Annotated in this window: 61 protein-coding genes, 1 tRNA gene and 1 pseudogene (1 of these 63 cut by a window edge); 29 read left to right on the forward strand and 34 right to left on the reverse strand. The window is 69.5% G+C overall.

All coding sequences use genetic code 11. From position 1 onward, the window contains the following. Positions 1-197 (forward strand): annotated as a pseudogene (locus JNB61_RS04170) (G5 domain-containing protein); the annotation flags it as partial. A 1,001-nt stretch (positions 198-1,198) separates the two neighbouring features. Here JNB61_RS04170 and JNB61_RS04175 read toward each other — a convergent pair. The 8 genes from JNB61_RS04175 to JNB61_RS04210 form a co-directional block, all read right to left on the reverse strand. After that, complete coding sequence (locus JNB61_RS04175; protein ID WP_220288684.1) at positions 1,199-2,428, reverse strand: catalase; 1,230 nt, start codon at positions 2,426-2,428, stop codon at positions 1,199-1,201. Continuing rightward, positions 2,425-2,811 carry a DUF427 domain-containing protein gene (locus tag JNB61_RS04180; protein ID WP_220288683.1) on the reverse strand — a complete coding sequence of 129 codons (387 nt, stop codon included), beginning with the start codon at positions 2,809-2,811 and terminating at the stop codon, positions 2,425-2,427. The genes JNB61_RS04175 and JNB61_RS04180 overlap by 4 nt, the downstream gene beginning before the upstream one ends. Further along, complete coding sequence (locus JNB61_RS04185; protein WP_220288682.1) at positions 2,808-3,821, reverse strand: DMT family transporter; 1,014 nt, start codon at positions 3,819-3,821, stop codon at positions 2,808-2,810. The genes JNB61_RS04180 and JNB61_RS04185 overlap by 4 nt, the downstream gene beginning before the upstream one ends. Then, positions 3,818-5,392, reverse strand: a complete 1,575-nt coding sequence (locus JNB61_RS04190; protein WP_220338845.1) for an ATP-binding cassette domain-containing protein — start codon at positions 5,390-5,392, stop codon at positions 3,818-3,820. The genes JNB61_RS04185 and JNB61_RS04190 overlap by 4 nt, the downstream gene beginning before the upstream one ends. Further along, positions 5,389-6,273: an ABC transporter permease gene (locus JNB61_RS20445; RefSeq protein WP_220288680.1), complete on the reverse strand. Its 885-nt coding sequence runs from the start codon at positions 6,271-6,273 to the stop codon at positions 5,389-5,391. The genes JNB61_RS04190 and JNB61_RS20445 overlap by 4 nt, the downstream gene beginning before the upstream one ends. Before the next feature lies 1 nt (position 6,274). Further along, positions 6,275-7,306: an ABC transporter permease gene (locus JNB61_RS04200; RefSeq protein ID WP_220288679.1), complete on the reverse strand. Its 1,032-nt coding sequence runs from the start codon at positions 7,304-7,306 to the stop codon at positions 6,275-6,277. Positions 7,307-7,311: 5 nt separating this feature from the next. Continuing rightward, positions 7,312-8,859, reverse strand: coding sequence for an ABC transporter substrate-binding protein (locus JNB61_RS04205; RefSeq protein ID WP_220288678.1), 1,548 nt, complete (start codon positions 8,857-8,859; stop codon positions 7,312-7,314). A 121-nt stretch (positions 8,860-8,980) separates the two neighbouring features. Next, entirely contained in the window at positions 8,981-9,799 is an 819-nt protein-coding gene (locus JNB61_RS04210; RefSeq protein WP_220288677.1) for a DUF427 domain-containing protein, read from the reverse strand. A 149-nt stretch (positions 9,800-9,948) separates the two neighbouring features. Here JNB61_RS04210 and JNB61_RS04215 point away from each other — a divergent pair, with 149 nt between their 5' ends. Genes JNB61_RS04215 through JNB61_RS04250 form a run of 8 tightly spaced genes read left to right on the forward strand, consistent with a single transcriptional unit; the run spans position 9,949 to position 18,424 of the window. Continuing rightward, positions 9,949-10,983, forward strand: a complete 1,035-nt coding sequence (locus JNB61_RS04215; RefSeq protein ID WP_220288676.1) for an LLM class flavin-dependent oxidoreductase — start codon at positions 9,949-9,951, stop codon at positions 10,981-10,983. Then, the gene (locus tag JNB61_RS04220; RefSeq protein ID WP_220288675.1) at positions 10,980-12,308 is read left to right on the forward strand and encodes an NtaA/DmoA family FMN-dependent monooxygenase; all 1,329 of its coding nucleotides are present in this window, start codon (positions 10,980-10,982) and stop codon (positions 12,306-12,308) included. The genes JNB61_RS04215 and JNB61_RS04220 overlap by 4 nt, the downstream gene beginning before the upstream one ends. Further along, entirely contained in the window at positions 12,305-13,636 is a 1,332-nt protein-coding gene (locus JNB61_RS04225) for an NtaA/DmoA family FMN-dependent monooxygenase (RefSeq protein WP_220288674.1), read from the forward strand. The genes JNB61_RS04220 and JNB61_RS04225 overlap by 4 nt, the downstream gene beginning before the upstream one ends. Then, a complete protein-coding gene (locus tag JNB61_RS04230) occupies positions 13,633-14,964 on the forward strand; it encodes an O-acetylhomoserine aminocarboxypropyltransferase/cysteine synthase family protein (protein WP_308289131.1) in 1,332 nt (443 codons plus the stop codon). The genes JNB61_RS04225 and JNB61_RS04230 overlap by 4 nt, the downstream gene beginning before the upstream one ends. Next, entirely contained in the window at positions 14,961-16,289 is a 1,329-nt protein-coding gene (locus JNB61_RS04235; RefSeq protein WP_220288673.1) for an LLM class flavin-dependent oxidoreductase, read from the forward strand. Before JNB61_RS04230 ends, JNB61_RS04235 begins: the two co-directional genes overlap by 4 nt. A gap of 14 nt (positions 16,290-16,303) precedes the next feature. Further along, on the forward strand, positions 16,304-16,822 hold the full coding sequence (locus tag JNB61_RS04240) for an NADPH-dependent FMN reductase (protein ID WP_308289130.1): 519 nt from the start codon (positions 16,304-16,306) through the stop codon (positions 16,820-16,822). A 2-nt stretch (positions 16,823-16,824) separates the two neighbouring features. Then, the gene (locus tag JNB61_RS04245) at positions 16,825-17,832 is read left to right on the forward strand and encodes an ATP-grasp domain-containing protein (RefSeq protein WP_220288672.1); all 1,008 of its coding nucleotides are present in this window, start codon (positions 16,825-16,827) and stop codon (positions 17,830-17,832) included. A gap of 10 nt (positions 17,833-17,842) precedes the next feature. After that, on the forward strand, positions 17,843-18,424 hold the full coding sequence (locus JNB61_RS04250) for a flavin reductase family protein (protein WP_220288671.1): 582 nt from the start codon (positions 17,843-17,845) through the stop codon (positions 18,422-18,424). 256 nt (positions 18,425-18,680) lie between these two features. Here JNB61_RS04250 and JNB61_RS20450 read toward each other — a convergent pair whose 3' ends face one another. The 8 genes from JNB61_RS20450 to JNB61_RS04280 all read right to left on the reverse strand — a co-directional run bounded on the left by JNB61_RS20450 (position 18,681) and on the right by JNB61_RS04280 (position 21,515). Next, positions 18,681-18,917, reverse strand: a complete 237-nt coding sequence (locus JNB61_RS20450) for a PhzF family phenazine biosynthesis protein (RefSeq protein WP_308289129.1) — start codon at positions 18,915-18,917, stop codon at positions 18,681-18,683. An 88-nt stretch (positions 18,918-19,005) separates the two neighbouring features. Next, complete coding sequence (locus tag JNB61_RS20455) at positions 19,006-19,227, reverse strand: hypothetical protein (protein WP_308289128.1); 222 nt, start codon at positions 19,225-19,227, stop codon at positions 19,006-19,008. 2 nt (positions 19,228-19,229) lie between these two features. Continuing rightward, positions 19,230-19,520: a PhzF family phenazine biosynthesis protein gene (locus JNB61_RS20460; RefSeq protein WP_308291202.1), complete on the reverse strand. Its 291-nt coding sequence runs from the start codon at positions 19,518-19,520 to the stop codon at positions 19,230-19,232. A 250-nt stretch (positions 19,521-19,770) separates the two neighbouring features. Beyond that, the gene (gene arr / locus JNB61_RS04260; RefSeq protein ID WP_220288670.1) at positions 19,771-20,196 is read right to left on the reverse strand and encodes an NAD(+)--rifampin ADP-ribosyltransferase; all 426 of its coding nucleotides are present in this window, start codon (positions 20,194-20,196) and stop codon (positions 19,771-19,773) included. A gap of 122 nt (positions 20,197-20,318) precedes the next feature. Continuing rightward, on the reverse strand, positions 20,319-20,528 hold the full coding sequence (locus tag JNB61_RS04265; protein WP_220288669.1) for a hypothetical protein: 210 nt from the start codon (positions 20,526-20,528) through the stop codon (positions 20,319-20,321). Positions 20,529-20,689: 161 nt separating this feature from the next. Next, the gene (locus tag JNB61_RS04270; protein WP_220288668.1) at positions 20,690-20,971 is read right to left on the reverse strand and encodes a hypothetical protein; all 282 of its coding nucleotides are present in this window, start codon (positions 20,969-20,971) and stop codon (positions 20,690-20,692) included. Between the two features lie 146 nt (positions 20,972-21,117). Then, complete coding sequence (locus JNB61_RS04275; RefSeq protein ID WP_220338846.1) at positions 21,118-21,279, reverse strand: hypothetical protein; 162 nt, start codon at positions 21,277-21,279, stop codon at positions 21,118-21,120. Further along, complete coding sequence (locus JNB61_RS04280; RefSeq protein ID WP_220288666.1) at positions 21,276-21,515, reverse strand: glutaredoxin domain-containing protein; 240 nt, start codon at positions 21,513-21,515, stop codon at positions 21,276-21,278. The genes JNB61_RS04275 and JNB61_RS04280 overlap by 4 nt, the downstream gene beginning before the upstream one ends. 348 nt (positions 21,516-21,863) lie before the next feature. Between JNB61_RS04280 and JNB61_RS04285 the strand changes: the two genes are divergently transcribed. From JNB61_RS04285 to JNB61_RS04295, 3 genes are read left to right on the forward strand one after another with little or no spacing between them, the layout of a single operon-like run. Then, complete coding sequence (locus JNB61_RS04285; protein WP_220288665.1) at positions 21,864-22,118, forward strand: hypothetical protein; 255 nt, start codon at positions 21,864-21,866, stop codon at positions 22,116-22,118. Further along, positions 22,115-23,110, forward strand: a complete 996-nt coding sequence (locus JNB61_RS04290) for a zeta toxin family protein (RefSeq protein WP_220288664.1) — start codon at positions 22,115-22,117, stop codon at positions 23,108-23,110. The genes JNB61_RS04285 and JNB61_RS04290 overlap by 4 nt, the downstream gene beginning before the upstream one ends. After that, on the forward strand, positions 23,107-23,688 hold the full coding sequence (locus JNB61_RS04295) for a recombinase family protein (RefSeq protein WP_220288663.1): 582 nt from the start codon (positions 23,107-23,109) through the stop codon (positions 23,686-23,688). Before JNB61_RS04290 ends, JNB61_RS04295 begins: the two co-directional genes overlap by 4 nt. Here the strand turns inward: JNB61_RS04295 and JNB61_RS04300 are convergent. Genes JNB61_RS04300 through JNB61_RS04320 form a run of 5 tightly spaced genes read right to left on the reverse strand, consistent with a single transcriptional unit; the run spans position 23,685 to position 26,839 of the window. Next, a complete protein-coding gene (locus JNB61_RS04300; protein WP_220288662.1) occupies positions 23,685-24,266 on the reverse strand; it encodes a hypothetical protein in 582 nt (193 codons plus the stop codon). The two genes, JNB61_RS04295 and JNB61_RS04300, sit on opposite strands and share 4 nt — an antisense overlap. 29 nt (positions 24,267-24,295) lie before the next feature. Then, positions 24,296-24,598, reverse strand: a complete 303-nt coding sequence (locus JNB61_RS04305; RefSeq protein WP_220288661.1) for a hypothetical protein — start codon at positions 24,596-24,598, stop codon at positions 24,296-24,298. Beyond that, the gene (locus JNB61_RS04310; protein ID WP_220338847.1) at positions 24,595-25,671 is read right to left on the reverse strand and encodes a hypothetical protein; all 1,077 of its coding nucleotides are present in this window, start codon (positions 25,669-25,671) and stop codon (positions 24,595-24,597) included. Before JNB61_RS04310 ends, JNB61_RS04305 begins: the two co-directional genes overlap by 4 nt. Further along, positions 25,668-26,177 (reverse strand): hypothetical protein, encoded by a 510-nt coding sequence (locus JNB61_RS04315; protein WP_220288659.1) that lies wholly within the window; start codon positions 26,175-26,177, stop codon positions 25,668-25,670. Before JNB61_RS04315 ends, JNB61_RS04310 begins: the two co-directional genes overlap by 4 nt. A 2-nt stretch (positions 26,178-26,179) precedes the next feature. Continuing rightward, entirely contained in the window at positions 26,180-26,839 is a 660-nt protein-coding gene (locus JNB61_RS04320) for a ParA family protein (protein ID WP_220288658.1), read from the reverse strand. A 121-nt stretch (positions 26,840-26,960) separates the two neighbouring features. On the opposite strand from JNB61_RS04320, the gene JNB61_RS04325 reads away from it, so the two are divergent. From JNB61_RS04325 to JNB61_RS04335, 3 genes are read left to right on the forward strand one after another with little or no spacing between them, the layout of a single operon-like run. Next, on the forward strand, positions 26,961-27,551 hold the full coding sequence (locus JNB61_RS04325; protein WP_308289126.1) for a hypothetical protein: 591 nt from the start codon (positions 26,961-26,963) through the stop codon (positions 27,549-27,551). After that, on the forward strand, positions 27,548-27,766 hold the full coding sequence (locus JNB61_RS04330) for a helix-turn-helix domain-containing protein (RefSeq protein ID WP_220288657.1): 219 nt from the start codon (positions 27,548-27,550) through the stop codon (positions 27,764-27,766). Before JNB61_RS04325 ends, JNB61_RS04330 begins: the two co-directional genes overlap by 4 nt. 6 nt (positions 27,767-27,772) lie before the next feature. Further along, the gene (locus JNB61_RS04335) at positions 27,773-28,990 is read left to right on the forward strand and encodes a tyrosine-type recombinase/integrase (RefSeq protein WP_220288656.1); all 1,218 of its coding nucleotides are present in this window, start codon (positions 27,773-27,775) and stop codon (positions 28,988-28,990) included. Positions 28,991-29,283: 293 nt separating this feature from the next. On the opposite strand, the gene JNB61_RS04340 is transcribed toward JNB61_RS04335, so the two are convergent. From JNB61_RS04340 to JNB61_RS04350, 3 genes are all read right to left on the reverse strand, one after another. Continuing rightward, a tRNA-Arg gene (locus JNB61_RS04340) sits at positions 29,284-29,356 on the reverse strand. A gap of 112 nt (positions 29,357-29,468) precedes the next feature. Further along, positions 29,469-29,861, reverse strand: coding sequence for an MmcQ/YjbR family DNA-binding protein (locus JNB61_RS04345; protein WP_308289125.1), 393 nt, complete (start codon positions 29,859-29,861; stop codon positions 29,469-29,471). 34 nt (positions 29,862-29,895) lie between these two features. After that, entirely contained in the window at positions 29,896-30,525 is a 630-nt protein-coding gene (locus JNB61_RS04350; protein WP_220288655.1) for an asparagine synthase, read from the reverse strand. Between the two features lie 101 nt (positions 30,526-30,626). On the opposite strand from JNB61_RS04350, the gene JNB61_RS04355 reads away from it, so the two are divergent. Both JNB61_RS04355 and JNB61_RS04360 read left to right on the forward strand, forming a co-directional pair. Next, entirely contained in the window at positions 30,627-31,475 is an 849-nt protein-coding gene (locus tag JNB61_RS04355; protein WP_220338848.1) for an SDR family NAD(P)-dependent oxidoreductase, read from the forward strand. Between the two features lie 174 nt (positions 31,476-31,649). Continuing rightward, entirely contained in the window at positions 31,650-31,847 is a 198-nt protein-coding gene (locus JNB61_RS04360; protein WP_159841977.1) for a hypothetical protein, read from the forward strand. Positions 31,848-31,916: 69 nt separating this feature from the next. On the opposite strand, the gene JNB61_RS04365 is transcribed toward JNB61_RS04360, so the two are convergent. The 5 genes from JNB61_RS04365 to JNB61_RS04385 all read right to left on the reverse strand — a co-directional run bounded on the left by JNB61_RS04365 (position 31,917) and on the right by JNB61_RS04385 (position 38,023). Continuing rightward, entirely contained in the window at positions 31,917-32,861 is a 945-nt protein-coding gene (locus JNB61_RS04365) for an aldose 1-epimerase family protein (protein ID WP_220338849.1), read from the reverse strand. A gap of 155 nt (positions 32,862-33,016) precedes the next feature. Further along, on the reverse strand, positions 33,017-34,528 hold the full coding sequence (gene araA / locus JNB61_RS04370; protein ID WP_159841974.1) for an L-arabinose isomerase: 1,512 nt from the start codon (positions 34,526-34,528) through the stop codon (positions 33,017-33,019). A gap of 17 nt (positions 34,529-34,545) precedes the next feature. Beyond that, on the reverse strand, positions 34,546-36,168 hold the full coding sequence (locus JNB61_RS04375; RefSeq protein WP_220339104.1) for a xylulokinase: 1,623 nt from the start codon (positions 36,166-36,168) through the stop codon (positions 34,546-34,548). Further along, entirely contained in the window at positions 36,168-36,920 is a 753-nt protein-coding gene (locus JNB61_RS04380; protein ID WP_220288650.1) for an L-ribulose-5-phosphate 4-epimerase, read from the reverse strand. The genes JNB61_RS04375 and JNB61_RS04380 overlap by 1 nt, the downstream gene beginning before the upstream one ends. A 107-nt stretch (positions 36,921-37,027) precedes the next feature. Then, complete coding sequence (locus JNB61_RS04385) at positions 37,028-38,023, reverse strand: LacI family DNA-binding transcriptional regulator (RefSeq protein WP_220338850.1); 996 nt, start codon at positions 38,021-38,023, stop codon at positions 37,028-37,030. Positions 38,024-38,302: 279 nt separating this feature from the next. Between JNB61_RS04385 and JNB61_RS04390 the strand changes: the two genes are divergently transcribed. The 8 genes from JNB61_RS04390 to JNB61_RS04425 all read left to right on the forward strand — a co-directional run bounded on the left by JNB61_RS04390 (position 38,303) and on the right by JNB61_RS04425 (position 47,119). Beyond that, positions 38,303-39,289 carry an ABC transporter substrate-binding protein gene (locus tag JNB61_RS04390; protein ID WP_159841967.1) on the forward strand — a complete coding sequence of 329 codons (987 nt, stop codon included), beginning with the start codon at positions 38,303-38,305 and terminating at the stop codon, positions 39,287-39,289. Positions 39,290-39,403: 114 nt separating this feature from the next. Beyond that, entirely contained in the window at positions 39,404-40,939 is a 1,536-nt protein-coding gene (locus tag JNB61_RS04395) for a sugar ABC transporter ATP-binding protein (RefSeq protein ID WP_220338851.1), read from the forward strand. Continuing rightward, positions 40,936-41,985, forward strand: coding sequence for an ABC transporter permease (locus tag JNB61_RS04400; protein WP_220288647.1), 1,050 nt, complete (start codon positions 40,936-40,938; stop codon positions 41,983-41,985). The genes JNB61_RS04395 and JNB61_RS04400 overlap by 4 nt, the downstream gene beginning before the upstream one ends. Before the next feature lie 59 nt (positions 41,986-42,044). Further along, complete coding sequence (locus tag JNB61_RS04405) at positions 42,045-43,001, forward strand: ABC transporter permease subunit (RefSeq protein WP_223214629.1); 957 nt, start codon at positions 42,045-42,047, stop codon at positions 42,999-43,001. 60 nt (positions 43,002-43,061) lie between these two features. Next, entirely contained in the window at positions 43,062-44,579 is a 1,518-nt protein-coding gene (locus tag JNB61_RS04410; protein ID WP_220338852.1) for a sugar ABC transporter ATP-binding protein, read from the forward strand. Continuing rightward, positions 44,572-45,606 (forward strand): LacI family DNA-binding transcriptional regulator, encoded by a 1,035-nt coding sequence (locus JNB61_RS04415; RefSeq protein WP_220288645.1) that lies wholly within the window; start codon positions 44,572-44,574, stop codon positions 45,604-45,606. The genes JNB61_RS04410 and JNB61_RS04415 overlap by 8 nt, the downstream gene beginning before the upstream one ends. A 68-nt stretch (positions 45,607-45,674) precedes the next feature. After that, positions 45,675-46,526 carry an NAD-dependent epimerase/dehydratase family protein gene (locus JNB61_RS04420; protein ID WP_220338853.1) on the forward strand — a complete coding sequence of 284 codons (852 nt, stop codon included), beginning with the start codon at positions 45,675-45,677 and terminating at the stop codon, positions 46,524-46,526. Next, positions 46,523-47,119, forward strand: a complete 597-nt coding sequence (locus JNB61_RS04425; RefSeq protein ID WP_220338854.1) for a DnaJ family domain-containing protein — start codon at positions 46,523-46,525, stop codon at positions 47,117-47,119. Before JNB61_RS04420 ends, JNB61_RS04425 begins: the two co-directional genes overlap by 4 nt. A gap of 96 nt (positions 47,120-47,215) precedes the next feature. Here the strand turns inward: JNB61_RS04425 and JNB61_RS04430 are convergent, their stop codons facing one another. Both JNB61_RS04430 and JNB61_RS04435 read right to left on the reverse strand, forming a co-directional pair. Further along, positions 47,216-47,506, reverse strand: a complete 291-nt coding sequence (locus tag JNB61_RS04430; protein ID WP_220338855.1) for a DUF4287 domain-containing protein — start codon at positions 47,504-47,506, stop codon at positions 47,216-47,218. Between the two features lie 10 nt (positions 47,507-47,516). After that, positions 47,517-47,903, reverse strand: coding sequence for a cupin domain-containing protein (locus tag JNB61_RS04435; protein WP_159841951.1), 387 nt, complete (start codon positions 47,901-47,903; stop codon positions 47,517-47,519). Positions 47,904-47,976: 73 nt separating this feature from the next. Between JNB61_RS04435 and JNB61_RS04440 the strand changes: the two genes are divergently transcribed. Next, positions 47,977-48,966 (forward strand): ArsR/SmtB family transcription factor, encoded by a 990-nt coding sequence (locus JNB61_RS04440; RefSeq protein ID WP_308291203.1) that lies wholly within the window; start codon positions 47,977-47,979, stop codon positions 48,964-48,966. Positions 48,967-49,211: 245 nt separating this feature from the next. Further along, a complete protein-coding gene (locus JNB61_RS04445) occupies positions 49,212-50,474 on the forward strand; it encodes an MFS transporter (protein ID WP_374226617.1) in 1,263 nt (420 codons plus the stop codon). 32 nt (positions 50,475-50,506) lie between these two features. Here JNB61_RS04445 and JNB61_RS04450 read toward each other — a convergent pair whose 3' ends face one another. Continuing rightward, positions 50,507-51,541 carry a potassium channel family protein gene (locus JNB61_RS04450; protein WP_220338857.1) on the reverse strand — a complete coding sequence of 345 codons (1,035 nt, stop codon included), beginning with the start codon at positions 51,539-51,541 and terminating at the stop codon, positions 50,507-50,509. A gap of 175 nt (positions 51,542-51,716) precedes the next feature. Here JNB61_RS04450 and JNB61_RS04455 point away from each other — a divergent pair, with 175 nt between their 5' ends. Together JNB61_RS04455 and JNB61_RS04460 are read left to right on the forward strand one after the other, a co-directional pair. Further along, entirely contained in the window at positions 51,717-52,091 is a 375-nt protein-coding gene (locus tag JNB61_RS04455) for a PadR family transcriptional regulator (RefSeq protein WP_220288694.1), read from the forward strand. A gap of 1 nt (position 52,092) precedes the next feature. After that, positions 52,093-53,472 carry a permease prefix domain 1-containing protein gene (locus tag JNB61_RS04460; RefSeq protein ID WP_220288640.1) on the forward strand — a complete coding sequence of 460 codons (1,380 nt, stop codon included), beginning with the start codon at positions 52,093-52,095 and terminating at the stop codon, positions 53,470-53,472. A gap of 92 nt (positions 53,473-53,564) precedes the next feature. Here the strand turns inward: JNB61_RS04460 and JNB61_RS04465 are convergent, their stop codons facing one another. Then, the gene (locus tag JNB61_RS04465; protein WP_220338858.1) at positions 53,565-53,903 is read right to left on the reverse strand and encodes a sugar ABC transporter ATPase; all 339 of its coding nucleotides are present in this window, start codon (positions 53,901-53,903) and stop codon (positions 53,565-53,567) included. Positions 53,904-53,941: 38 nt separating this feature from the next. Then, positions 53,942-54,256: the 3' portion of an SRPBCC family protein gene (locus tag JNB61_RS04470; protein ID WP_220288638.1), read on the reverse strand. The gene runs 156 nt beyond the window's last position; the window shows 315 of its 471 coding nt (coding positions 157-471); the start codon falls outside the window, past its right edge; the stop codon is at positions 53,942-53,944.

Raw genomic sequence — 54,256 nt, forward strand, 5'->3', positions numbered from 1 at the left:
CCCCCGCCCCTGCGGCCCCGGCCGGGAACTGTGACTCCAACTATGCCGACGCCTGCGTCCCGATCGACAGCGACGTCGACTGCGCCGGCGGCAGCGGCAACGGTCCCTCCTACTTCAACGGCATCGCACGCGTGGTCGGCAGCGACATCTACGACCTCGACCGCGACGGCGACGGACTCGCCTGCGAACCCTACTAAGGCGAACACCGCCGATCGCGTTGTTCCGGATCGAACATCTGGCGGGCTGGGTCGAAGCCGGCTCAACCGCTGCCTCAGCCGCTCGCAAACGTACCTATCCGCGCAGCCCTCGCTGTGTCATCCGACTGGTCGTCGACGGATGAACGGCCGAGTCCATGCGCCCGCGGATCGCCAATGCGCCGAGATGCGCGGCGACGGTGCGGCTTCCGTTCGTCGCCCGCATGGGGATCATCAGATGTCAGCAAAGGCTCCCGATGAGAAGGACTACAGGGAAAACCAGGCGCGGGGCCAGGCAGACCACTCGCAGCGGTCGTCACAGCGCGGCACAGGACCCCCCGTTCCGTGCGCATCATCACAATGGCTCTGATCGCGACAACTGCAGCGACGCCGGCTGCGAGCACACCTCCGGCGGCCGGCAACACGAGAACAATGCCGTCGATCGAGTTGGTTGCACCCACCACGTCGCAAGGGAATGCAGCGGCAATGAGGTCCCGGCGGCGCTCGCGGCGACGGCGAGTAGCACCGCGGCGTCCGACGTGAGTCCTCGGCGATCTCAACGCGACTGCCCGACCGGCGTCATCGGTGCCAAGTCAGTCACGTGCCAACCGCACAGAGAGGTAGCGGCAGGGTTCATACCAATCGATGCCACGCGGGGGAATGCACGTTCAGCGCAGGACCGGGCCGTATTCCGCCGGCCGACTCCAACGAGCTGCAGCGGGAGCAGCAGCTGGAGAACTCCGTAGCGGGAGTCGGCGCGCTCCCCTCAGGAGACGCGGGTGATGAGCTGAGCCGACGCCTCCGGGGTATCGGTGGGATCGACGGGCGAGGGGTGGGCCTCGTCCTCGGCTCGTTCTCGCAGGTACCGAGGGTCATGGGCGAGAAAAAGAGCATGCGCGATTGCGAGCGACTGAATCATCACGGCTCCGTCCTGGCGACTGCGTCAATGGTCGCCGCCGGGCGGGTTTCACGCACGCGCCGGCGCAACACGACGAAACGCCCCGTCATGCAAGTGCCGCAATCTGGTTGGAGAGCGTCCCGTCGACGCGGCGCCAGTAGTCGAGCACCTGCAGGCGCAGGTCGGGGTCGACGAGGGGGCGGATGTGCTGAGCCGCTGTCACCGCCAGCCGCTGCCGAGCCGGGTCGTCGAGCACCGTCCGCACGAGCGTGCCCGCCTGCACGAAGTCGTCATCGTCGCGATGTGGTCGCGCCGCCTCCGATAATGCGAGCTCGTCGAACTCCGGGGCCGGATCCGTCATTGGTGCGGGTGCGTTGGGGGTCGTGACGCGGTGACGGTGGAACGTCGGGTAGCCCACCATGCGCGCGTGAAGCAGACGGTCAGGGCTGGGTCCGACGCCGGGGACGAACCGCCCCGGCGCGAAGGCGGCCTGTTCGATCTCGGCGACCTCGTCGCGTGGGTTGCTGTCGAGGACGAGCCGTCCGACGGGAACCGGCGGGACGTCGGACGTGGGCCAGAGCTTCGTGATGTCGAACGGGTTGAATCGGTGGGCGGCGGCGTCTGCCTCCCACATCACCTGAACATGAAGTCGCCAGGCCGGGTGGTCGCCGCGGTCGATGGCGGCGCGGAGGTCGCCGCGGTAGTACGTGGCCTCGGCGACGTCGAGCTCCGCGATGTCCTCCGCGGTGAGGTGAGCAGTTCCTTGCTCAGAGCGAAAGTGGCACTTCACCCAGAAGGCTTCGCCGTCCGCGTTCTCCCACCGAAACGTGTGGGTGCCGAAGCCGTCCTGGTGCCGCCACGACCGTGGGATGCCGCGGTCGCCCAGCAGCCAGGTCACTTGGTGGGCGGATTCGGGATGCTGCAGCCAGAATTTCCACAGCCTGTCGAGGTCGAACCGCGCCCGCCGTCCGTCGGCCGGATACAGCTTCTGCGCGACAACCAGGTGAGAGAAGGCGCGGTCGTCGTTGAGGAAGAAGATGGGTGAGTTCTTGCCGACGAGGTCGTATTCGCCGGCTTCGGTGAAGAACTTGACCGCGAAGCCGCGGATGTCGCGCCAGACGTCGGGTGACGAGTGGAAGCCGAGGGTGCTCGAGAATCGCACCAGCGTCGGGACGCGCACGCCCGGCTGGAAGACGGAGGCACGGGTGAAACCGCTGACGTCGTGGGTGACCTCGAAGTAGCCGTGTGCGCCCCCGCCTTCGGAGTGGCGGATCCGGACCGCGACGCCGGCGCCCGCGTCCAGGCCACGGGGCACCCGCGTCGCGGTGCCGGTCATGAGACGACGGTGACGGGGAGGACGTCGTAGAAGGCGACGTGACCGGCGATGTCGGCGAAAGCGGGGAACGGCTCAGGGTACGACCAGGCGACGGGTTCCCCGTCGCTGTCGGCACCGGCGAGACGCCAGTAGTCGCTGGCGACGCCCTTGAACGGGCAGTACGTGACCGACTCGACGGGCGTGAGCACATCCAGCCGCACGTCCTCGCGGGGGAAGTAGTAGCGCACCGGCACGTCGACCTCGTGCAGTTCGACCACGCGCGACGACGATGCCACCACCGTGTCGCCGTGACGCACTTCGAGCGTCTTGTCGGACGGGACCAGTCGCACGAGCCCTTCTTCGACCGCTCGCTCCGAGCGCTCGATGTCAGCGATCTGACTCATTGTCTTGCTCCTTCATAGTGGGGCCGCGAACCCGCGGCGGTGACGACCGGCGGCGCCGGCAGGCTTGAGTCTGCGGACCCGCGCGAACGAGAACGCCAGGGAACGGTTGCGAGCGCGACGCCGAGGAATGCCAGCCCTGCCCCCGTGACGTTGACGAGGACGAGGGGCTCCCCGAGGAGCAGCGCGTAGGCGTACCCGAGAACGGGGACCACGGCCGTCGCGGTGCCCGCCACCGCAGCGGGCACCCGCTCCGCCCCGTAGTTGTACAGGGCCATGGTCGGACCGGTCACGACCAGCGCGAGGAACAGCATGCTCGACCAGCTCGCCACGCCCACGGGGAACGTGGCGACGCCGCTGGCGACTTCCCATCCCACCCACGGCATGAGGAGCAGTGATCCCCATACAGCGGTCGCTGTTGCCAGGGTCAGCGCATCGGTCGTCGGTCGCGCAGGAGCTGCGGGCGCGGAGCCGAGCCAGCGAAGGAGAACGGTGTAGGCGGCGTAGGACGCGAGTCCTGCGACCAGCAGCACAGCGCCGAACCCCGGCTGAATTGATCCCGCGCTGGCCAAGACGATGCCGACGGTCGTGAGCGCGAGTCCGCAGATGACTGGTGGGGTGGGGCGTTCACCGATGAAGGTCCAGGCGAACAGGGCCGTGAGCACCGGCAGCGTCGCCGACATGACCGAAGCAGTTCCCGGGGTGGAGATGGAAAGCCCCAGATTGCTGGGCAGGTAGAAGAGGGCGACGCCCGTGAGGCCGAGGATGAGCGTCGTCGGCCTACGGAGGGCCGCCCACAGCTCGCGCCCTGCGCTGCGCCGACGAAGCCGGAGCAACACCCACATGAGCGGCAACGCGAGCACGAGCCGCAGCTCCGACAGCACCGCGGGCGACGCGGTGACCAGAACGAGGTCGCTGAGCACGTAGGTTGTGGACCACAGGAGCACCGAGACGGCGACCGCGACCGCGGGCAGGGCTCGACCCGGCTCGCCGGCGGGTCTGGTGTCGGTCATCGCGCCGCGCCGGCAAGTTCCTGGGCAGTCGTGTTCGCGCCGTCGACCTCGGGTGCCGGTCGGTCGTGCCGCGCGGCGGCGACGAGCGCGCGAGTGTACGGATGCTGTGCGAGACCGAAGATGTCGTCGGCGGGTGCTGTCTCAAGCACGCGTCCGTGTCGCATGACGGCGATCCGGTGGGAGATCCGACGGACGACTGCGAGGTCGTGCGAGATGAAGAGGTACGAGACGCCCGTTCGCTCTTGAAGGTCGGTGAGCAGGTCGAGGACGGTGGATTGGACGCTGACGTCGAGGGCGGAGGTGGGTTCGTCGCAGATGATGAGGGACGCCTGTCCGGCGAAGGCGCGAGCGATTGCGACGCGCTGCTTCTGACCACCGGAGAGCTCCTTGGGGAGCTTGTCGAGGGTATCGGTGCTGAGTCCTGTGGAAGCGAGGAGCTCCTCGAGTGTGGTGTCCCCGCCGAGCAGCTGTATCGCCCGGCGCAGGGTCTGCCGGACGGTCCGGCGAGGATTGAGTGACGCGTCGGGACTTTGGAAGACGATCTGCACCGGTGGGGGCGCCGTGGGCGCGTCGATCGTGACGTCGCCGTGGAAGGACGTCAGTCCCGCGACGACTCGCCCGAGGGTGGTCTTGCCGCTGCCGGACTCCCCCACGACCCCGAGCGTCTCTCCCCTTCCGATGTGCAGGTCGACGCCGTCGAGGGCGAGGTGGGCGCCGTAGCTCTTGGTCAGCCCGGTCGCGCGAAGCAGCGGCGGGGCCCCGACCAGCGGAGTCCGGGCTGAGCCGTCGAGGTGTGGAATCGCTCGAATGAGTGAGCGGGTGTAGGCGTGGGCGGGCTGAGCGAGCAGATCATCGGACTGTGCGGTCTCGACGAGCCGGCCGCGTTCGAGGACTCCGACCCGGTCGCAATGCGAGGCGACGAGCGGCAGGTCGTGACTGATGAACAGGCTCGCGAATCCCAGCTCGGACTGAAGCCCACGGACGAGAGCGAGCACGCCGGCCTGCACCTGGCTGTCGAGGCCGGTGGTCGGCTCATCCAGAATGAGCAGCCGCGGTCGGGCGGCGAGCGCCATCGCGATCATGACTCGTTGCTGCTGTCCGCCGGAGAGTTCGTGCGGATAGCGCGCGGCGAGCGCGGCGGGGTCGGGTAGCCCGACCTCTTCGAATGACCGGAGCGTCGCTGCACGGACGGCCGCCCGGTCGTCGGGCCCGCGGAGCGCGTACGCTTCCGCGACCTGGGCGCCCACGGTCGAGGTGGGGTTGAGGGCGCGGGACGGCTCTTGGTAGACCACCCCGATGTGATTTCGGCGGAACCGGCGGAGGTCGGAGCCTGCGAGCAGTCGGAGGTCTTTGCCCGCGACGTCCAGGCGTTGCGCGTCGACGCGTGCGCCCGCCGGAAGGTAGCGCGTCAGGGCGAGGGCGATGGTGCTCTTGCCCGAGCCGGACTCACCGACCAGCCCGTAGGACTCGCCCTCGTGGATCTCGAAGTCCACTCCTTCGACGGCGCGGCGCAACCTGCCCTCGACCCGGTAGTCGATGGTCAGTCCGCGGGCGGTGACGACCTCCGTCATCGGCGCAGCACCTCCTTGAGGTTGTCGGCGAGAAGGTTCACCGAGACGACGAGAGACGCGATGGCGAGGGTCGGGAAGACGAGCGTCCACCAGGCGCCCTGCAGATACGCGCGGTTCTCGCTGACCGCCAGCCCCCAGTCGGGGGATGGTGGCGCGGCGGCCAGGCCGAGAAACGAGAGAGACGATGCGACGAAGACCGCCCCGCCGATGCTCAGTGTCGCCTGTACCACGACCTGCGGCCACACGTTGGGAAGCAGCTCGCGGCCGAGGATGCGCCCGGTCCGCTCGCCTTGCACCTGCGCGCTGGTCACGTAGTCCTTCCCCATCTCGACGAGGACCTCGGCGCGGATGATGCGCGCGATGCCGGGCGCGAACAGCACTCCTATGGCGAGCGCGAGGACGAGCGGGCTGCTGCCGAAGGCACCGACGACGACGAGCAGGAAGATGAGTGTGGGGAGGGCGAGGAACACGTCGAACGAGCGCATGAACAGCTGGTCGACCCAGCCGCGGCGGTATCCGGCGACCAATCCGAGGGTCGCGCCGAGCACGGTCGCCAGTGCCGTGCCCAGGGGTGCGACGATGAGCGCGGATTCTGCGCCGGCGAGCACCCGGGCGAGAACGTCACGTCCGATGCGGTCGGTGCCGAGCCAGTGCTCCGGGCTGGGCGGCGCGAGCTTCACGCCCGTGTTGGCGAAGGGGTCGATGCCGAACCAGCGCCAGCCGATGGCGACGACGACCCACCACACGATGACGAGCGCGCTGAGGACGAACGTCGGGCGCCGCAGCAGCGCAGCCCACCCGCTCGGGATGCCCGCACCAGGCGTGGCGCGGTCGGCAGCGGCGACGGCGATGTGATCGGAGGCGAGGACGTCTGCGGCCACGTCAGCCCTTTCCTGTGAAGCGGACCCGCGGATCCACGATGGTGAAGACCAGGTCGGTGACCAGCAGGGCGATGAGCGAGATGAGACCGGTGACCATGACGCCCGCGACCAGCACGAAGACGTCCTTCTTCTGGGTGGCGGTGACCAGCAGCTCCCCCAGGCCGGGGTAGCCGAACAGGGTCTCGACGACCGCGCTGCCTCCCAGGAGCGCGCCGAGGTAGACACCGAGCAGAGAGATGGTGGGGATGAGAGCGTTGCGCGCGACGTGACGGCGGAACAGGTCGCCGCCCCGGAGACCCTTGATGACCGCGGTCCGGTAGAACTGCGAACCGGTGGTCTCGATGACCCCGCTGCGGGTCATCCGTGCGAGTACGGACAGGTATCCGAAGGCCAGCGTCAGCGCCGGCAGCGTCATGGCGCGCAGCTGGGGCAGGAACCCGGCGCCGACGGCATCGCCGGACTGAATCGGCAGAATCGGGAAGATCAACCCGAACACGATCAGCAGCACGACGCCCATGACGAACTCCGGCACGGACGCCAGCGACATGAGGCCCACCGTGAACGCCCGGTCCGTGCGCGATCCCTCCCGGCGCGCCTGTACCACCCCGATGCCGATCGCCAGCGGCACCAGGATGAGGAACGCGAACACGCCCAGCGCGACGGAGTTACCCAAGCGCTCCAGGATCAGCTCTCGCACCGACTCCCCGTAAACGATGCTGGTGCCCCACTGCCCCACGAAGAAGCCGCCGATCCACGACAGATACCGCTCGATGACGCTGCCGTCCAGGCCACGGGCGGCGTTCCACTCGGCAACCTGCTCCGCGCTTGCGTAGGGCCCGAGCGCGTTGCGGCCCGGATCGCCCGGCACGATCTGGATGAGCCAGAACACGAGGACGGACACCACGAAGAGAACGGCGGGGATCTGCAGAAGGCGTCGCCCGACCAACGCCGGGGTACCGCGGTGTCTCGCTCCGAGCACCGCCAGCCCCCGCCCGAGGCGGGGACCGCTGTCGAGGCGAGGGCTGACGGACATCGGGGTCACTCCGAGATCGAGATACCGGAGAAGTCGAACCCGGTGTAGAAGTCGAGCGCGCCGGCGAACTCGCCCTCCACCCGCGGGTCCTGCAGCGACTGTGCCTTCGAGAACGCAGGAACGATGACCGGCAGGTCGGTCCACTGGATCTCGGCGATCTGATCGGCGAGATCCTGCCGCTTCGCCTCGTCGGTGGTGGCGTCGAACTCGGCCGTGAGCTGCTCGATCTCGGGGTTGGCGTAATGCGACGCGTTCCACGCGGCGTCGGCGGCGTAGATGAGCGAGACATACTGCGACGGCACGCGCTTCGCCCAGTTCGTGACCGTCACCGGTGCGTTCAGCCACGGGGTGCTGTCACCGTCGGCGTAGTACTGCTCGCTGGTGAGCACTTCCAGCTCGACCTGGAAGCCGGGGATGGCGTTCAGCTGTTGCTGCAGCACCTCACCGAACAGCTGGTTCGCGGTGGTGATGGTGAAAGCGACAGTGCGGCCGTCCAGCAGCTCGGCCACCCGGTCGAGGTCCTGCTCGCGCTGCTTGAGGCCGGCCGGCTGCGGGTCGTAGTCGGGGAAGAACGTGGTGTCGTTCGCGATATCCGCGTTGCCCTCGTACACGTCGTCGATGAGGCCCTGGCGGTCGATGGCCCACGCGAGCGCTTCACGCACCGACGGGTCGTCGAACGGCGCCGTGGTGACGTCGAGGAAGATGCCGTCGATCTTGTTGTAGCCGGACGAGATGACGCTGTAGTCAGCCTTGTCGACGGTGGAGGCGACATCGGAGGTGAGCGCGATCCGATCGATCTCTCCCGCCTGGAAGGCGAGGAGCTGCGCCTGCGTGTCGCCGTAGACCTTGAGCTCCACACCGTCCAGCAGGATGTTGTCGGCGTTCCAGTAGTCCGGGTTCTTCACATAGGTCGCACCCTGCCCGACCGTGTAGTCCTCGAGCAGGAACTGTCCCGCGCCGACCGGTTCGTCCAACCAGGTCCCCGGCTCGTAGTCCGCGGGGAGGATTCCCGTGTTGGTTCCGGTGAGAAGAAGCGGGAAGTCCGAGAACGGCCGCTCGAGCGTGAATTCCACGGTCTGCTCGTCGGCCGCGGACACGGAGGCGAGGATGCCGTCGAACGCGCTGCGACCCGGAGACAGGCTGTCCTCGCCGGTGATCGAGTCGAAGGTCGCCACGACGTCCTCCGACGTCACCGGGTCGCCGTCGTTGAACTCGGCACTGTCCCGCAGGGTCACCGTCCAGGTGAGCCCGTCCTCGGATGCGAACCAGTCCGTGGCCAGCCTGGGGTTGAGGTCGCCGGCGGCGTCCAGGCTCACCAGGGGCTCGGTGACCAGGCCGGTGATGATCTGGGCGTTGTAGTCCGCGACGGTCAGCGGGTCGATCTCGGTGCCCGGGTCGGAGATGGGCAGGCGGTAGACCGCTTCGGCGCCGGAGTCGGTGGCGGAGCCGCCCGCCTCGGACGTGGCGCACGCCGTCAGGCCCAGGGCGAGGGCGCCGACCGCGAGCGCGGCGAGAGCGCCCCGTGGGACGCGGCGGTCAGTGACGTGGGACATGTGGTTCCTCTCGGGTGGACGTGCGGGCGAGGGATCGACCGCACGTGAAGCTGTGGTCAGCGATAGTGGAACGGCGCGGAGGCGGCGGCCAAGCGCCGGTGACGCCGAGAGTCACTGGATGTCACGAGGCGTCATGCACGTTCACACGGCCCGCAATGACCCCGTCCACCTCGACCGTGACGCGCTCGGAGTAGAAGGCGACGAGCCCCGCAATGGGCGCGACGACCGGCAGCGGAGCCGGGTACGACCATGCGATCTCGCGGTCCGGGCCTGACGCGGAAGCCCAGTAGTCGGTGGCTCGCCCTTTGTACGGGCACTCGCTCCACGAGGAGATTGCGCGCAGCGCGGACCACACGATGTCGGTCCGCGGGAGGTAGTACCGAGGCGGCAGCCCCGTCTCGTAGACGATGACCGGCGCATGCGAGTCCGCGAGGACCCGGTCGCCTTCGCGCACGACGACGTGCCGACTGGACGTGAGAGCGTCGACGCGGTTGCGCGGATCGCGAGGGTGGGCGAAGACGGGCTCGTCCTCCTCGGTCCACCCGTCGAGCACGTCGGGGAACCATGTGACCGCGATGAAGCCGTCGAGCTCGTCGAGATCCCACGTCCACGCCGCCGCCGGCACCCGGCGTTCTCCGTCCACCAAGTCGAACCAGTGGCGGGCGGGCAGCCTCGGACGGTAGTAGTCGGAGGCAGGAGCATCACCCGGGACGAGCAGGTCGGTGCGCACGTCGTCGAGCGGGAAGCCGTACTCGGGCACCTTGGCGCCGGGCTCCCACACCAGGATGGCGCGTCGGCTCTCGACGACCGCGGTGTCACCCAGATAACCGCGGAGCCACCGCTGGCTGGGTTCCCACGCCCATGTCGGAGACGTGGCGGGCGGGCGGCGCACCAAGGCGTCGCTGGATCGCGGATGGACGGCGGTGTTCTTCGCGGACATGGCTCCTCCGGGATGCTGCGGTGGGTCGACCGATCCAGGAAAGACCCCCGCCGGGTGCCCCGCACCTGGATTGCTGGCGATGACTGCGCATGACCTTGCATGACGAACGGACCACCGCACGGTCGCGCGGCCGTCCTACCGTGACCGGCATGACCTCGAACGACCACCTCGCTGCGGCGCGTTCCACGCTGCCCGTCGGGCTGTTCGCGCACCTGGCCGAACACCGCGGCAGCGTCGAGCAGACATACCTCGACTACCTCGACCTGTTCGAGTACTCGGAGAGCGTGGGCGTCGAGTCCGCCTGGGTGCGCCAGTTCCACCTCGCGCGCCCCACTGCCGGCCGACTGGGAGGCCTGCCGTCGCCCTTCGTCTTCCTCGGGGCCCTCGCCGCCCGCACCACCACGCTCCGCCTGGGAACTGCTGCGGTGACACTGCCACTCGAACAGGTGCTCCGGGTTGCGGAGGACGCAGCCGTGCTGGACGCAGTGAGCGGCGGACGCGTCGAGCTGGGTCTGGCCAACGGCGGGCAGCCGCAGATCGCGGAGGCTTTCGGCATCCGTCGCATCGACGACCGGGAGGGGAGCCGTCGCGCCTACCTCACGTCCGTCGACCACCTGATCGCCGCACTCCGGGGCGAGACGCTCACCCCCGACGGCGAAGTGCTCGCGCCCGCACGGCCAGGTCTCGCCGACCGGATCTGGCACGCGACGCTGACCGAACAGAGCGCGTTCGAAACCGGACGCCGCGGCGAAGGCGTCCTCATCGGCACCACGCAGGTGGTGCCCGGTGAAGTCTCGGCGGCCGCCTACCACCGGGGGCTGAGAGAAGGCGCAGCACCCCGCGTCGGCCTGTCGACGTGGATCTTCCCGGCCCGCGACCGCGACGAGGCACTGCGCCTGGCCGAGCCGGGCCTCGTCGCCAAATGGGAGTGGGCCAAAGACTTCCTGCCGAGGGCCGACTCCACCGGGGATATCGCGGATCGGCTCAACCTGCACTACGGCACCGCGGCGGACATCGCCGCCTCCATCGCGGGCCACCCCGCGTTCCCGCATACGACGCAGATCCAGCTGCAGCTCGATGGTCTATACCGGGACGTGGACCAGCAGAAAGCGGCCCTCGCACTCTTCGCCGGTGAGGTCGCCCCGGAACTCGCCCGCGCCCGTCGCACGGCGGTCGCCGCGTGAGCCGGGCACCTCTGGTCTTCGCCGCCGGTATCTTCTACCCGGGCGGCGAGCACATCACCGGGTGGCGCGCGCGGGGCTCCGAACCCGAGGCGTACCTCGACCTCGACTACTACACGCGCTTCGCGCAGACCGCCGAAGCCGGCCGATTCGCCACACTGTTCCTCGCGGACGAACTGTATGTCTGGGACCGGTTCCGCTCGGGCATCGACCATGGCGTCAACGTGCGCCTCGAGCCGTTCACGCTGCTGAGCGCGTTGTCGCAGGTCACCGACCGCATCGGCCTGGCCGCGACCGTGTCGACCACCTACAACGAGCCGTACCACGTCGCCCGCAAGCTCGCCTCCCTCGACCACATCAGCGGCGGCCGTGCGGCCTGGAATCTTGTCACCAGCGCGAGCGACGAGGAAGCACGCAACTTCGGCCGTGACGTGCACCTGGAGCATGGTCTGCGCTACCGGCGCGGCGCCGAATTCGTCGATGTCGTCAACGGACTGTGGGACGGCTGGGACGATGACGCGTTCCTATTCGACAAACAGTCCGGCCTGTACGCCGACCGCGCCAAGCTGTCTGTTCTGAACCACCACGGAGAGCACTTCGCCGTCCGCGGGCCTCTCAACATCCCACGACCGGTGCAGGGGCATCCACCGCTTTTCCAGGCCGGCGCCTCCGAAGCCGGCCGTGACTTGGCCGGACGCACCGCGGACGCCGTCTTCACTCTCGGCGGTGGCGACCTCGACTCCGGACTGGCTCTGTACCGCGACTACAAGAAGCGCGCGGTCTCGGCAGGACGCGCCGAGGACGACCTGAAGGTGCTGCCTTGGTTCTCACCCATCATCGGCAGCACCGAAGCCGAAGCTGAGGAACGATTCCGCGAGCTTGCGGACCTCACCCCCGGGCAGGTCCAGGTCGACCTTCTCGCCCACTACCTCGGGACCGATCTCGGCGAGCGCGACGTCGACGAGCCGTTCACGTTCGATTTCGACCTCGACGGATTCAATCAGTCCAAGTCGGGCTACCAGTCGATCGCCGCGCTCCTCGCACAACGTCCCTACACGATCCGCGAACTGGCGTGGGATGTGCTGCGACGCCGCTTCACACTAGGCACTCCCGACACGCTCGCGGCGCACCTCGTCGATCGGTATGAGCGCGGCGCCGCGGACGGGTTCATCCTGATGTCCCCCACCCTGCCCGACACCCTCGACCGCTTCGTGGCCGACATCGTGCCCCGCCTGACCGACGCCGGTGTCTACCCGGCCGAGTACGCCGGCGACACCCTCCGCGAGAACCTCGGCCTCGCCCGACCCGCACGGAGGACTGCCGCATGACCCGTCGACTGCTTCTCGGAGCATTCCTCTTCCACCCCGGCGGATCCCATGTCTCGGGGTGGCGACACCGCACCGCCGAGCCGCACCGGCATGTCGACATCGACTACTACGCGCGCTTCGCCGAGACGGCCGAGCGTGGCGTCTTCGACACGATCTTCCTCGCCGACGGACTGTACCTCTGGGACCGGTTCCCCTCGGGCGTGGACCACTACGGGCAGACCCGCCTCGAGCCGCTGACCTTGCTGTCGGCCCTCGCCGTCCGGACCAGCCGGATCGGGCTGGCCGCGACCATCTCGACGACCTACAACGAGCCGTTCCATGTCGCCCGTGCCATTGCCTCGCTCGACCACATCAGCCGGGGTCGCGCGGCGTGGAACCTGGTGACCTCCCGGTACGACGAGGAGGCCCGCAACTTCGGCGGCGACGACCACCTCGACCACTCGCTGCGCTACGAGCGCGGAGAGGAGTTCGTGCGGGTGGTGCAGCAGCTGTGGGACAGCTGGGCCGATGACGCGATCCTCGCCGACCGGGAGAGCGGCCTGTTCGCGGATGCCAAGAAGCTGCACGTCGCGGACCACCGCGGCACGCACTTCACCGTCCGCGGCCCGCTCAACGTCACCCGGCCGCCGCAAGGCTACCCGGTGCTGTTCCAGGCGGGCGGGTCGGCCGCCGGACAGGAGCTGGCTGCCGCGACCGCCGACGCCGTCTTCGCACGCCCGCTTCCACTCGCCGACGCGCAGGCGTTCTACGCCGGGTTGAAGGAGCGCGTCGTGGCGCACGGCCGCCGACCCGAGGATGTCGCGATCCTGCCGTCGCTGCGTCCCGTCGTCGCCGAGACCGAACGGGATGCGCGGGAGTTGGCCGAGGAGATCCTCGCGTCCACCCCCCCGGCGATCATCGTGGAGGACGTGGCACACTCCATCGGCCAGACGCTTCCCGCCGACCCGGACGCCGCCATCGCCTTCGTCCCCGACACCGACATCGCGAACGAGTCGCAGTCGCCGAACCGCCGCGTCGCGCGGCTGCTCTCGGGCGAGCGCCTCACCCCACGCGACCTGTACGCCGAGTCGTTCTGGGAGTCTGTGTCCGTCGGCACGGCGACGTCCATCGCCGACGACGTGCAGGAGCGGTTCGAGTCCGGTGCGGCGGACGGGTTCGTCGTCCAGGCCCTCACCCAGCCATACGGGTTCGAGAGTTTCGTCGACCTTGTCGTTCCCGAGCTGCAGCGCCGCGGACTGACGCGCACCGCCTACGAGGAGACCACGCTGCGCGAGCGGCTCGGTCTCACCCGCCCCGCCCGCGTCACCCCGACGGTGGTGTCCGCGTGACGATCACCGAATCCGCCGGGCGCCTCGGGTTCTCGACCCGCCAACTCCACGCGGGCGCGGAGGCCCACGGTCCGCACCGCCCCCGCGCGACTCCCATCTATCTCACCGCAGGCTTCGAGTTCGATGACTTCGACCAGGGCCACGCGCGATTCGCGGGCACCGACGACGGTTTCAGCTACACGCGTGTGGGCAATCCCACCAACGCCGCCGCCGAGCGCCGCATCGCCGATCTGGAGTCCGGCATCGGTGCCGTCCTCGTCGGCAGCGGCCAGGCGGCCGTCGCCACCACTCTGCTCTCACTGGTCCGCGCCGGCGACCACGTCCTGTCATCGTCGAGCATCTACGAAGGCACCCGTGAACTCCTGCGCGACGACCTCGCCCGTCTCGGCGTGGACGTCGACTTCGTCGAAGAACCGAACTCACCCGACGCGTGGGAAGCGGGGATCCGTCCCCGCACCCGCCTCCTCTTCGCGGAGTCCATCCCCAACCCCAAGAACGACGTGCTCGATATCGCCGCGATTGCGGCGCTCGCGCACGCTCACGGCCTCCCGCTGGTCGTGGACAACACGCTCGCGACGCCCTACCTCGTGCGTCCGCTCGAGCACGGCGCCGACGTCGTCGTCCACTCGGCCAGCAAATTCCTCGCCGGTCACGGCACGGTCTTGGGCGGAGTCATCGTCGACAACGGGCGGTTCGACTGGGCGGAGCGGACGGATGCCTACCCGCAGCTGTCGCAGGAACGCGGGCCCGACGGGCTCACGGTCGTCGAGCGCTCGGGACGCAGCGCGTTTCTCGACTTCGCCCGCCGGACGGCCATGCGGTACGGCCCTGCCCCCTCGCCGCTGAACGCCTTCCTGATCCTGCAGGGGATCGAGACGCTTTCGCTGCGCGTGCAGCGGCAGTCGGAGACGGCGCTGAAACTCGCGCGCTGGCTGGAGCAGCATTCTGCCGTCGAGTCGGTCGATTACAGCGGTCTGGAATCCAGCCTCCACCATGACCTCGCTCGGCGGTATCTGCCTCGAGGGCAGGGGTCGGTGTTCGCGGTGACGGTGCGCGGTGGCCGGACCGCGGCACGCACGTTCACCGATGCGCTGCGCATCTTCACGCGTATGACTCACCTCGGCGATGTCCGCTCCCTCGTCCTTCATCCCGCAACCACCACGCATGTGCTCCGGGACTCGCAGCAGCTGGCCGCCAGCGGCATCGGCGAGGGTCTGCTGCGACTGTCCATCGGGCTGGAGGATCCCGACGACCTCATCGCCGATCTCGACCAAGCGCTCGCGTCCGTGACCGCCGCAAGCCTTCTCCGCGAGGCAGGAATCGTATGACCCGTCAACAGCACTTCGGCTGGTTCCTCTCCCGCGGCTTCGGCCCGCAGGGCTGGGCACGCTCTTACCACGAGTGGAACTACGCGTGGCAGAAGCCGGATCTGTACCAGCAGTCGGCGCGGGAGCTCGAGCAGGCCGGCTTCGACTTCGTGCTCATCGAGGACGCGCTCTCGGTGGGCATCACCCCGGAGACCCTGAACCTCCGCGTGCGCAAGGCGTACGGCGGGCCCAAGCACGACCCGTGGACGCTCGCTCCGTACCTCTTCGCCGCGACCCGGCACCTCGGCGTGATCCCGACCGTGAACGCCGGCGCCTACCCGCCGTACCTCGCCGCGCGCCAGTTCGCATCGCTGCAGCACCTGAGCTCGAGCCGGCTGGGGCTCAATGTGGTCACCGACGTCGGCAGCGCCCACCACTTCGGGGCGGAGCGACTCCCACACGACGAAGCCTACGACCGCGCGCAGGAGTGGCTGGACGCCTTGAACCTGCTGTGGCACAGCTGGGGCGATGAGGCTCTCATCGCCAACCCCCGCACTCAGGTATACGCCGACGGCACCAAGATCACGGCCGTGCAGCACCGAGGCCGCTACTTCTCGTTCGACGGCCCGCTCAATGCCGAACCACTCCCCCACGGCGACCCCGTCGTCGCATCACCGGGCGGCTCCCCGCGCGGTATCGACTTCGCGGGTCGCAACTCGCAGATCCAACTCGCCCTGTCCAACCTCGATGTGGAGAGCGTGCGTTCGTACCGCACCAAGGTGCAGACGGCGGCCGCTGCGCACGGGCGCGATGTGTCCGACATCAAGGTGCTTTTCGTGTTCAAGCCCATCGTCGCGGCGAGTCGGGAGGAAGCCGACCGCATCGTCGAAGCGTCCGCTCACCCGACCGACGCAGCGCTCCTCGAGGTCGCCGAGGCGTGGTCAAGTGACCTGGAGACCGACCTCACCGCCCTCGACCTCGACCGACCCCTCAACCCCGACGAGGTCTTCGGGCAGCACGTGTCCCAGGGCACCATCAAAGGCCTCCGCGGCCGGTTCGATTCGTTCGACGGTGTTCCGCTGCGCGAGATCCTCGCGGGCAAAGCGCGACTGGGCCGCATCGGAGACGGCATCAGCGGCACCGTCGGTACCGCCGATGAGCTCGCCGACCTCATCGAAGCGCTCGGCGACGACGCCGGCAACGACGGCCTGATCTTCTCCGGCGACCTCCACCCCGTCACGCTCCACCGCGCGCTCGACGACCTCGTCCCGATCCTCCGCCGGCGAGGCATCCTGCGATCCGAGTTCGTCGACGGCGGACTGCGCCCCAACCTTTCCGCCTTCTGAGCATCGGAGTCCTGGTGTCCATCGTCGTCCTCATGGGTAACCCGCAACCGCGCTCGCGCACCAGCCTCGTCGCCGAGGAACTCGCGGCCCAGCTCGCCGCCCGCAGCGGGGCGAAGGTGACGGCCACCATCGAACTTGCGGATGTCGCCGACACGCTGTTCCGATTCCCGGATGCCACGATCGACCGCCTGCTCGAACAGGTGGCCGCCGCCGATGTCCTCATCGTCGCGAGCCCGACCTACAAGGCGACCTACACCGGCTTACTGAAGGCGTTCGTCGACCGCTACCCCGCCGGCGGCCTCGCCGACGTCACCGCCATCCCCCTACTGACGATCGGAGGGCCAAGCCACGCCCTGGCCGTCGAGCACGGCCTGCGGCCGCTGCTCGTCGAGCTCGGAGCGTCCACCCCCACCGCGGGCATCGCGTTCCCGGCCGCCGACGTCGAGCAGCGCAGAGAGATCCTCGGCGCCTGGCTGGAGCGAGAGTGGCCGCGACTGCGAGCGCCGCTGAGCGCGGCGTCGGCGAAGGCGTAACCGTGCCGGTCGACCACAGCGGCCCCGTCGTGCATCTACTGCACGACAATCCCGAGTGGCTCCGCGTCTTCGAGCTGGCGTTCGCCGACGCCGGAGTGCCCCTGCGCACGTGGGAGTGGCACGAGTTCCCGCTGACGCTCGATCAGGCACCGCCCCCAGGCGTGTACTGGTCCCGGCTCAGCGCCTCCGCGCACACGCGCGGCAGGCCGCACGCCAAGGACAGCGCCCGCGCACTGCTCGGCTGGCTCGAGTCGTGGGATCGGCGGGTCGTGGGCGGCTCACAGGTGGCCGAGCTCGAAGTCAGCAAGGCCGCCCAGCACGCGGCGCTTCGCCGCGCGGGACTCGACGTGCCCCGCACCGTCGCCGTCGCCGATCCCACACAGCTCGTCCCGGCCGCCGCCGGGTTCGCGGCGCCGTTCATCGTCAAACACAACCAGGGCGGCAAGGGGCTCGGCGTCCGGCGATTCGACGGCGTGGAGGAGCTCGCCGTCGAAATCGAGACGGGAGGGATCGACCCGTCCCCCGATGGCATCACGCTCGTGCAGGAATATCTCACCTCGCGTGACGGGTCCATCACGCGGGCCGAGTTCGTCGACGGACGCTTCGTGTACGCCGTTCGCGTGGACACGAGCGGCGGGTTTGAGCTCTGTCCGGCAGAGGCATGCGACGTGCCCGGTACACCGGCTGAGCAGTTCACATTGCGGCACGACATCGGGTCGACACATCCGCTGGTGAGGGCCTACGAGCGCTTCTTGGCCGCTCACCGTATCGAGATCGCCGGGATCGAGTTCGTCGAGACGCTCGACGGACGCGTGGTCACGTACGACGTCAACACGAACACCAACTACAACCCCGCCGTGGAGCACGCAGCAGCAGAGCCTGCCACACGCCGTGTGGCGCGCGCCTTCCAGAGGCTGCTCCGCGAGGCGGGAAGCGACTCGATCCGACACGCAGCGCAACGTGTCGACAACGAGGTTCACAATCTCGCGACCGTCTCCGATCAAGCTTAGCGTCGAGCCCATGAGCGGAATCCAGGTAACCTCCGACGATAACGGCACATCGAACCGCCGGCCGTCGCGCAGCTTCGGGCCCGCCCTCTCCGCGGACACCTTCAAGGCACTCTTCCGCGGTCATCCCGGCGGGGTCGCCGTCATCACCGCCAACGGTCCCGACGGACCGGTCGCCCTCACCGCCTCATCCGTGTCGTCCGTCAGCGTGGACCCGCCGCTGCTCATCTTCTCGGTGTCGGCCCACTCCTCCGCGTCCGCTGCCATTACGGCCGCCGGCACGCTCGTCGTCCACCTGCTCGACGCGGAGGACGTCGAGCTCGCCCGACTCGGTGCGACCAGTGGCGTCGACCGTTTCGCGGATCGTGACGCGTGGACATCCCTCTCCACCGGTGAACCCGTGTACCACGGCGTGCGCGCGTGGGCGCGTTGTGCCGTCGTCAGCCGGATGGATGCCGGCGGCTCCACGGTCATCGCCGCGCAGGCCATCCGAGCCAGCGTCGGAAGGACGGTCGATGTGGGCGCTTCGGCAAACGCACTGGTGTATCACAACCGTGAATGGCACAGACTCGGCGAGCACTCACTCATCCGCTAGATCGTGGCACCAGCCAGGACCCGAATCCGGTCATCGTCGCCGCCGGGATCGATCCGATCCTGGCACTCGCGATCGGGTTCGAATGCCCGCGGGCGGTTCCCGATCGTTTCGCGCCCCCTCAATGATCCGGAATGCACGAGGTGGTCCCTCGATCGCTCGACGCCCGTTTGGGGATGCCTATCGAACGTGCTTGTGCCCGCTCGCAACGCACCGGTTACGAGCAATGCGCGGATGCGGATCCGCTCTGACGGGGTCGTCAGAGGTCGGCGGTTCCGGAGATGACTACGTCTGCGCGCCCACCGACCCAGATGTGACCATCTTCGCTGTTGATGTGCACGCGTCCGCGTCGGCCGATCGCGCCACCCTGAGCCGCGAGGTACGGCGCTCCTATTCGTCCGGTCGCGATGAGCCATTCCGCGGCGGCGGCGTTGAGGCTGCCCGTGACGGGGTCCTCGCGGAGCGGCCCGGCGCCGTCCGTGAAGAATGCCCGCACCTCGACAGCCGGCAGCGAGTCGGCTTCGTGCAGTCCGAGAACGCCGATGTCCCAGCGGCCGGGGTGCCGGAGGCATCCGGACGCAGGCTCAGAACAGTCGCCGCGTCTGCGAGTAGCACTCCCACCAGCCGGGGCCGTTGTCGAGCCACTCGGCATCCAGGATCTCCCCGTTTTCGATGCCGAGGATCTCGGCGACCGCCGTGAGCAGATCGGCGTCGACCGCGCCGGAGCGGAGTCGGGGCGGGGCGGCGAAGGCGAGGATGTCACCGTCGAGGCGCACGGGAACGACACCGGCACCGCATTGCTGCATGACTACACCTGGCGTGGCTGGGATACCACCGGCATCGGCCACGCGCGCGCCGTTCCCAACGTGGGGTGACCCGCGAAGGGGAGCTCGGTGTTGAGGCTGAAGATCCGTACCCGGTAGTCCGCATCGGGCACGGTCGAAGGGAGCACGAAGGTGCATTCCGACAGGTTCGTCCACACCGAGAACCGTCGCATCGCCTCAACCGTCAAGCCATCCGCGTCGAGCACCACAGCCATGGGATTGCCGTCGTTGGAGCCCAGTCCGAAGACATCGACCTGCCGGAACACGCGTCGCACAACCGCATCCATCTCCTGATCGTGCCTCCTGCGTGTGGACCTGTCGACAGACCACTTGGCACGCCGCGGACCGATGTGCGGGCCAGCGCCCCGAGCGCGACGGCACGTCAGGACCGGCCCGCCGCCTCTCGAGCTACCGATACGGTCTTGAAAACGATCCCGGCCGCCCGCAGATGCCGTTCGAGCGTGTCGACCCCGACGATCCCGCTCCGAGCGCGGAACGCCGACCAGCCATTGAAAACGCGCGGTGCTAATTGATGATCTCGGCCCCGCTGTCGCGCAGCGCAGCCAGCCGAACGCGCCACGACGCGAGGGCCTCGGGTGTCAGCCGGGTCCATTCCGTGATTTCCTCGACGACGATCATGGGTGCGCTGGTCCGGTAGGAACGCGTGGGGTTGCCCGGGAACCTCTTGTCCGTGACGTTCGGGTCGTTCTCGAAGGCTCCGGTCGGCTCGACGAGATAGACGTGCGGCTCCGCTTCGGCGGGTCCCAGCATCGCCGCGATCTCGGCGGCCAGGCCCGCGCCGTCCCGAAGGGCGGTGAAGTACACGTGGTTCATGATGACCTCGGGCCTGTAGTTCGATCGGCGCCCAGCGACGAGCCGGTCTCCGGCGGCGAGATTGGCACGCGTGCCGTGAAAGAACGGGCCGTCGTCGAGTGAAGCATTGCCGCTCATCGCGCAATTGTCGCACCAAGCAAGCTTGCGGATCGCGGCTGCACGGGTGCGTCACCTCAGTGAGCACCGCCCGCTTGTGGTGGGCGATGGGTGAGCAGTTCGGGACTCTGATCGACGACACTTCAGCTCGCCTGTGGAGGTCCCTGGGATAACGCCTGTCGGATCCTCCAGACAGGGAAGCCGCTGAGCTGCGCAATCAGGTCGACGTCGAACTCGTGCTCGAAGTAGGCCACCCGCACCGCCCGGATGCGCGACGGGTTGTCACCGAAAGCAAGTGTGAACTCGGTGGCGTAGCGTTCCCAGACGCTCACCTCATACCCCGGTGCCGTCACGATGCATTCACCTCATCCCGGGTCTGACTCTCAGGAGTGGTCGCGGTGCTGATGCGATGCTAGGAGACCGTTGTTAACGCCAGGAGACGAGGAGATTCCGGGAAAGCTCGCTACGCACGGTGTGCATCACTCCGGGGGATGGCCCGCCCGGGCTGCACGGTTCACACCGGAGTGACCAGGGAAATCGGGTCCGGTATAGACCGAGTCGTGGTCGCGTCCGGTCGCCGCAGGCCTTGAGCGGTGCGGAGCACATCGTCCCGCGATGCATACCAGCTGGGGCGCATGCCGAGCCCTAGCCAGATTGCCTCGTAGCCGCCGTCGACTCGTTCGACGTAGGCAACCAGACGTGCCGCGTCGTGCTCGTCAATGTTGGTGTCGCACAGTCGCCACGCTGATTCGTCGAGCGGTTCGAACACCAGATTCTGTTGATCGACAGTGATCATCTGAACCTCCGAACCAACAATGCGCCCTCGCCGCGCGCTTCACCAGCCCTTGACCGATCTTCGTGGATGACGTTCGGTTGCGCCCCAGCAATCCGCCGCACCTTGGTATGGAACCTGCCTTGGTCACCGCGTCGGGGTTGTTGTGGTTAACCTGGCGCTTCCGGCAGATGGCGGTTGCAGGCCTGGAAGTACCAGTAGTCCGCGTCGGCTTCGGCGCGGAGCCAGGCTTCCTCGAGGTAGGCGAGCTGTGCGTGCAGCGAGTGGGCTTCGTGTGCGGCTTCAAGCCAAAGGTCGATGAGCGTGGTCATGATCGGGCGATCCGGTCGATGTGGTCGGGGCGGAACCCGCTCCAGTGGTCGTGTTCGTCAACGACCACCACGGGAGCCTCGGTGTAGCCGAGTTCGTCGACCACGTACTCGCGTGCGGTGGGCTGTTCACGGATGTCGACCTCGACGAAGGCCACGCCTCTGCGGGTCAGGATGTCTTTGGTGAGCTTGCAGCGTTGGCAGCCGGGTCCGGTGGTGTAGACGGTCACGGTGTTCATGACATTTCCTTCCTTCGTGTTGTTTGCCGGTGAAGGCACGAAGTGCCTGTCAGGGAGCGCGACGTGGAGTGCAACCCGGAGGGCGGAGGGGGAGAGAGTTTCGGCGCGAAATAAGGGAGCGCAGCGACCGCGTGCCGAAAGTCTCAGAGGAGCCGGCAGCGAAGCTGCTTGCGCGCAGCGGCGCCGACCGTAGACTGCCGCAGGCTTCACGGCGAACAACGCCCGCGGCAGCGGGCTGACAGGTACTGCCAGCCGCCCGCGGCTGACCAATGGAGTTCCGAGCGGTTCGCGAAAAGAGGTGTCACACCCTTTTTGGGGACTCGGTACGATGGGCCGCGAGGAGGGTCGATGCCCGGAGCGACCTCGCCATGGCGAGTCAACGATGTGGTCACATACGACTGGATGCGCCACAACGCCACCGCACTCACCGCACTGCTGATCGCTATTGCCCGCGCCGGTGGCGACGAGGCGGAGCAGGCCCGGGTCGAGTTGGCGGAGTGGCGTCGCGAGGTGGAGATGGTGGACGGGTTCGACCGGGCCGGAGTGATCGCGCTCGCGGACCGCATCGACCGTCGGATCCGTGAGCTTGAGGGGCCGCAGTGAGCACCCCGATCGTGGACAACGCGGTTCGCGACGAGATCCTGCGACGCGACATCCTGCCGCTGTACTTCCCCGGGAACGCTTCGAGCGCGGCTCCGACGTTCACGCTGCTCGCCGGGCAGCCCGGCGCCGGTCGAGGTCGCGTCGCGCGACGTGAGGGAGGCGACGGCGACGCCGCGGTCGTGAACGCCGATGACCTGCGCGCTTTCCACCCCGGTTTCCTTGCCCAAGGGAGTGCGGCGTCGGCGGAGGTCGCGCAGGCGGTGGCGGGGTGGGTGGCCGGGAGCATCCGGCACGCCCGTGAGCATCATCGGTCGCTGGTGCTGGAAGGGTCGTTCGGCAATGTGGCCGCCGCGGCCGGCACCGCACAACGGTTCACCGCGGAGGGGTTCACCACCCGGCTGGTCGTGGTGGGTTCGACGCGCGCGCAGAGCCTCCTGTCGGTGACATCCGGATATCTGCGGGATATGCAGGCGCGGCGCCCGGGGGTGGTGACCGACCGGGCGGCGCATGATGAGGCGTTCGCCGCCACCCGCCGGCTGGTGGCGTCGGTGGAAGAGTCCGGGTGGGTGGACCGGGTGACCGTCGTCGCCCGCGACGGCCGCACGGTGTTCGACGGGGCCCGCACCGAGACCGGGCTCGCGGGGGCGCAGGCGGCACTAGTGGGGGCACAGTCGGCCCGGATGGCTCGGTTCGATGCAACGCAGTGGTTGAGTGAACTGCACCACGTCACCGACTACGCCACCGGGTTGAGGGCGATGCCAGACGGAGTGGGTGAGCTGCTCGTGGACCTGCATGAGACGGCGCTGCGGGACGTGATCCCGCAGCTGCACATCCCCGCGGGCGGGAAGTTCGCGACCGCGATCGAACAGAAGACCGTCGCCGCTCTCGTCGCCCTCCGCCCGACCCTCACCCCGACCGTGGGGCCGATCGACATCGCCGCGCCGGTGATCGCGGCACCGGGGGGTCCGGAGCGTGGGGGCGTGTCACGGTGACTCGTCTGGTTGGGTATACCCGCCAGCTTGCCCCCGACCTGGACCCCGCCCCCGACGTCGCCGCGTTGACCGCGGTCGGGGTGGTGCAGGTGTTCGTGGACGACCAGACCACGGACCCCCGCAAACGGCCCGCATTGACCGCATGCCTGGCGTTCCTCGAGGCCGGCGATGTGCTGGTGGTCCCGAGTGCGGCACACCTGTCGCATGCCGTCACCCACTTCGTCAGCACCGTGGCCGCGCTGACGGCGCGAGGTGTCGAGTTCCGGTCGTTGACCGAGCCGGCGCTGTGCACGGGTGTGGGCAATGCGGTGGATCCCGCCGAGGTGGTCGCGGCGGAGGAAGGGTTGCGGCGCCGGCTGGTGAGTCTGCGCACCCGGGCGGGGATGGCGTCCGCGGCCGCCGCCGGGAAGCGACCCGGCCGGCCGACGGTGATGACGCCGGAGAAGGTGGCGATGGCGGTCGAGCTGCGCAATCTGGATCGGCCGATCACTCACATCGCGAGGGTGCTGGGGGTGAGCGCCAACTCGGTGCAGCGCGCCCTCGCTCCACTCCCCCGGCACTTCGACCCTGCGGGTTAGCGGCCCACGCCCGGCAGGCGGGCGTGGCGGTCGCGGTTGAGCCAGCTCCGGACTGTCTCCCCGTGGGCGTGGTCGTCGTCCCAGTCAGGGTCGGTCAGCGCCCCGCGGTGCATCAGCCTTGCCGCGGTGCGGGTGTGCCTGCCAGCGTCGAGCACCTCCGCGAGAGCTTCGGCTTCGGGGAATTGCAGGCTGCAGACCAGCTGGTCGTCGTGGCCGGCGAGTCGCTGATCGAGGATGTCGGCGAGCCGGTCGATGGTCTCTTCGAGCCGGTCCCACGCGACGATGCGGTCCGGCTGCGGTCCCGCAGTGCGGCTCGGGGATGTCGTTGTCGTGTTCATGATGGTTGCCTCGTTCGTGACTTCGTCAGGCCAGGGCGGCAGGGAGGGGGATGCGGCCAGTCCGGCCGCGAGCACGGCGACGACCGCAGCACAGACCACGGCGGCGCCGACGGTCCGCGCGGCGCGGAGCGGATGCCCGCGGATGAGTTGGGCGGCGGCGGCGGGGAGCAGCAGCACGACGAGGGTGGAGCCGATCGCGGTGGTCGCGAGCAGTGGGATGAGGGGGGTGGGGATGTTCATGGCGGTTCCCTTCCGAGGTGCACCGGTGGTTAGAGGTTGTCGAAGGAGTTGTCGCCGCTGAGGGCGGCGAGGTGGCGGATGAAGGCCCGTCGGTCCGCGGTCGGGGTGGTGATCAGCGTCTGAACGGTGGCGCGCAGGTCGGTGAGCTGGTCGTTGGGGAGCCCGGCAAGGGGGGCGAGGCACCAGTCGAGGTCTTCGGCGATGGTCCAGCCGGGTTCGTCCGCCTCCTTGTTGGGGTGCCAGGTGAAGGTGCAGATCGCGACCCGGTACAGGGCGGCCTCGGCGGCGGCAGGGTCGAGCATGAGCGGTTCTCCGGTCGGGGTGGTGGTCATCGGTTCATTCCCATCGTGGTGTTCGGGTTCAGCATCGGGTGCGGCGCGGCGGGGTCGGGGTCGAGGTGATGGCGCCGCCGCGGGGGGTCGCGATGTCGCAACTGGTCGTTGACCTGTTTTCCGATCGCGTCCAACCGGGCGTTCTCTACGGCGTCCCGTTGCTCGCGGCGTGCCGCTCGTTCCTGGGCGGCGAGGTGCCGGCGGGCTTCGGCGAGTAGTTGGCGGCTCGCAAGGCTGCCGTCGGTGGCGAGGGCGTGTTCGATCCGCGTGCGTTTGCTGTCCCGTTCGAACGCCGCCACCAACTCCGGCGGCGTCCCCTGCAATTCGTCAACGGCCGGGCCCGGCTTTCGGCGCATCGCGGCGATCTCCTCCGGTGTCCGTGCCCGGGCGAAGAACGCGTCGGCCGCGGCGGTGTTCGCGCGGCGCTCCGCAGCTGGGGTGGTCCGGATCCGGCGGGGTGGAAGTCCTGCGGCGACGCGGCGCTTCTCGCGCTCCTTCCACGCCCGGTTGCCCGCGAGCACTTTCTCCCGGTTGGCGGCGTAGTAGGCGCGCTTCTTCGCCTTGAGCTCCTCGGAGTGGGCGGCGTAGTAGGCGCGCGCCTGGGCGCGTTTCGGTTCCGGGTTCTCTCGGTGCTGGGCCCGGAGCTTCGCGTTGTACTCGTCCTTGTGCGTCTCCCACCAGCGCCGCTGCGCCTTCGCGCGCATCGCCCGATACGCCTCCGGGTCCTCGGCTCTCTTGCGCGCCTGCCACTGCCGGGTGTACTCGCGATGCTCGGCCTTGTGCGCCTGGTAGTACTTCTTGGACGAGACCTTTCTCGACTCCTTCCGGCGCCGCTCGGCAGCCTTCCGGGCGGTGTCTCGCCTGCTGTACTCGCGCTTCTGCGCGAGCATCTCCTCGCGATGCTCCGCGTCATAAGCGGCCCGGTACGCGCGGATGTGCTCCTGATTCCGCTCCCGCCACGCCCGCTTCCCCGCACTGATCCGCTCCGCGTTGCGCTCCCGATAGACGCGACGTGCCTCCTTCTTTCGTTCCGCGGCGGAGCGATCCTCCTCACCATCGAGCCCGGCGCTCATGCGGAGTCCTCCGTCCGAGCGAGGACAGCGGGCCCCGAACTGCCGAAGTCAGGAACCTCCGAACGCCCGAAGTCCGCAGGCGCCGGTGCACCGCCCGTGAGCACTCCCGCACCGCCGCCGGTCACCGCCGTCGACGCCACAGCGGCGCCCCGTCCGGAAGGTCCGGAGTCCGGGAGTACCGGAGCCGCAGAGTTCGGAAGCGCCGAAGTCACGGAGTTGCGGAGTTCGTCCTCGGTCGAGCCACGCAGCCGATCAGCGTGGGCGAGGAGCAGATCGATCGCGACACGAATCAGCGTGTTCTCCGTGATCCGCTCCGCCTTGAACCGCCGGCGCCGCATCACCGCATCCGCCAGGGTCGACAGCGCGGTGGCCTGATCGTCACGGATTCGGGCGTCCTTGCGGGTCAGTTGGGCGAACATCGGGACCGGACCCTTGCCAGGCGGGGTCTCCGCGGCGACGCGGGCGCGGGCGTCGCTCAGCCTGTCGGCGAGATCGACTCTGGCCATCGTCACCACGCTCCCGCGGGTGCCGGTGCCAGCAGTTGCTCGAGCTCCCGGGCGATGGCGGCGATGTCCGCGATCGGCCCTTCGGTGCGCCGGTTTCGCCGCAGGCTCGTGACCAGCTGACCCAGCACCGGGGCATCCAACTGCACCTTGTACTGCCGCAGGTGCGCCTCCAGCCGCGGGACACCCAGCTCACAGTCCAGCAGCCGCTGCCACGTCTCCAATTGGTTCGGCACGCGCGGGTCGATCCGGTTCAGCAGCACCCCGTGACGCAGGTGGCGCGGTTCGATCAGCCGGCTGAGCGTGCGGAGGGTGGGCTCGACCGCGAGCGGCTCAGGGGTCACGGGTATGAGCGCGAAGTCAGCAGCATCCAGCACCGTCTCCAACACGGCGGTGTCCTCGAGGCTGCCGGGGGTATCCACCAGCACCACCTCGTAGTCCGCGCCCAGTTCCCGCAGTCGGCTCAGCATGTTCGGGTGCTGGCTGCCCGCGAAATCGAACGGCAGCCCATCCCGGACGTTCTCCGCCCACCACACGGTCGACTGCTGCCGGTCCACATCCACCACCAGCACCCGATGCCGCCGCGACAGCTCCGCGCCCACCTGCATCGCAACGGTGGTCTTCCCGACCCCGCCCTTCTGATTCGCTATCGCGATCACCCGCATGACGGACCTCCGAGCTTCGAAACCGTGGAATTCAAAATTCCTTTGGCATTAGTAGACCGCTTAGTCGTATAGTTAGCAAGAGGCTTCGTGGAATGCCGATGCGGTTAGGCAAACTAAGGGGGTGAAGGTCGACGTGAAGACACTCGATGGCGAAGAAATGACGGGGCGCGCAGCCACGCAGCCAATCGGGTCCGCATTGCGCATTGCCCCGGCGTTCGTCGCGACGACACGCGATGAGCACGCCGGCGTCGAGACCACCATCGAGGCGATGTATAGCGCTGACCGAGGTCGCTACGTGATCACCACGATCCTCAATCGGGCGATCAGCGACGAGTTCAGCGACTACCGGCTACGCCACACCGCCCCGCAGGCGATCCTGCAGACGGCGATCCCGCGCTGCATCACGGTCAAGCTCGAGGACGGACCGAACGAGCGCTGGCTCACCGTGTCAGACCTGACGTCATCCGCGGACGGACGCATCATCCCGCCATGGATGGCCGCGGCCGTCGTCAAGCGCGGCGTCAAGGACGAACGGTGGGACGTCATCGAGATCCTGTATGGCACGGCCGCGCTTGCGGACGGGTCGCCGGTGAAGCTGATCTCCTTGGAGCTGGATGTGCCCGAACGCACCGCGCAGGACTGGATCCGCAGCGCCCGTGCGGCAGGGCGCCTGGAAGGGCTGGAATCGAATGTGGGTCGACCGCGCACGTGACCACCGTCACGGCGACCGGGCAGACTGTCGTCGCCGTTGACCACGTCACCGCGGCCGCCGCGCTCGGACTGAGCCCGTCCCGGCTGCGCCACCATGTTCGCCTCGGCGACATCACCCCGCATTTCTCCGGCAGCAAACCGCTCTATCTGGTCACCGACCTCGAACGCTTCATCGAGCAACTCCCCACCCACCCGGAGCATCTTCCGTCGGCGTAACCCCAGATGCCCAAGCGCAGAGACCACGGGCAGGGCGGCCTGTACTACCTGAAGAGTCGCGACCTCTGGCGCGGCGTCGTCGATGACGGATTCAAGCCCGACGGCAGCAGACGACAGCGGTACGTCCACGCCAAGACCCGCGAAGAGTGCGTCAAGAAACTCCGCAAGCTCATGCAGCAGCTCGCCGAGCACGGCCAACCGCTCGACCACCGCACCCGCGTCACCGACCTCGCCGACAGCTGGCTCGAAGAAGCCGGCGACCGGCTGAAGCCGAAGACGATGCAGGGTTACCGCTCCCACCTGGCCACCAGCATCATCCCCATCCTCGGAAAGCGGGTCGTCGCCGAGCTCCTTCCCACCGACGTACGGCGACTGCACAGCGCGATCTTCGCCCGCGGGGTCGGCCCCGCCTCCGTCGCCGGCGCACACCGGACACTCTCCGCGATGCTCGGCTACGCCGTCGAGAACGGGATGATCAACCGCAATGTCGCGGAGGCCGTCGACCTGCCCAAACAAGCGCCCGCCGCGCGAGACTCACTCACCCGGCATGAGGCAGCGGCACTCATCGCTCTCGGAGATCCGAGGTGGAATCTTCCCCTTCTCTCCGGTGCACGCGACGGCGAGATGCGCGGCCTTCGACACAACGACCTCGACCTGGACCACAACCTCGCCCACGTCTCCTGGAACCTCGTCGAAGTCACGTCACTGCACGGCTGCGGCGGAACCTGCGGCTTCAAGGTCGCAGGACGATGCCCGCAGCGCATCCTCGACATCGCCCCCAGCCTCGAATACGAGTTGCTCGAAGGTCGCTGGGCGCTCGTACGCCCCAAGTCCTACAAGCCTCGCGTCGCGCCGCTCACCCCGGAGGTCTCCTCGGCGCTGCGGGAACACCTCGAGAAGGACGGCAACCCGAACCCTCACCACCTCGTGTGGCATCGCCCTACCGGGAAGCCACTGACGAACGAGGACAGCAACGCCGCATTCCGAGCCGCGCTTGCCGCTGCCGGGATCAAGCGTCCCGCGACCACACACTGGCTCCGACACACCTACACGACCATGGCTGAGCACGCGGGCATCCCCTGGGTCGTGTACGCCGGCATCTCCGGTCACGGGTCCGAGGACATCTCGCGGAAGTACACGCACCAACTCGAGCAAGAAGCACGCGCCGGCATCGCAACACTCGCCAGCTACCTGAACCCGCCCCGGCCCGACACTCGCGACTGAATCCCCGCTGCACACCACCTGTGCGGACGTAGAGCGCTTCGCTTCCGCCGCACAGGCGTGTCTCCGCCAAACGAGCTGTCAGAGATGTCCCGATGCAGAACTGTCAGTCCTGTCCTGATACATCCCCGCACGACGGTTCCGCGGCCTCGATCTAGTGCACACATAGGTGCACACATACGTGTGGTGTGCTGTGACGCCATGTGGCGTCCTCGCCACTCCGGCCGTCAGGCGCAGAAACAAGAAAAGCGCCGGTAAACCGGCGCTTTTCTCAAGGTTACTGTCTCAACACAGTGCGCGCCCGAAGGGACTCGAACCCCTAACCTTCTGATCCGTAGTCAGATGCTCTATCCATTGAGCTACGGGCGCATGTTGCTCGCTCTCGCGCACAACGTCGTCAAGAATACCTGACGGATGCGCGCCGCGCGAATCGGCGGACGGATGCTGGATTCCCGGGCGTGTCCGCACTCGGCGGGCTCTCCTATGCGCCGTCGAGAGCACGCAGCTGCCGTTGCAGCGCGACCTGCCGGTACGAGGTGTCGATGAGCTCGGCGAGGAGCTCCCAGTCACCGGCATCCGGTTCCACGCGTAGCGCAAGCCAGCCGTACGCCCCCTCGTAGGCCGGCACGAAGACGTCGTCGCGTTCGAGAAGCGCCGGACGCTCCAGCTCGTCGGGGATGAACTCGACCGCACCGATGTCGTCGTGGGCGGCGCCGACGATCGCGAACTGGCGCCTGCCCGCGCGAAAGGTGGAACGCCCGTGCGCGAGGACCTCGGTGGCCTCGGGGTACGGCAGGCAGATCTCCCGCACCCGCCTGGTCAGCGGGTGATCCACCGGGAAGCGCATCGGATGCGGTGCAGCGTCGTCGACCACGGCTCGAGGCTACGCCTCCCGACGGGTGCCGTCGTCAGGACTCGAGCTCGCTGATGTCGATGCCGGAGACGCGCGGCGAGTGCGCTGCGGGCGCGGCCGGGGGCGCAGCATCCGTCTCGACATCATCGTGATGGCGCTTATGTGCGGCGAGGCGCGGGAGGTCGACGAGGCGGATCGACTGCATGCGGGCGGCGCGCATGCGGTCATAATCGGGATCGAGCTCGGGGCGCATGCCCTCGACGCGCAGGCGGCGCTGCAGGTTCGCCTCGACGTCGCCCCATGCGGCGTCGCGGGACTGCTCGATGAAGGTGCGCACGACGTGCGGGTCGTCCGCCATGCGCCTCAGGGCCGTCGCCACGCCGGCGTACTGGCGTCCGCGCCGACGGAGATTGCGGGTGTCACGGTCGCGGTAGTCGTGCGTGCCGTCGGGGTCGGTGAACTTGCCCCAGGCCTTCTTGCGCTGACGCTTGACGAGCGCAGCGGCCTGCTCCTGCTCGTCCGCGAGCGCCAGGAGCGTCTCACGGGCGAACGGCGTGAAGGCGACCACATCGAAGTGCTCGTCGTGCGCGATCGTCTCGACGAGGATGCGGTTGCGGATCGCGAGGCGCGCTGCGGCGGACGCGATGGACACTCCTTCGGCGATCGCCTCTGCGGTCTTGCCCATCGAACCTCCCCTCAAAGGCTAGCGTCCGTCGAGCACTCCCGAGTCAGCCAGAATCGTATGCGCGGCTCGTCGATGGCGACGGCCGGATCGAGAGGCATCACATGGTGAAGCAGCGGCCCCTGGATGTGCGCGGGCGCACCACCGTCATCACCGGAGCGGCCGCGGGGATGGGCGCTGACGTCGCCCGGCAGCTCGCCGCGCGCGGGGCGCGCATCGCCCTCCTCGACCGCAACGCCGAGGGGCTCGCCGCCGTGGCTGCGACCCTCCAGGGCACCGGGCACACCACGCACGTGATCGACCTCACCGATGACGACGCCGTCACTGGAGTCGTGGCGGAGGTCGAGGCATCCCATGGCCACATCCAGGCGCTGGTGACCTGCGCCGGATCTTCCATGCTCGGCGACATCGACCAGGTGACGATGGCGGAGATGCGCTGGCTCATGGACGTGAACCTGTGGGGCACCGTGAACGTCACGCGAGCGCTGCTGCCGGCGCTGCGGCGCGAGCCGGCCGCGCACATCACCCACCTCGTGTCGATCTACGGGCTCGCGGCCCCGGCCGGACGCATCCCCTATGCGATGAGCAAGTTCGCGGTGCGCGGATTCACCGAGTCACTGCGGCACGAGCTCGAGCGCTCGACGATCACCGTCGGCGCGGTGTACCCCGCGGGCGTGAAGACCGGAATCATCCTGCACGGCCGGTACGCGGCAGCCATCGACCCGGCGGTCGCGCAGCGCGCGGCGGCCGCGCAGGCCGCGATGTACCACACGGAGCCCGCCGACGCCGCGGCGCGCATCGTCGAAGCGACCGTCCGCCGTCGCCCGCGCACGATGATCGGCCGCGAGGCGCGCGTGGTCGATCTGCTCGCGCGCGTCACGCCGACGCACTACTGGGCGCCGATGCGCCGTCCGCTCCGCGACGCCATCGACACCACCACCCCGGTGCGCTGACGCCCCCGCGCCCGCGGAGGGCGCCCTCTTCATGCGCAGCGCCCGGCCCGGGCGGGTCCCTGTACCGCGGGCGGCAGCATCCGTATACCAAGCGTCGCGGACCGAATCAAGCCACTGCACCGGTCTGCGCCTCGCGCGTACCGTCGGTGTCATCCCTCATGAGAGGAGAGATCGATGGGATTCATGGACGACGCGAAGGAGACGGCCAAGGCCGTCGGCGAGAAGATCCAGGACGCGTGGGAAGACACCACCGATCGGGTCGGGGACAAGGTCGACGAGATGAAGGCCGATGCCGAAGTCAAGAAGGCCGAAGCGGAGCGCGACTCGGTGAAGACGCGCAACGACATCAAAGAAGACCTGCGCGACAGCTGATCCGCAGAACGATGAAAGCGGAGCCGACCGGGGGGCCGGCTCCGCTTTCGCTGTGCTGGTGCGGAAGACTCAGCCGATCGCGGCGATGCGCCAGGAGGCGGTGACGGATGCCTCGGGCTCGATGACGATGAGCCCCGTGTCGTAGTCGTACGACGCGGCGTTGAATGCGTCGGGCGCACACGTCATGGGCTCGACGGCGAGGCCCAGGCGGCTCTGGGCGGCGTCGGGCTTGTCGGCCGTGTGGATCTGGACCCACGGGCACGCGGCATCCCACGACATCTCCACACCGGAACCGGCGCTATCGGTCACCCGCACCGTCGCGACGCCGTCGGCGTCGCGCAGCAGCCCCGAGTACGCGTGGTCGATCTCGGCGGCGCCGATCGCGCGCGGCGAGCGGAAGTCGAAGCGCTGCGGGTCGTCGGCGTCCACCGCTACGAGACCGGTCGGGATGAGGCGGTCGGGCGTGACCGCGAGCACCTGGGCGGCGGGCAGCTCGAGCGTCCAGCCGTCGACGCGGCCCTCGCCGGCGACGAGGTACGGGTGCGGGCCGGTGCCCCAGGGGGTGGGCTCGCCCGAATCGTTGTGCGCCGTCACCGACTGCGTGAGGCCGTCCGGGCCGAGCGAGAACGTCGTCGTGACCACGAGGCGCCACGGGAAGAACGTCTGCGGCTGGATGACGGCGGCGAGCGTCACGTGGTCGGGGCCCTTGTCGATCGCCTCGAAGTCGAGCCAGGTCGCCAGGCCATGCAGCGCGTGCGAGCGCGCGGGCTCCGTGAGCGGCAGCTGGAAGTCCCGGCCGCCGAACGAGTAGCGCCCGTCGACGACGCGGTTCGGCCAAGGAGCGAGGGTCGCGCCGCGGTGCGCGGGGCGCACCTCGTCGGCCTCGAACGGCACGACGAGGTTGCGGCCCCGATAGGTGAGCGAGCGGAGCGTCGCGCCGACGCTCGCGATGACGGCCTCGTAGTCGCCGGCGCGCAGGGCGTGCTGGGTTCCGGATGCGGGGGGACGTGCCATGTGAGGCTCCTTGGGGGATCGGGGATGCCGCCAACCAGAGTAGCGGCGCGGTTCGGGGCGCCTCGAACCAACGGATTCGGACCGAGACCGAGGGCGATGACCCGGGTTTCGGCGGAATTCCCCGGTCTCGCCGAGACCGGGGAATCCGGCTGGGGCTACAGGCCCTGCGCGAGGCGGTAGTAGGCCTGGTTCCAGCGCAGCTCCCTCTGGAAGCCGCGCACCGTGGTGTCGTCGTCGATCACGACGAGCTCGGTGCCGGCGATGTCGGCGAAGTCGCGGAACACCTCGATGCCGACAGCCGTCGTCATCACGGTGTGGTGCGCCGCACCTGCGGCGAGCCAGCACGCGGCGCTGGTCGCGAAGTCGGGCGCCGGCTTCCACACCGCGCGGCCGACGGGCAGCTTCGGCAGATCGGGCGCGTCGATGTTCTCGACGACGTTGGCGACCAGGCGGAAGCGGTCGCGCATGTCGCTCATCGCGACGACCAGCGCGGGGCCGGGGTCGGCGGTGAAGACCAGGCGCACCGGGTCGTCCTTGCCGCCGATGCCGAGCGGGTGGACCTCGAGGCGCGGCTTGGCCGTGGTCAGCGACGGCGATACCTCGAGCATGTGCGCACCGAGGATCTTCTCGTCGCCCGCGACCAGGTCGTAGGTGTAGTCCTCCATGAGGCTCGCGCCGCCGGGCAGGCCCGCGCCCATCACGTTGGCGACGCGGACGAGGATCGCGGTCTTCCAGTCGCCCTCGGCACCGAAGCCGTAACCCTCCGCCATCAGGCGCTGCACGGCGAGGCCCGGCAGCTGCTTCAGCGCGCCGAGGTCCTCGAACGAGGTCGTGAAGGCGCCGAAGCCGCCCTCCTCGAGGAAGGAGCGCAGGCCGAGCTCGATCGCCGCGCCGTCGCGCAGCGACTGGTGGCGGTCGCCGTCGGGCAGCAGCTCGGGCGCCACGTCGTACGAGTCGAGGTACACCTGCACGAGCGCGTCGACGTCTTCCTCGGATGCCGCCTCCACGGCGGCGACGAGCTCGTTCACGCCCCACGTGTTGACCTGCACGCCGAACCGCAGCTCGGCCTCGGTCTTGTCGCCCTCGGTGACCGCGACGTAGCGCATGTTGTCGCCGAAGCGCGCGAGCTTGAGCGAACGGGATGCCGCCCACCCCGCGGCCGCGCGCTGCCAGTCCTCGACCTGCTGCCGCACCGCGGGGTTCGACACGTGACCGACGACCGTCTTGCGGGCGACGCCCAGGCGGGTCTGGATGTACCCGAACTCGCGGTCGCCGTGCGCCGCCTGGTTCAGGTTCATGAAGTCGAAGTCGATGTCGGCCCACGGCAGCTCGACGTTCGCCTGCGTGTGCAGGTGCAGCAGCGGCTTCTGAAGCGCATCGAGGCCCGCGATCCACATCTTCGCGGGGCTGAACGTGTGCATCCAGGCGACGACGCCGATCACGTCGTCGCGGGCGTTCACGTCGAGGGCCAGACGGCGGATCGAGTCGGAGTCCTTGAGGACCGGCTTCCACACGACCTTGACGGGAAGGCCTTCCAGTCCGGCCGCGACGGCCTGGGACTGCTCGGCGACCTGGCGGAGGGTCTCCTCGCCGTACAGCGTCTGGCTGCCGGTGACGAACCAGATCTCGTAGGCGTCGAGCGAGGTGGACAGAGGTGTGCGGGTCATTGTGGGTCCTTCGTGAGTCAGAGGGCGGAGACGGCGGCGGCTTCGACGGCGAGGCCGGCGCGATAGCGGTCGAGGTAGGCGGCGAAGCCCGCGACATCGGCGGGGTCGGGCTCGGCGGTCGCGACGGCCGCTCCGGCGAAGACACGTTCGTCGAGATAGGCGGCGAGGGGGATCACGGATGCTGCGGCCGACGCATCCGTCTCCGCGACACTCCGCGCGTACGCGGCGAGCACCGCGATGCCCCACGCACCGCCTTCGGAGGCGGTGTCTCCGACCGAGACCGGTGCGCCGAGCGCGCCGGCGAGGAAACGCTGCGCGACCCCCGCGGTGCGGAACATGCCGCCGTGCGCGAACATGCGGTCGAGCCCCACGCCCTCCTCGTCGAGCACGCTCATGCCGAGGGCGAGCGTGCCGAACACACCGTAGAGCTGTGCGCGCATCGCGTTCGCGAGCGTGAGGCGGCTGTCGGGCGTGCGCACGAAGAGCGGCCGTCCCTCGGTGAGCCCGGCGATCGGCTCGCCGGCGAGGTGGTTGTAGGCGAGCAGCCCGCCGCCGTCGGCCTCGCCGTCGAGCGCCTCGCGGAACAGGGTCTCGTAGACGGCGTCGTCGGAGAGCGGGGTTCCGGACGCCTCGGCGAACCGCGCGAACATGCCGGTCCACGCCGCGAGCTCGCTCGCGCCGTTGTTGCAGTGCACCATTGCGACCGTGTCGCCTACCGGGGTCGTGACGAGGTCGAGCTCGTGGTGCACCTCGGCGAGCGGGCGCTCGAGCACGACCATCGCGAAGATGCTGGTGCCGGCGCTGACGTTGCCGGTGCGGGGTGCGACGGCGTTGGTCGCGACCATGCCGGTGCCCGCGTCGCCCTCGGGAGCGCAGAACGGGATGCCGGGCCGCAGAGCGCCGGAGCCGTCGAGCAGCGCTGCGCCCTCAGCCGTGAGCACGCCCGCGGACGCACCCGCGACGAGCGATTCGGGCAGGAGGTCGGCCACGTGCGCGACCGGCAGCCGGCCGGCGGCCAGCGCGTCGTAGCGCGCGAGGAGGTCGGCGTCGTAGTCGTGCGTGGTCGGGTCGATCGGGAACATACCCGACGCGTCGCCGACGCCGAGCACCTTCTCGCCTGTCAGCTTCCAGTGGACGTAGCCGGCGAGCGTCGTGACGAAGCGGAGGCCGGGCACGTGGGCCTCGCCGTCGAGCACGACCTGGTGCAGGTGCGCGATCGACCAGCGCAGCGGGATGTTCACCCCGAACGCCTCGGTGAGCTCTGCCGCGGCGGCGCCCGTGTTGGTGTTGCGCCACGTGCGGAAGGGCGCGAGCAGCTCGCCCGCCTCGTCGAAGGCGAGATAGCCGTGCATCATCGCCGAGACGCCGATCACCCCGAACGTGTCGGGCGTCACGCCGTGGCGCTGCTGCGCGTCGGCGATGAGGTCGGCGTACGCGGCCTGCAGCCCCGACCACACGTCGTCGAGCGCGTAGGTCCACAGGCCGCCCTCGAACCGGTTCTCCCACGCGTGCGAGCCGACGGCGAGCACGGTCGCCGGGTCGTCGGCGTCGACGAGGCACGCCTTGATGCGCGTCGACCCCAGCTCGATGCCGAGCGCGGTGCGGCCTTCGCGGACCGCCCGGGCCGCAGCATCCGCCATCATCGCCCGTTCTCCTCGTCGCGGCGCTCGTCGGTCGACTGCCCGTACACGTTCTGGTACCGGTCGTAGAGGCTGTCGATCGCATGCTGCGGGATCGGGATGAGAGGACCGGCCTCACGCGCGTAATGCACGGTGCGGGCGACGTCCTCGACCATGACGGCGGCCTTCACCGCGTCCTTGGCGGAGACGCCGATCGTGAAGGGGCCGTGATTCTGCATCAGCACGGCGCGGGAGCGGTGACCCGTGAGCGTCTCGACGATGCCGCGGCCGATCGAGTCGTCGCCGATGATCGCGAACGGACCCACCGGGATCGGCCCGCCGAACTCGTCGGCCATCGCCGTGATGACGCACGGGATCTCCTCGCCGCGCGCGGCCCACGCGACGGCGAAGGTGGAGTGGGTGTGCACCACTCCCCCGACCTCGGGCATGTTCCGGTACACGTAGGCGTGCGCCGCGGTGTCGCTCGACGGGCTCCGCTCGCTGCCGAGGCTCCCGGGGATCACGTTGCCGTCCAGGTCGCAGAGGATCATGTTCTCGGCAGCGAGGTCGTCGTAGCTCACGCCGCTCGGCTTGATCACGAAGAGGTCGGCACCGGGCACGCGTCCTGAGACGTTGCCGCCGGTCCAGACGATCAGGTTGTAGCGGACGAGCTCGGCGTGGAGCTTGGCGACATCGGCGCGGACGGCGGCGATGGATGCCTCGACCTCGGGGCTGAACGTCGGAGCCGGCGTCGCCGGTTCGGGGCTGGTCACGGGGTCCTCCGTCGGGTCTCGTGTGAAAAGGTCGGGCGAATCAGGCCTCGGCGCGACCATGTTACCGGTAACAACATCGGTTCGCACCGCGGGTTTCTCAGTTGCCGTCAGTCCGGGGGCGCGGTAGAGGCCCGCACGACGAGCCGTGGCGGTGCCGGGACGGATGCCGCTTCCCCGAGCACCTCGGCGACCGCTCGGCGCGCCTCGCCCCCGAGGTCGAGACCCACCGTGGTGAGCGCGGGCCGGTAGTACGCGGCATCCGGGTTGTCGTCGAAGCCCACGATGCTGACGTCGCCCGGCACGTCGAGTCCCCCCTCGCGCAGGCCCGCGATGAGACCCAGCGCCATCTGATCGTTGGCGACGGCCACGGCAGTGGGCCCGTCCGAGGCACGCACGGCGGCCGCGATGTCGGGCGCGAGGGCCGCGCCGGCAGCGGCGGTCCAGTCTCCGGCCCAATGCGGGGCGGACTCGATGCCGCCCTCGGCGAGCGCCCGCAGCATCCCGCGCTCCCGGGACTGCGCCTCGAGCCACTCCTCGGGTCCGGCGACCCGGCCGATGCGACGGTGCCCGAGCTCGATGAGGTGCGCGACCGCCAGCGCAGCCCCCGCCTCCTGCCGCTGCGCACCGGGACCCGTGTGCAACGCCGTGATGGCGATGCCCGGATGCGCCTCCATGAGCGCCGGGAGCGTCGTCGCGTGCGGCGCGAGAACGATGAGCCCGTCGACGCCCTGGCCGAGGAGCCGGTCGGCCGCGTCGTGGACGGATGCCTCGGCCGAGGCATCCGCGTACGCCGTCGCGATCCACCGCCCGGCGTCGCGCGCCGCGGCCTCCAGGGCCGCGATGCCGACCGCAGGGCCGTACAGCGTCGCGTCGGAGGCGATGACACCGAGCGTGCGGGTCGTGCGGGTGCCGAGCGTGCGCGCGGCGTTGTTGACGCGGTAGCCGAGATCGGCGATGGCGCGCAGCACGCGGTCACGGGTCTCGGGTCGGATGTTCGGGTGCTCGTTGATCACCCGCGACACGGTCTGCGTGGACACGCCCGCCGCGCGCGCGACGTCGCGCACCCCGACACGGGACGCGGCACGGTGCTGCGGCTCGCTCATCGCGCTCACCCTATCCACCAACAGCCGGCGTCACCGACCGGCGTCCGCCCGCGCCCATATCGGTCATGCGGCCGATTGTGATCCCTCACTATTGGCGCATTCGCGGCCGAAATGGTGCATCACCGATCCTTGGAACGCCTCGCGTTACAGAACTGTTACCGCTAACATCTTGCCTGAGCACGGAATGTGAGGGCTAACATTCCATCGTCCGGTCGTACCGCAGCGGCCGGATACACCGAGCCGGCAGCGATGCCGGACCAGAACGAGGAGGTTTTGGAAATGCAGAAGAAGACGCTTCTCGCCGGGTTCGCGCTCCTGGGGGCCCTCGCCCTCACCGCGACCGGCTGCGCCGGAACGAGCACCGACGCCGGCGACGGCGATGGGGGCGACGACGTCGTCACCGTCGGGTTCGCACAGACCGGGTCGGAGTCGGGGTGGCGCTCGGCGAACACCGAGTCGATGAAGGAGGCGTTCTCGGCCGAGAACGGGTTCGACCTGATCTTCAACGCGGCCGACAACGACACCGCGGCCCAGATCGCCGCCGTGCGCGACTTCATCAACCAGGGCGTCGACGCGATCGTCATCGCTCCCATCGTCGAAGACGGCTGGGACGACGTGCTCCAGGAGGCAGCGGATGCCGGCATCCCGGTCATCCTCGAAGACCGCACCGTGTCGGCGTCGGACGACCTCTACGCCAGCTGGGTGGGCCTGGACTTCAAGAAGGAGGGTGTGATGGCCGGCGAGTGGGCGGCCGAGACCTTCGCCGACACCCCGACCAAGATGGTGGTGCTCGAGGGAACGACCGGCTCCGCGCCGGCGAACGACCGCGCCGAGGGCTTCGACGAGGCCATCGAGGGCACCGCGATCGAGAAGATCGACTCCCAGACGGGCGACTTCACCCGCGACGGCGGCAAGACCGTCATGGAGGGCTTCCTGCAGAAGTACGGGGTCGACGGGATCGACCTGGTCTATGCCCACAACGACGACATGGCGCTCGGAGCGATCGAGGCGATCGAGGCCGCCGGCGCCGAGCCGGGCGTCGACATCCAGATCGTGTCGATCGACGCGGTCAAGGACGGAATGCAGGCGCTCGTCGACGGCAAGATCAACTTCATCGTCGAGTGCAACCCGCTGCTGGGCGAGCTGGCTGCGGGCCTCGTCACCGACGTCCTCGCCGGCAAGGACGTGGAGAAGGAGGTCTACGTCGAGGACCAGACCTTCACCCAGGAGCAGGCCGCAGAGGTCATCGACAGCCGCCCGTACTGATCGTCACGCAACCGATCCTGTATCAAGGTAGGTCGAAAGCACACCGCCGGGAGACCGCCGAGGTCTCCCGGCGGATGTGCCGACGATGAAGCCCGGAAAGGCAGCTGAGTCACCATGTCCGCGGACACCGCAGTCCCGCCGGTCGTCGAGATGACCGGGATCACCATCCGATTCCCCGGCGTGCTCGCCCTCGACCACGTCGATTTCACCCTCCGCCCCGGCGAGGTCCACTCGCTCATGGGCGAGAACGGTGCCGGAAAGTCCACCCTCATCAAGGCGCTCACCGGCGTGTACCCGATCGACGCCGGGCAGATCGTCGTGAGCGGGAGCGCGCGGCGCTTCGCCGGCACGGCCGACGCGCAGGCCGCCGGCATCTCGACCGTGTACCAGGAGGTCAACCTCTGCGGAAACCTCTCGGTCGGGGAGAACGTCATGCTCGGCCACGAGCCCCGCACCGCCAGGGGGATCGATTGGAAGGAAGCGCACCGACTGGCCGACGCGCACCTGCAGAGCCTCGGCCTCGCCATCGACACGCGGTCCATGCTCTCGAGCCATTCGATCGCGATCCAGCAGCTCATCGCGATCGGGCGGGCCATGGTCCTCGACGCGAAGGTGCTGATCCTCGACGAGCCCACGTCGAGCCTCGATCGCGGCGAGGTCGAGCAGCTCTTCGGCGTCGTGCGCGACCTGCGCGACAAGGGGGTCGCCATCCTCTTCGTGAGCCACTTCCTCGACCAGATCTACGAGATATCCGACCGCATCACGGTGCTGCGCAACGGCCGGCTCGTCGGCGAGTACCTGGTGCGCGATCTTCCGCGCGGCGAGCTCGTCACGAAGATGATCGGTCGCGAGCTGGATGAGCTCACGGCCCTCGCCTCCGTCGCCGACCGATCCATCGATCGCAGCGGCGTACCGGTGCTGCGCGCGAGCGGCGTCGGCAGACGCGGCATGCTCGAGCCGGTCGATCTCGAGGTCTACGACGGCGAAGTCGTCGGCGTCGCCGGACTGCTCGGCTCGGGTCGCACCGAGCTGGTCCGCCTGCTGTACGGCGCCGACCGCGCTGAGACGGGCGACATCGAGGTGTCCGGCCGGCCGGCCAGGCACTCCTCCCCGCGGCGGGCGATCGAGAACAGGATCGCCTTCTCGTCCGAGAACCGCCGTGCCGAGGGCATCATCGCCGACCTGACCGTCGCCGAGAACATCGTGCTCGGCATCCAGGCCCGCCGCGGCGCCATGCGCCGCATCGCCAAGGCCGAGGCGGACGCCCTCGTCGCCGAATACATCGCGGCGCTCGGAGTCCGCCCCGCCGACCCGACGATGCTCGCCGGGAACCTCTCGGGCGGCAACCAGCAGAAGGTTCTGCTCGCCCGGTGGCTCGCCACCGCTCCCGAGCTGATCGTGCTCGACGAGCCGACTCGCGGGATCGATGTCGGCGCGAAGGCGGACATCCAGCGAAAGGTCGCCGAACTGAGCGCCCAGGGCCTCTCCGTCATCTTCATCTCATCCGAGCTGGAGGAGGTGCTGCGGATCGCGCAGCGGATCGTGGTGATGCGCGACCGCCGCAAGATCGGTGAACTGGACTCGAGCGACGTCGATCTCGACGGCCTCATCGACTACATCGCCAACCAACCCGAGGAGAGTGCGGCATGAAAGCGCTCATGAGGCATCGGCTGTTCTGGCCGGTCGTCGCCCTGCTCGCTCTGATCGCGATCAACACCATCGCCCGTCCGCAGTTCATCGTCGTGACGCTGCGCAACGGCGAGCTGTACGGGGCGCTCATCGACATCCTCCGCAACAGCGCCCCGCTCATGCTCGTCGCCCTCGGCATGACGATCGTCATCGCCACCCGCGGCATCGACCTCTCGGTCGGGGCGATCATGGCCGTCTCGGGTGCCGTCGCGCTCACCATCATCGACGGCTCACCCGACCCCGGCAATCTCGGCACGGTCGGCGTCGCTCTGCTGGTGGCTCTCGCGGTGTCGCTCGTGCTCGGCGTCTGGAACGGCTTCCTGGTCGCCGTGGTGGGGATCCAGCCGATCATCGCGACACTCGTGCTCATGCTCGCCGGTCGCGGCGTGGCCCTGCTGATCACCGAGGGCTTCATCACGACGGTCAACAGCGAGCCGTATGAATTCATCGCCACGGGATACCTGATCGCGCTGCCCTTCGCCCTGCTCATCTGGGTGATCGCTGCCGTCGTGATCGCCCTGCTCGAACGGCGCACGGCGCTGGGAATGCTCACCGAGGCCGTCGGCATCAACCCGGAGGCCAGCCGCCTCGCCGGGGTGCGGGCCCGAGGCATCGTCTTCGGGGCCTACGCCGCGAGCGGACTGCTCGCCGGGATAGCGGGCATCATCTACAGCTCCAACATCCGCGCCGCCGACGCGAACGCCGCCGGCCTGTTCATCGAGCTCTACGCGATCCTCGCCGTCGTCCTGGGCGGCACCTCCCTCATGGGAGGGAAGTTCACCATCGCCGGCACGGTCATCGGCGTGCTCACGATCCAGACCCTGGAGGCGACCATCCTGTTCCTCGGCGTGCCTTCAGCGCAGAGTCCCGTGTTCTTCGCGATCGTCGTCGTCGTCGTGGTGCTCGTCCAGTCGCCTCGGCTGCACCGCTGGGCCCGGAGTGCCGTCGGCGCGGCGCGAGCGCGAAGCCGGTCCGACGTCGACACCCGGACGGGGGTGGCATCGTGACCAAGAGCATGGAAGCGACGAGCCTTCGCACCGCACCCTCCTCGCGCTACGCGACATTCATGAGCAGGCACGCGTCGCTGATGCCGACGTTCGCCGCGGTCGCGATCCTGATCGTGCTCCTGATCGGCGCTCAGGCGCGATTCCCCCGGTTCCTGAGCCCGGGGAACCTCTCCGCGCTGCTCCTGGACAACGCCTACCTCGTCGTGCTCGCGGTGGGGCTGACGTTCGTCATCCTCACCGGAGGCATCGACCTGTCGGTCGGATCGGTCATGGCGTTCACCGGCATCCTGGGGGCGAGCCTGCTCTCGCAGGGCGTACCGGCGGCCGTGGCCATCCCCGTGATGCTGGTCGCCGGAGCCGCGATCGGCCTGCTGGTCGGCATCCTCGTCCAGTATTTCGACGTCCAGCCCTTCATCGCCTCTCTCGCGGGGCTCTTCCTCGCGCGGGGCCTGGCGTTCGTGGTGAGCCTGTCGTCGATCAGGGTCGAGGACCCGGTGGTGCTGTGGCTGCAGCGGACGCGCTGGGGCGCCGGCGGCTGGTACATCACGCCGACGGGGATCATCGCCCTGCTGGTCGTGGCGATCGCGTTCGTCGTGCTCGTGTGGTCGCGGTTCGGCCGCACGGTGTACGCCATCGGCGGCAACGAGCAGTCCGCCCGGCTGATGGGACTCAGCGTCGCGCGCACCAAGATCGCGGTGTACGTGATCAGCGGACTGTGCGGCGGGCTGGCCGGGCTGCTGCTCACCGCGTACTCGGGCGCCGGCTATCCTCGCAACGGGATCGGCACGGAACTCGATGCGATCGCGGCGGTGGTCATCGGCGGCACGCTGCTCACGGGCGGCACCGGGTACGTGCTGGGCTCGCTCATCGGCGTCCTGGTCTACGGCACCATCAAGAAGCTGATCTCGTTCATGGGCGCCGAACAGTCGTGGACCCAGATCATCATCGGAGCGCTGCTGCTCGTCTTCATCGTCGTCCAGCGGGTCATCGTCGCACGGTCGCAGCGTCGCAGATAGGACGGCGACACCACGTCTGCGCGCAGCGGCCGCACCTCATTCCGCCGGGATAATGGCCTGATGGACGAGGCGCGGCCGCTGCTGCAGCTCTCCGGGGCGACGGTGCGCTTCGGGGTCGATGCCGCCATCGACGGCGTGGACTTCCGGCTGTTCCCCGGCGAGGTGCACTCGCTCATGGGCGAGAACGGAGCGGGCAAGTCCACGCTCATCAAGGCGATCACGGGGGCGCTCCCCTTGGACGCAGGGGTCCTCACGCTCGCGGGTGAGGTGGTCCGCTTCACCTCGCCGCACGATGCCCAGGCGGCCGGGATCAGCACGGTGTACCAGGAGATCGACCTCCTTCCGAACGTCTCCGTCGCCGAAAACATCGCGCTGGGCCGGGAGCCGCGAGTGGCCGGCATGATCGACTGGCGCCGGATGCGGCGCGAGGCCCACGAGGTGCTCAGCGACCTCGGGCTCGACATCGACCCCGGGTCGCGACTGGGCACCCATTCGCTCGCGGTCCAGCAGCTGGTGGCGATCGCCCGCGCGATCTCGACCGACGTGCGCGTCCTCGTGCTCGACGAGCCGACGTCGAGTCTCGACCTGGACGAGGTCGCCGAGCTCTTCCGCGTCATCCGCGATCTGAAGCAGCGCGGCGTCGCGATCCTCTTCGTCTCGCATTTCCTCGACCAGGTCTACGAGATCTGCGACCGCGTGACGGTGCTGCGCGACGGCAGGTTCATCGGTGAATACCTCACCCGCGAGCTGCTGCGCATCGACCTCGTGCAGGCCATGCTCGGTCGCACGGCGACCGCCCTCGCCACGACGGCGCGGGCGGATGACCCCTCCGAGACGCCCCGTCCGGCGCTCACCGCGCGAGGCGTCACCGCGAGCCCCGGCATCCGTGACGCGGATCTCGATCTCAACGAGGGCGAGGTGCTCGGTGTCGCCGGGCTCCTCGGCTCGGGCCGCACCGAGCTCGCCCGCGCGCTCGCCGGCATCGATCGGGTCGACAGCGGCGTGATCCGCATCGAGGGGACCGGTACGACACCCTCCGGTCCTCGCTCGGCGATCTCCCTGGGCGTCGTGTACTCCTCCGAGAACCGCCGCACCGAGGGGATCATCAGCGAGCTCAGCGTGCTCGAGAACATCACTCTCGCGCTCCAGGCCGACAGGGGCATGCTGCGGCGCATCCCGCCCGCTCGACAGCGCGAGCTCGCGGCGAGCTGGGTGGAGGCACTCGACATCCGTCCTCCCGACCTCGATCGCCCCGCAGGCACACTCTCCGGCGGCAACCAGCAGAAGGTGCTGCTCGCGCGGCTGCTCGCCCTGTCGCCACGCGTGCTCGTCCTCGACGAGCCGACGCGTGGAATCGACGTCGGCGCGAAGGTCGAGATCCAGAACCTGGTGGGCGAGATGGCCGCGAACGGCCTCTCGGTGATGTTCATCTCGGCAGAACTGGAAGAGGTGCTCCGTGTGGGGCATCGCGTGGCGATTCTGCGGGACGGACGGATCGTCGACACGCTCCCCTCGGAGTCGCTGACCGTGGACTCGCTGCTGGCCCTCGTCGCCCGACCGGAAGAGCTCGATGAGTGACTCGCGTGTGACGGCCGACGACGGATCGACGCGGGCCGCGAACATCTTCGACGTCGCCCGTCTCGCAGGGGTGTCGCACCAGACGGTCTCGCGCGTCATCAACGATCTGCCGAACGTGCGCCCCGCAACCCGCGCCCGCGTCGAGCAGGCGATCGCGCAGCTGCGGTACAGCCCCTCCCCCGCGGCCCGGGCGCTGGTCACCCGGCGCACGCGCACCATCGGCCTGGTCACACCGGGCGTGCCCGACTACGGCCCGACGTCGATCGCCACGCACTTCAACATCGCGGCGCGCGCCGCACGCTACAGCGTGGACACGGTCAGCGCCGTCGACCCGGATCCTGCCGCGATCAAGGGCGTGGTCGAGGGGCTGCTGCGCCAGCGGGTGGATGCCGTCGTCCTCATCGTCGTCGACATCGGCGTGCTGGAGGTGGTGCGCGGGCTGGATCTCAGCGTCCCGCTCGTCGCCGCGACCTCGGCGGCGCGGAGAGGCCCGCACATCGTGTCGATCGACCAGTACCGCGGTGCCCGGTCGGCGGTGCGCCATCTGGCCGAGCTCGGCCACACGCGCATCCTCCACCTCGCCGGGCCGACGCGCGCGCCCGATGCGGTCGAGCGCATCCGGGGGTGGCGGGACGAGCTCGCCGAGCGCCGGCTCGAGATCCTGGAACCCCATCATGGCGACTGGTCGGCGGCGAGCGGTCACCAGGTGGGACTCGAGCTCGACATCGAGCCCGGCAGCGCCGTGTTCGCCGGGAACGACCACATGTCGATCGGCCTGCTGTCCGCGCTGCGCGAGCGGGGTCTGCGGGTTCCGGAGGACGTCAGTGTCGTGGGCTTCGACGACGTGCCCGAAGCAGGATTCCTCTACCCGCCGCTCACCACCGTGCGTCAGGACTTCGGCACCCTGGGCGAGCTCATCATGCAGAAGGTGCTGATCTCGGTCGAGGAACCCGACAGCGTCACCGAGGACACGCCGCTGCCGACGCACCTGATCGTCCGCGAGTCCACGAGCGCGCCGCGGATGTGATCCCCGGCCGGCATGCCGATCCGGCCCGGCCGGCCCGGCGGAGTCCGGCGCAGTGGCAGGCTGGAGTCATGCGCATCGCCCTCACCGGCTCCTCCGGAAAGCTCGGCACCGTCGTCGCCCGCGAACTGCGCGCAGCCGGCTACGACGTCATCGGCATCGACGTCGTCGGCACGCGTGGGCCCGACTTCGTGCAGGTCGACCTCACCGATTACGGCCAGGTCGTCGACGCCCTCACGGCGGTGAACGACCGCCACGACGGGTTCGACGCGGTCGTCCATCTCGGCGCGATCCCGGCCCCCGGCATCCGTTCCGACGTCGCCACCTTCCACAACAACATGAACGCGACGTTCAATGTGTTCTGGGCGGCGGTGGGGCTCGGCATCCGTCGCATCGTCTACGCGTCCAGCGAGACGGTGCTGGGACTGCCCTTCGACGCGCCGCCGCCGTACATCCCGGTCGACGAGGAGTACCCCCCGCGTCCCGAGTCGGTGTACTCGCTGGTCAAGACGCTCGAGGAGCGCATGGCCGTCGAGCTCGTGCGCTGGCACCCCGACCTCTCGATCACGGGCCTGCGGTTCTCGAACGTGATGGTTCCCGAGGACTACGAGGCCTTCCCCTCCTACGACGCCGACGCGCTGCAGCGCAAGTGGAACCTCTGGGGCTACATCGACGCGCGCGACGGCGCGCAGGCGGTGCAGCGCGCGCTCGAGGTCGCGCCGCCCGGCTTCGAGACCTACATCATCGCCGCCGCTGACACCGTGATGTCGCGCCCGAACGCGGAGCTCGTCGCCGAGGTCTTCCCGGGCGTCGAGACCCGCGCGTTCGGCGAGCACGACACGCTCCTCTCGATCGACAAGGCCCGCCGCCTCTTGGGCTACGACCCGCAGCATTCGTGGCGGGACCACATCTCGGGCTCATGACCGAGGATCCGCGCCTGGCCGCCGCCCGCTACCGCGCGGCGCACCGCGACGACGCCGAGGGCGAGGGCGAGGGCGAGGGCGAGGGCGAGACGGATGCTGCGCCCGAGGGCTCGCGGGCCGCGCAGGCGTATTCGGCGGCCGATCGCGCGGCGGTCGTCGAGACGGCGATCCAGCAGGCGATCCGTCGCGGCGAGTTCGACGACCTGCCGGGCGCGGGCAAGCCCATCCCCGGACTCGGCGAGACCCACGACCCGGACTGGTGGATCCGCCGCAAGATCGAGACGGAGCAGCTCACCGGCCTCGGCCCGCCGGCGCTCATGCTGCGGGTCGAGAACGTCGAGCTCGACGCGAAGCTCGACGAGCTCTCCCGCGAGGCCGACGTGCGGGAGGCCCTCGAGGATTTCAACCGCCGCGTGATCGAGGCCCGGCGGCAGCTGCTCGGCGGGCCCCCGGTCGTGACGCCCACCCGTGACATCGAGGCCGAGCTCGCCGCGTGGCGCGAGCGGCGCGACGCGCGTACCGCAGCGTCTCCGTCTCCGGTGCAGACGGATGCTGCCCCCAGGCCCCGCCCGTGGTGGCGGCGTCCGCGCTAGGCCGCTTGCGGGTTCGGGGCGCACGGCGTGCGTTCGGGGCGTGCTGCGCGCGCCCCGGACGCGAGCCCCGCGCCCCAAACCCCTGCGTGGGCGGAGTCAGGGGTTCGGGTTCGTCGCCTTGCCGTCGAGCCACAGCGTGTTCGACGGGTCGGCGTGGGTCGTATCGCTACCGACGTGCTTGTCGCTGATCTGAGGACCCTTCGTGATGACGTGCACCATCGCCATCGCGTGGCCGCGGCCGAGGCCGTAGTCGGCCGCGAGCCACTCGACGATCGGGGCCGCCTTGGTGGTCTCATCGAAGCCCTTCTCGTGCGCCTTCTCGATGAGCTGACGCGGCGTGAGGCCGGTCTTCGTCTCGATGTTGTCGAGATATGCCTGGAACGACATGCGGTTCTCCTCAGTTCCCGGTGGACGGGATGTCGAGCACTCCAGGAGCATCCTGCCACTCCTGGATGATGCGGTCCGAGGCGTGGATGCAGAGCACCCGCAGGCGTCCGGCGCCGCAGTTCTTGAAGCCGTGCCACGCTCCAGCGGGTGCGGTCGCCGTATCGCCCGCCACTGCGTGGAGCGTCTCGCCGTCGATCGTGATGCGCGCCTCGCCCTCGAGGAGCACCCACGTCTCGGGGTAGGGGTGGCGGTGGATGTCAGGGCCCTGCCCGGGCTCATTGTCGACGAAGAAGTACGACACGCCGGCGCCGTGCTCGGCGCCGATGAAGCGGCGCAGGGTGCCCGTGCCGACGCGGGTGTCGTCGGCGTGGACGATGTCCGGGATCGCGGTGGTCATGAGGTGCTCCGTCCTGTCGGTCTGTGATGCTCCCACCCTCGTCCCCGGCGCACGCGGACCCTATAGTTTCGACGTGGATCGAAAGTTCGTCGACTTCCAGCTCGCACCGGACGACCTCACCGCGATCCGGTTCGGGATCTCGCCCGGCCACGAGCTCTGCCACGCGGTCCGCGCGATGCTCCGGCCCGACGAATACCCACTGCAATGGGGATGGATGCGGGCGACCCGCGGTGCGATCCCGCGCGACGACTTCGAGGTGCTCGCGCTGCTGATCCGCGACGAGGGCTACTTCCCCGACTTCCTCACCACCACCCCGACGTGGGACCTCACGCCCGAGGGCGAGGCCGAGCGCTTGCGGCATATCGACGACGCGCGCTTCGAGGTCGACATGACCAAGGTGCTCGTACGCACCGACGGCGCGCGCCGCGCCGCCGTGCAGCGCATGCTCGAGCACCCCGACAGGGCCCGGGCGATGATCGCCGGGGCATGGCTGTCGGTGTGGAACGCCGGCGTCGCCCCGGTGTGGACGCAGCTCGAACGGCTGCTGCGCGCCGACATCGCGGTGCGCTCGCGCCGCATCGCCGAGAGCGGTATCGGCGCGATGATCCAGACGCTGCACGACCGCGTCGAGTGGTCGCACGGCGCGGTGCGCGTCACGATGCGCATCTGGAGCGAGGTGGTCGACTGCCGAGGCAGCGGCCTCGTGCTCGTGCCATCGGTGATGGGCGCGACGGGATGCTTCGTCCTCACTGAACCGCCCGCCCAGCCGACGCTCTTCTACCCGGCGCAGGGTGTGACGGCGGCGTGGGCACGCGATCCCGCCGATGTGATGTCCGCACTCGGCGCGCTGCTGGGCCCCGCGCGTGCCCGCATCCTGCTCGACGCCCACGAGCCGCGCACGACTTCACAGGTCGCGGTCGACACCGCCCTCGCGCTCTCGACGGCGTCGCACCACCTCACCGTGCTGCGCGACGCAGGCCTGGTCGCCAGCACGCGCGACGGCGCCCGCGTGCTGCACCGCCGCACGCCTCTCGGCGAGGCGATGGTCGGCGCCGTCCTCTGACCCGGCACCCCCCGTTTGGGGCGCGACCCGCGCGTTCGGGGCGTACGGTGTGCGCCCCGAACGCACGCGGCGCGCCCCGAACGCACGCGGCGGGCCCGGAACCTGGAGGAGCCAGGACATCAGCCGGACAGGTCCTGCCCAGGTGAGCACCGGTAGACTGGCCGTGCCCATTTCGATGTGCATCTACCTGTCTGCGGCTTCCGGCTGCGCACAAGGCGGCACCAGGAGCCGCCGACCCTCGGCGCATGGCCAGGAGCAAGATGCACACGACTCTCGTCGAGACCGACACCGCTGCGCGCGCCGACGTGCGGCGCCCGAGCCTCATCCGCGAGGCCGGCTACTCGTACTTCCCCATCGCCCTCATCGCGCGCCTGCCGTTCGCGATGATGGTGGTCGGCATCCTGACCCTCGTCGTCTCGGCGCGCGGATCGCTCGCGCTGGGCGGCGCGACCAGCGCCATGACGGGTCTCGGCACGGCCCTGGTCGGTCCGCTCCTCGGCGCCGCGGCCGACCGCTTCGGTCAGCGCCGCGTTCTGCTGATCACCGGCACGGCCAACAGCGCAATGCTCGCGACGCTGGCATGGCTGGCTTTCGCGCCGGTTCCGGATGCTGCGCTCCTCGCCGTCGCGTTCGTCATCGGCGCGACCATGCCTCAGGTCGCGCCGCTCTCGCGCAGCCGCCTCGTCGGCATCATCGGCCGCGCATACCCGAAACAACGCCGGACGCCGGTCGTGAACGCAGCGATGGCGTACGAATCCGCGGCGGACGAGATCGTGTTCGTCTTCGGCCCGGTGATCGTCGGCCTGCTCGCGACGACCCTCAGCCCTGCGGCCCCGGTGATCGGAGCCGCCGCGCTCGGGCTGGTCTTCGTGAGCGCGTTCGCCCTGCACCCCACCGCGCAGACCGTCACGGCGCCCGCCGGCGCCGCGCGACCGGAGCAGGCGCCCGCCCGGGAACTGGTCCGCCCACGCGTGCTCGCGCCGGTGGCCGGCGCACTCGGCATGGGCCTGTTCTTCGGCGCGATGCTCACCTCGCTCACCGCCTTCATGGCTGAGCGCGGCGTGCCGGAGCAGGCCGGGCTCGTCTACGGCGCGATGGGCATCGGCTCCGCGGCCCTGGCGCTCGGCGTCGCGCTGTTCCCGGCTCGCTTCACGCTGCGCGCCCGCTGGTTGACGTTCGCCTCCGTGCTCGTCGCGGGAACGGTCGCCCTCCCGTTCGTCGGCAGCGTCGGCGCGATAGCCATCTGCCTGCTCGTGATCGGCGTCGGCATCGGCCCCACCCTCGTCACGCAGTACAGCCTCGCGGCGGCGTTCAGCCCGCGGGGCCGCTCCGCCACCGTCATGACGATGCTCGGCTCGGCCGTCGTCGTGGGCCAGTCCGCAGCATCCGCCGTCACGGGAGTCGTGGCCGACACGGCCGGAGCCGGCATGGCCCTCATCGCCCCGTTGCTCGCCGCGTCCGTCGTGCTCGGCGCGGGCATCTGGAACGCGTTCGCCTCTCGCCATTGACCCCTCGGCCGGCCTGCTCGCTCGGGTGCGCCCTACCTGGTCGCATCGGCGAGAAGTCGGCGCATCTCGGCCAACGCCAACTCGGACTGTGCGAGCAGCGCCCGCAGGCGCTCGACCGTCTCCTCGGGCTCGACCTCCCGGGCTTCGGGTTCGAGCCCGGGTGACTCCAGGGCGCCGGCGACCGGCGTCCCTGGCCCGGAGCCTGCGGTGGCGCCTGCCTTGACGGCACCGGCGACCGCCCCCGCGGCCACGCCCTTCGCCGCGTGATCGGCGAGGGTCGGCTCGGCCTCGACGGCGGGTGCGGCGGCCGCGTCGTCGGCCGGGGGCGGGGTGGCAGCATCCGTCTCCGCGTCCTCTGCAGTCTTGCGAGGGCCGAGGAACAGGTTCGCGAGGTAACCGGTGAACGTGCCGAAGATGCCGACGCCCACGATGATGATGAGCGTGCCGATCATGCGGCCGACGTTGGTCACCGGGTACTGGTCGCCGTAACCGACGGTCGAGATCGTGACGAGCGTGTACCAGAGCGCGTCCGACGCGGTTGTGATGTTGGCACCGTCGGCGTTCTCCTCCACGTAGAGGATCGAGATGCTGCCGAACTGCAGCACGAGGATGCCCATCAGCAGCAGCGTCATCAGGGCACTGTTCGCGCGGTCGTGGACGAGGGTGGTCCACACGGTCCGCGGGCCGAGCTCGCGCAGCAGGCGGAACACCCTCAGCAGGCGGAACAGTCGCAGGATCTTGAACTGCGGGAACGGCAGGCTGGCCAGCAGGTCCGCCCAGCCGAAGCCGCGGAAGAAGTACCGCGACGCCTTCGGGGCCGTCGAGATCCGGTAGATGAAGTCGCCGAGGAAGATGGCGCTGAACAGGGCGTTCATGACCGACAGCACGAGCTCGAGCGCGCTGTCGCCGCGCACCGCGTACACGAGGACGAGGTTGAAGATCGACAGGATCGACAGCGCGCCGATGAAGATCTCGTACGCGGTGTTCTTCAGCTCGGCACGCGCCTCGGCGCGGGCCTTCGCACGTGCGCGGGAGCGCTCGCGGATCTCGGAGAGGGAACGGGCCATGGCGAGGCTCCTCGGGTCGGGCGGCGCCGGATGCGTCCGGCTGTGCCCATTGTGCTCATATCCCGCCCCGCTTGCGAGCCGACGCCGATGTCACGGGGCGGACATCGGAGGTACCTTGCAGTTCCAGGTAACTTGTACTTCTATGTACCTAGAGCTTCTAGGCATGGAGGACGACGTGAAGATCGGCAAAGACCTGGTCGCCGCTGCGGCGACGCCGATGGTGCTGGGCATCCTCGCGGAAGGCGAGTCGTACGGCTACGCGATCCTGCAGCGGGTGGGCGAGCTGTCGGGTGGAGAGCTCGAGTGGAGCGACGGCATGCTGTACCCGCTGCTGCACCGGCTCGAGCGACTCGGGCACGTGGAGTCCTCGTGGGGTGCGTCACCGAGCGGCCGACCGCGCAAGCACTACCGGCTGAGCGCCGCCGGTCGCGCGGCGTTCGCCGAGCAGCGGCAGCAGTGGGCCGTGGTGAGCCGCGCCCTCCAACGCGTGTGGTCGGATCGCGACGGCGGCACCGACTTCGCCGGACTCCCGGCGTTCGGAGGGGTCTGACATGGCCGAAGACCTCGACCCCCGCATCGAAGACCAGATCTCGACGTGGCGAGCGTACGTCTCGCGCCCCGAGGCGATCGACGGTCGCGACGTCGACGAGCTCGAAGACCACCTGCGCGGCCAGATCGACCGGCTCGAGGCATCCGGGCTCGACGGCGACGAGGCATTCCTCGTCGCGGTCAAGCGGCTCGGGGGCCTCGACGACCTCTCACGCGAGTTCGCGCGGGAGCATTCCGAGCGGCTCTGGAAGCAGCTGATGTTCCAGGACGAGCCGCGCGCACAGCGTTCGGGCGGCGGGCTGCTGCCGGCGATCGGCCTCGCGGTGGGCGCGGCCCTGGCGGTGAAGATCCCCGCACTGTTCGGGATCGCGTTCGCCGAGAACGGCGACTTCTACGGTCGCTGGTACGCGCTGCTCGTGCTGCCCTTCCTCGCGGCGTACCTCTTGACGCGGCGCAAGGCGACCCTGTCGACGATCGCCGTGGTGGCGGTGCCGTTCGTGGCGGCGGCCGTCGTGATGGCGGTCTACCCCTTCGCCCCGGGCGGCGCGACACTGATGCTGGCGGCGACCCACCTCGTCGTGGTTCTGTGGCTGGTCACCGGCATCGCCTATGTCGACGGGCGGGTGAGGTCGAGCCGCGCCCGCATGGACTTCATCCGCTTCACCGGGGAGTGGGTCGTCTACCTGGCGCTCATCGCCCTGGGCGGCGGCGTGCTCATCGCTCTGACGATGGGCGTCTTCGCCGCGATCGACCTCGACGCCACGTGGTTCGTCGAGGAGATCATGGTCCCGTGCGGCCTCGCCGGCGCCATCATCATCGCGGCATGGCTGGTAGAGGCGAAGCAGAGCGTCATCGAGAACATCGCCCCCGTGCTCACGAAGCTGTTCACGCCGCTGTTCACCCTGCTGCTGCTCGCCTTCATCGTCGCGGGCCTCATCCAGGGGAACCTGATCGACGACAGCACGACGGAGGTGTTCGGTCAGCGCGACCTGCTCATCCTCTTCGACATCGTGCTCGTCGTGGTGGTCGGACTGCTGCTCTACGCCCTCTCGGCGCGCGATCCGCTCGCGCCGCCCTCCTGGTTCGACCGGATGCAGCTGGTCATGGTGGCCGCCGCCCTCGTGGTCGACGTCATGGTGCTCGTCGCGATGATCGGACGCATAGCCGAGTGGGGCGCGAGCCCCAACAAGCTGGCTTCGCTCGGTCTGAACGTGATCCTGCTCGCGAACCTCGCGGGCGCCGCCTGGCTGCAGCTGCGCTTCGCGATGCATCGCGCTCCGTACGAACGCCTCGAGCGCTGGCAGACCGGCTTCGTGCCCGTCTACCTCGCGTGGGCGGCGATCGTCGTGGTCGTCTTTCCGCCGGTCTTCGGCTTCGTCTAGACACGGATGCCTCGGCTCGGCCGGACGGCCGGGCCGAGGCATCCTCCCCCCACCCCTTCGCGCGTCTTCCCCCGCAGCGCGAAGTGCGGAACTCAGTAGTCCTCGGGAGCGAGGTCTCCCTGGCCGGTGTCTCCCTGATCCGCGAGCTCCGGCGCAAGCCCCTGCGTCTCGGGCTGAGCACCCTCCGGCGGCAGGTCGGAACGCGGCACATCTTCGTCGTCGGACGGCAGATGCGCCGGGTCGTCGCCGGTGGCGGTCGCCGCGTCGTCCAGGGGGACGCCCGCATCGCGCGCGGTCGTGCGGTCCCATTCGGCCTGCGCGGGATCCAGCGCCGGGTCGGGCTCGATCGACGTGTCGCGGTCGCGGATCGGCTGGATCCCGACCTGGCCGTCGGGCGCCGGCGGGATGTCGGCCGGCAGGTTGTCGGACATCGGGCTTCCTCTCGTCGATCTCTCGAGCAGTCCGGCGCTCAGGGCGTCGTCGTGCCGCCGTGGATCTCGCCGCGCCAGCCGCCGGTCTCGCGGCCGCGCTCCTCGATGAAGTCCTTGAACCGCTCGAGATCCTTCTTCACCGCGTGCTCGTCGATGCCCAGCGCGGCGCCGGTCTTCTCGGTGAAGGACTCCGGCGTCCAGGTCATCTCGAGCGCGACCTGCGTACGGTCGCCGACGGGCCGGAAGCTGACCCGCCCGCTGTGGACGGCCTCGCCCTGGCTGGCCCACGAGATGTGGTCGTCGGGCACCTGGTCCGTGATCCTGGCGTCGAACTCGCGCTCGACCCCGCCGAC

This window comes from Microbacterium ureisolvens (genome assembly GCF_019511645.1).
Classification (GTDB): domain Bacteria; phylum Actinomycetota; class Actinomycetes; order Actinomycetales; family Microbacteriaceae; genus Microbacterium; species Microbacterium ureisolvens_A.

What these genes read in the sequence shown, in the direction of transcription:
- JNB61_RS04300 (WP_220288662.1), bottom strand. Translation starts at nt 24,266, where the DNA reads ATGAACATCCCCACCCCCCTCATCCCACTGCTCGCGACCACCGCGATC.
- JNB61_RS04355 (WP_220338848.1), top strand. Translation starts at nt 30,627, where the DNA reads ATGGTGAAGCAGCGGCCCCTGGATGTGCGCGGGCGCACCACCGTCATC.
- JNB61_RS04385 (WP_220338850.1), bottom strand. Translation starts at nt 38,023, where the DNA reads ATGAGCGAGCCGCAGCACCGTGCCGCGTCCCGTGTCGGGGTGCGCGAC.
- JNB61_RS04180 (WP_220288683.1), bottom strand. Translation starts at nt 2,811, where the DNA reads ATGAGTCAGATCGCTGACATCGAGCGCTCGGAGCGAGCGGTCGAAGAA.
- JNB61_RS04305 (WP_220288661.1), bottom strand. Translation starts at nt 24,598, where the DNA reads ATGACCACCACCCCGACCGGAGAACCGCTCATGCTCGACCCTGCCGCC.
- JNB61_RS04225 (WP_220288674.1), top strand. Translation starts at nt 12,305, where the DNA reads ATGACCCGTCGACTGCTTCTCGGAGCATTCCTCTTCCACCCCGGCGGA.
- JNB61_RS04310 (WP_220338847.1), bottom strand. Translation starts at nt 25,671, where the DNA reads ATGAGCGCCGGGCTCGATGGTGAGGAGGATCGCTCCGCCGCGGAACGA.
- JNB61_RS04185 (WP_220288682.1), bottom strand. Translation starts at nt 3,821, where the DNA reads ATGACCGACACCAGACCCGCCGGCGAGCCGGGTCGAGCCCTGCCCGCG.
- JNB61_RS04205 (WP_220288678.1), bottom strand. Translation starts at nt 8,859, where the DNA reads ATGTCCCACGTCACTGACCGCCGCGTCCCACGGGGCGCTCTCGCCGCG.
- JNB61_RS04175 (WP_220288684.1), bottom strand. Translation starts at nt 2,428, where the DNA reads ATGACCGGCACCGCGACGCGGGTGCCCCGTGGCCTGGACGCGGGCGCC.
- JNB61_RS04235 (WP_220288673.1), top strand. Translation starts at nt 14,961, where the DNA reads ATGACCCGTCAACAGCACTTCGGCTGGTTCCTCTCCCGCGGCTTCGGC.
- JNB61_RS04445 (WP_374226617.1), top strand. Translation starts at nt 49,212, where the DNA reads ATGGCCAGGAGCAAGATGCACACGACTCTCGTCGAGACCGACACCGCT.
- JNB61_RS04215 (WP_220288676.1), top strand. Translation starts at nt 9,949, where the DNA reads ATGACCTCGAACGACCACCTCGCTGCGGCGCGTTCCACGCTGCCCGTC.
- JNB61_RS04190 (WP_220338845.1), bottom strand. Translation starts at nt 5,392, where the DNA reads ATGACGGAGGTCGTCACCGCCCGCGGACTGACCATCGACTACCGGGTC.
- JNB61_RS04275 (WP_220338846.1), bottom strand. Translation starts at nt 21,279, where the DNA reads ATGACCACGCTCATCGACCTTTGGCTTGAAGCCGCACACGAAGCCCAC.
- JNB61_RS04465 (WP_220338858.1), bottom strand. Translation starts at nt 53,903, where the DNA reads ATGTCCGACAACCTGCCGGCCGACATCCCGCCGGCGCCCGACGGCCAG.
- JNB61_RS04450 (WP_220338857.1), bottom strand. Translation starts at nt 51,541, where the DNA reads ATGGCCCGTTCCCTCTCCGAGATCCGCGAGCGCTCCCGCGCACGTGCG.
- JNB61_RS04250 (WP_220288671.1), top strand. Translation starts at nt 17,843, where the DNA reads ATGAGCGGAATCCAGGTAACCTCCGACGATAACGGCACATCGAACCGC.
- JNB61_RS20455 (WP_308289128.1), bottom strand. Translation starts at nt 19,227, where the DNA reads ATGCAGCAATGCGGTGCCGGTGTCGTTCCCGTGCGCCTCGACGGTGAC.
- JNB61_RS04280 (WP_220288666.1), bottom strand. Translation starts at nt 21,515, where the DNA reads ATGAACACCGTGACCGTCTACACCACCGGACCCGGCTGCCAACGCTGC.
- JNB61_RS04420 (WP_220338853.1), top strand. Translation starts at nt 45,675, where the DNA reads ATGCGCATCGCCCTCACCGGCTCCTCCGGAAAGCTCGGCACCGTCGTC.
- JNB61_RS04270 (WP_220288668.1), bottom strand. Translation starts at nt 20,971, where the DNA reads ATGATCACTGTCGATCAACAGAATCTGGTGTTCGAACCGCTCGACGAA.
- araA (WP_159841974.1), bottom strand. Translation starts at nt 34,528, where the DNA reads ATGACCCGCACACCTCTGTCCACCTCGCTCGACGCCTACGAGATCTGG.
- JNB61_RS04210 (WP_220288677.1), bottom strand. Translation starts at nt 9,799, where the DNA reads ATGTCCGCGAAGAACACCGCCGTCCATCCGCGATCCAGCGACGCCTTG.
- JNB61_RS04435 (WP_159841951.1), bottom strand. Translation starts at nt 47,903, where the DNA reads ATGACCACCGCGATCCCGGACATCGTCCACGCCGACGACACCCGCGTC.
- JNB61_RS04315 (WP_220288659.1), bottom strand. Translation starts at nt 26,177, where the DNA reads ATGGCCAGAGTCGATCTCGCCGACAGGCTGAGCGACGCCCGCGCCCGC.
- JNB61_RS04410 (WP_220338852.1), top strand. Translation starts at nt 43,062, where the DNA reads ATGGACGAGGCGCGGCCGCTGCTGCAGCTCTCCGGGGCGACGGTGCGC.
- JNB61_RS04460 (WP_220288640.1), top strand. Translation starts at nt 52,093, where the DNA reads ATGGCCGAAGACCTCGACCCCCGCATCGAAGACCAGATCTCGACGTGG.
- JNB61_RS04400 (WP_220288647.1), top strand. Translation starts at nt 40,936, where the DNA reads ATGAAAGCGCTCATGAGGCATCGGCTGTTCTGGCCGGTCGTCGCCCTG.
- JNB61_RS04200 (WP_220288679.1), bottom strand. Translation starts at nt 7,306, where the DNA reads ATGTCCGTCAGCCCTCGCCTCGACAGCGGTCCCCGCCTCGGGCGGGGG.
- JNB61_RS04365 (WP_220338849.1), bottom strand. Translation starts at nt 32,861, where the DNA reads ATGGCACGTCCCCCCGCATCCGGAACCCAGCACGCCCTGCGCGCCGGC.
- JNB61_RS04375 (WP_220339104.1), bottom strand. Translation starts at nt 36,168, where the DNA reads ATGGCGGATGCTGCGGCCCGGGCGGTCCGCGAAGGCCGCACCGCGCTC.
- JNB61_RS04360 (WP_159841977.1), top strand. Translation starts at nt 31,650, where the DNA reads ATGGGATTCATGGACGACGCGAAGGAGACGGCCAAGGCCGTCGGCGAG.
- arr (WP_220288670.1), bottom strand. Translation starts at nt 20,196, where the DNA reads ATGAGCGGCAATGCTTCACTCGACGACGGCCCGTTCTTTCACGGCACG.
- JNB61_RS04285 (WP_220288665.1), top strand. Translation starts at nt 21,864, where the DNA reads ATGCCCGGAGCGACCTCGCCATGGCGAGTCAACGATGTGGTCACATAC.
- JNB61_RS04425 (WP_220338854.1), top strand. Translation starts at nt 46,523, where the DNA reads ATGACCGAGGATCCGCGCCTGGCCGCCGCCCGCTACCGCGCGGCGCAC.
- JNB61_RS04395 (WP_220338851.1), top strand. Translation starts at nt 39,404, where the DNA reads ATGTCCGCGGACACCGCAGTCCCGCCGGTCGTCGAGATGACCGGGATC.
- JNB61_RS04415 (WP_220288645.1), top strand. Translation starts at nt 44,572, where the DNA reads ATGAGTGACTCGCGTGTGACGGCCGACGACGGATCGACGCGGGCCGCG.
- JNB61_RS04350 (WP_220288655.1), bottom strand. Translation starts at nt 30,525, where the DNA reads ATGGGCAAGACCGCAGAGGCGATCGCCGAAGGAGTGTCCATCGCGTCC.
- JNB61_RS04320 (WP_220288658.1), bottom strand. Translation starts at nt 26,839, where the DNA reads ATGCGGGTGATCGCGATAGCGAATCAGAAGGGCGGGGTCGGGAAGACC.
- JNB61_RS04405 (WP_223214629.1), top strand. Translation starts at nt 42,045, where the DNA reads ATGAGCAGGCACGCGTCGCTGATGCCGACGTTCGCCGCGGTCGCGATC.
- JNB61_RS04390 (WP_159841967.1), top strand. Translation starts at nt 38,303, where the DNA reads ATGCAGAAGAAGACGCTTCTCGCCGGGTTCGCGCTCCTGGGGGCCCTC.
- JNB61_RS04430 (WP_220338855.1), bottom strand. Translation starts at nt 47,506, where the DNA reads ATGTCGTTCCAGGCATATCTCGACAACATCGAGACGAAGACCGGCCTC.
- JNB61_RS04335 (WP_220288656.1), top strand. Translation starts at nt 27,773, where the DNA reads ATGCCCAAGCGCAGAGACCACGGGCAGGGCGGCCTGTACTACCTGAAG.